The following is a 55,090-nucleotide window of genomic DNA, read 5'->3' as shown; positions in this document are numbered from 1 at the left end:
ACGGCGATCGGGCTGGATCGCACCACGGGGAAGACGTTGCCGGTCGGACAGGAGGAGGCCGAGAGCGCGGCCGCGGCGGAGACGCCGTCGGTGACGGCTGACAAGCCAACCTCGATCGAGCCGGGCGGCGCGCAAGCCCTCGCGTCGATGGTGGGGTGACGTCTCTCCCCCTCCCGCAAGCGGGAGGGGGCAGAGAAGGCAGGAGTCGGATGTTGCTACTCCCCCTTGGTGGTCGCGTTGGGGTTGGGCCCGCCCTCATAGTTTATATGGCTCTGCCCGCCATGGCCCATCAGGTGGCCGGGGCCTTCCTTCTTCGCCTTTTCCGGATAGGGATTCGGATAGGCGCCGCCTTCGCTCTCGCCTTTGGGCCGCCCCTGCGTCTCCACGTCCGAGACACCGTCGGGCGCGCCCTTTTGCGCACCGCCGCCGTTCGCCTGCATCGGCTGTTTGTCGGTCATTCGCCAAGCTCCTGATTGTTCGTGTTGCGCTCGCAAATCAACGAAGCGGTGCGCATGGCCGTTCCGCTGATCGGCCAAGTCGTTCAGCGCTGCGCCACCAGCCATGTTGAAGAAGCCGGAACGACCCGCGCAGTATCGTACGAACAGTGCTAGAATTGATGCACGTTATGGCGAAAAAGAATCGATCATAACCGAACTATGTGAACCATGTCGAAGCCCATCCGCTCTCTCCCCGTACCACTTAAGGAGAGACGGCATGTTCATGCACAACAAACGCCTGCAATATACCGTGCGCGTGGCCGAGCCCAACCCGGTGCTCGCCTCGCTGATGCTCGAGCAGTTCGGCGGCCCCGATGGCGAGCTGGCCGCGGCGATGCGCTATTTCACCCAGGGCCTCGCCGAGGACGATCCCGGCCGCAAGGACCTGCTGCTCGACATCGCCACCGAGGAGCTGAGCCATCTCGAGGTGATCGGATCGATCGTCGCGATGCTCAACAAGGGCGTGAAAGCGCATATCTCGGAAGGCGACATGGAAGAGGCCGAGCTGTACATGTCGCTGACGCAAGGGGGGAACAGCCACACCCAGGCGATCCTCTATGGCGGCGGCCCGGCGCTGACCAATTCGGCGGGCGTGCCGTGGACGGCGGCCTATGTCGACAGCCGCGGCGACCCGACCTGCGACCTGCGCTCGAACATCGCCGCCGAGAGCCGCGCCAAGATCGTCTATGAGCGGCTGATCAACCTCACCGACGATGCCGGCATCCAGGACGCGCTCAAGTTCCTGATGACGCGCGAGGTGGCGCACCAGAAGTCGTTCGAGAAGGCGCTCTATGCGATCGAGGACAATTTCCCGCCGGGCAAGCTGCCGGGCGTGCCGGAATATGCGAGCATGTACGTCAACACCTCGCAGGGCGAAGGCGACATGCGCGGTCCGTGGAACGACGGGCCGGAATGGGACCGGGTCGACGATCTCCAGCAGACGCTGCCCGCCGACGATGGCGACGGTATGCCGACGGTGACGCTGGGTTCGGCCGACACCGCCGCGCTCAGCCAGCTGGCCGAGCGGACCAAGTCCGATCCTTCGACCAACCCGACCACCGGCGCCGATCTCGCCGCTGGCCCTGGCGCGGGGCGGACCAAGAGCGACGTCGAAGCGTGAGGCTTCGGCCCGGCCGGGCATGCTGCTCGGCCGGGTCTTGCTTCAGCGGCGCTCCAGCCTGTCGAGCCAGGCGCCGAGCCTACCGCGCGAATAGGTGAGCGCCTGGTAGAGGCCGAGCGAGGCCTTGGCCCAGCGGATGTACAGCCCCGGCATCCCCACCCGATCCGCCGCCCAGGCGATGCGGTGGCTCCAGGCGGCAATCCCGGCGCGGGTGCGATAGACAAGCTTGCGCCGCCATCCAATCCCGGCGGCGCTGGGCGCCACGCGCTTCTTCGGGCGGATCCCCCGCCGCGTCCAGGTCAGCCGATAGGCCAGGCCCTCGCGGCGATGCCGCAGCCCGGCATCCTGCGTGCCTGCGATGAAGTCGGCGTCCACGGACTCCAGCGCCAGCCGTCCCTCGCCGATCGCCGCCGCCACTATGTCGCGTAGCACCGGCGCGCGGACGATCACGACGTTGGTGCCGCGGCCGTCGGAGGCATAGGGCTCCACCCAGGCATCGCCGAACGCGATGTCGGCGGTTTCCGCGACGACGTCGTCGCATAGGTTGCACGCGCTGTTCTGGAAGAACCCCGCGCCCCAGTCGCCGTCGGCCAGATGCCACCAGTCCTGCCAGCGCGCGCTGCCGTCGGCGAGGGTCAGGTGCGCGGTGTACCAGTTGGCGGGGCGATCGGCGTCCTTGCGGCGATAATCGACGGCGGTCACCCCGTCTGGGTCGACGTCCAGCTGCCAGGCGAAGCTGTCGACCAGCCGCCCGCTCTTCATATGGCCGCAGAACAGCCCGAGCGTTGCGGTGATCCGCTCGGCGAGCACCGGCTCGGCAGCGCGGGCGAGGTGCACCGCCTTGACGAAGCAGGGCACGCCGACCACCGCATAGCGGCCCGGCACCCGTCGGATCTCGTCGAGCACATGGGCGAGGTGGACCGGATGGTAGCGCGAGCGCGCGCCCTCGGCGATCTGGTCGAGGCTGCGCGAGATGCGGTAGCCGAAATGCGGCGCGCCGGGGCCGGGCAGCGGCACGACATGCGCGACGCCGTCGATCAGCCCGCGGCGGAGCAGCTCGGCGGCGACCCAGCTGACCATCCCGCCCGAACTGCCCCCGGCGCGGAAGTCGCCCTCGGCGACATGGCCGACATAGGCGGCCTCGAACCGACCGATCCTCGGGTCGGCGACCGGGGCGGCGGGGAAGCGATCCTCGGCGATCGCATTCTCGTCCACCGCCTGGGGTGAGAAGGGGCAGGTGGCGGCGAAGTGCGGCGTGGCCGTCTCGCGCCAGCCGGGCGGGCCCTGGGGCTTGAGCTGGCGATAGCCGTCCCAGCCCATATGCCCGCCCCCGCCCGACGCACAGCCGCCGCAGCCGATGCACAATCCGGAGCGACTAATGGCGGCCGGGCTGGGCGCCTCAGCCAAGCACCTTGTCCAGATAGGCGTTCGACTGGTCGCGCATCGCCGCGATCCTGCCGCCGATTGCGGCATCGAGCGGCACGTCGAGGATCGCGCCGAGATCGATCCGCGCGCCGGGCACGAGCAGGTGCCGTTCGGCGCCGAGCAGCTCGGTCAGGTCGCGCACCTTGTTCATCCGATAGGGCGAAGGCGCGCAGGCGAAGGGCGTCTTGTTAAGCAGTGCGAACACGCAGCCATGGAAGAAGTTGGTCAGCACCGCCTGCGCCCCCGACATCGCCGCGGCGAAGTCGTGTGGGCCCGCATCAAGCCATTGTTCGTCCGCCCAGTCGTTGCGATAGCCGATGCTGATCAGCCGGATGCCGCGCGCCGTTGCCCAGTTGCGCGCCGCCGCGGCGAAATCCTCGGGCAGGCCGTGGCCATAGACCAGCGCGTAGCGACCCGCGGGCACCGGCGTCGCCGCGTCGGACTGGGGCGGGAATTGCAGGCAGGGATCAAGCACCACCATTGGCGCCTTGCCGATCGCCTCTGCCACCAGCTTCTGGCTGTTGGCGTCGCGCACCGCGATCCTGTCGAAGCGGCGCAACTGGTCCTGCCAATAGGGATCGAGCCCGGCATCGGCATCATAGCTGCCGAAGCTTGCGGCATAGGCGGCGACGCATTCGGCGTTGAGCCCCTGGCCGAAGAAGATCGAGGCGCCGCCATACCAGGGGTGGCGCAGGTTCCACACCTCGTCGCTGCCGACCAGCACGGTATCGACATGCGGCATCTCCAGCGGATCGACCAGGTCGAAGCCCGGCGAGAGCGGCAGCGCATCGAAGGCGCAGAGGAACTTGCGCAGTTTGGCGCCATAGCGGCGGCGATCCCCGGCGCTGGCGCGCACCGGCAGCGTCGGCTGGAGCGCGCCCCGCCATTCGGCGCGGGTGACGCGGGGGCATTCGTGATCGAGCAGCATCACCCGGTGGCCGCGCGCATGCACGCCCTCGGCCAGGCAGCGTGCCTGCCAATAGGAGCCGTAATTGATGCAGCGATGGAAGGTGAGGATGCCGACACTGCGCGTATCGCTGCGCAAGTCGTAGAGAAGCGTCGAAGAATCGTCGGACCCCGGAAGTTTCATGCGCGCGCGCATCCGGTGCCGAAAACGGCCGAAGCCATGTGGTGTCCTCCCTCTGGTTTCGCCATGAACGAGGGGGAGGGCGTGCGGTTGCGCCTCAAGCCTAAAAATTGAGGGGTGACGTCAGCCTCAGCATGCCTCCGGCCAGTACAGCCGCATCGGGTTGCCGACGAGCAGCTTGTGCTGAAGCGCCGGCGTCGGCGCGATGCGCGGGATCATGTCGACCAGCGCGCCGTCATCGGGGATCGCATCCTGCATGTTGGGATGTGGCCAGTCGGTGCCCCACAGCACGCGGTCCGGATAATCGGCGACCAGCGGCGCCACCGCGGCCGCGAAATCGTCCCAGGGCGGGCCCTTGGCGTCGAGCCGGTCGGGGCAGGTGACCTTGGTCCAGATGTCGGGGCGGCTGTCGAGCAGCGCGCGGAATGCCTGCATGTCGGGGCCGTGCGCGCCCTGCGCCACGTCCGGGCGGCCCATATGGTCGATCACCAGCAGCGTCGGGATCGCGTCGAGGAAGGGCCGGAGCTCGGCGAGGATATCGGCCTCGAAATAGACCACCACATGCCAGCCGAGCGGCTGGATGCGGCGGGCGACTTCCAGGAACTTGTCCTTGGGCGCATCGTCGACGAGCCGCTTGAGGAAGTTGAAGCGCACGCCGCGAATGCCGCCGTCGTGCAGGCGTTCGAGCTCGGCATCGCTGATCGCCGGATCGACCACGGCAACGCCGCGGGCGCGGCCCTCCGACTTGGCGATGGCGTTGAGCGTCGCGGCATTGTCGGTGCCGTGGCAGCTCGCCTGGACGATCACGTTGCGGGCGAAGCCGAGCCTGTCGCGCAGCGCGAACAACATCTCGGGCCCGGCATCCTCGGGGAGGTACTTGGCCTTCGCGCTGAACGGGAACTCGGCCATCGGGCCGAAGACATGGCAGTGCGCATCCACCGCGCCGGGGGGCGGGGTGAAGCGCGGTACGCTGGGATCGGCGTGCCAGCTGGTGATACGGCTCATGCGAAGACCTCTCCGTCCATCAGCTTGCGCGCGGTGCGCAGCATCGCGGCGGTGACCACCGCGCCCGTTTCGTCCAGCTCCATCACGCAGGTGGTCTCGCCGGTCGGATGCTCGACCGACAGCGTCTTGCGCTGGCCCTCGGGCACCACCGCGACCTCGGCCGCAGGCGAGCCCGGCAGCAGGCAGGCGGTGGCGACGCTCACCGCGCCGAGCACGCCGATCGAGGCATGGGCGCGGTGCGGGATGAAGCTGCGCACCGTCACCGCGCCGCCGTTGCGGGGCGGGGCGACCAGCATCATCTTGGGCACCGACTTCTCGCGCACGTCGCCGAGGTGCATGCGTTCGCCCACCGCGAGCCGGATCGCCTCGATGCGGGCCTTGAGCGCGGTGTCGCCGTCGAGCGTGTCGCGATCCTCATAGCCGGTGACGCCGACGTCCGCCGCCTTCAGCACCACGCAGGGCATGCCGTTGTCGATCAGCGTGACGGGGACGCCTTCCACCACGTCCACGACATTGCCGGTCGGCAGCAGCGCGCCGCAGGAGGAGCCGGCGGTGTCGCGGAATTCGAGCGGGATCGGGGCGGCGGTGCCGGGCACGCCGTCGATCCGGGCGTCGCCGGCATAGGTGACGCGGGCCTGCGGGGTCTGCACCGTGGCGACGGCCTGTTGGCCGGTATTGACCAGATAGACGCGGACGCGCGTCTCGCCGTCCTGCGCTTCGACCAGTCCACGTTCGATCGCGAAGGGGCCGATTCCAGCGAGGATATTGCCGCAATTCTGCGCGTCGGAAACGACCGCCTGGTCGACGAACACCTGGAGGAACAGGTAATCGACATCGGCGCCCTCGCGGCTGGATTTGCGCACCACCGCCACCTTGCTGGTCAGCGGGTCGGCGCCGCCCATGCCGTCGATCTGGCGCGGATCGGGCGAGCCCATGATGCGCAGCAGGAAGGCATCGCGCGCGGCGGTGTCGGCGGGCAGATCCTCGGCGAGGAAGAAAGCGCCCTTCGAGGTGCCGCCGCGCATCCACATCACCCGGGCGGCGGTCATGCGGCGTACACCCGCACGATCCTCCCCGAGCATCGCTCGGGGAGGGGGACCGCGCCCGCAGGGTGTGGTGGAGGGGCCGCCGCGCGAGCGGCGGCATCCCGGCGGCGATCGGCACCCGCGCCTTCGGCGCGGCCCCTCCACCATTCGCTGCGCGAACGGTCCCCCTCCCCCGGCAAGCCGGGGGAGGACTGGGCGTACTGCTCACACATATTTCAGGCCCATCTCGGCGAGGCGGGGGCGCATGGCGTAGATGTCGAGCCCGAGCTCGCCGGCCGTCAGCCGCTGGCGCTTGGCCTCCTCGGCGGCTTCGCGGGCCTGCGCCTTCTCCAGCACGGCAGCGGCGTTGCCGCGCGGTACCACGCACACGCCGTCGTCATCCGCCACGATCACGTCGCCGGCGTTGACCAGCGCATTGGCGCAGACCACCGTCACGTTGACCGAGCCGAGCGTCGCCTTGATCGTGCCCTGCGCGTGCACCGCCTTGGACCAGACCGGAAAGCCCATCGCGGTCAGGTCGCGCACGTCGCGCACGCCCGCGTCGATGATCAGGCCGCGGCAGCCGCGCGCCTGCGCCGAGGTGGCGAGCAGGTCGCCGAAATAGCCGTCGGTGCAGGGGCTGGTCGGCGCGAGCACGAGGATGTCGCCTTCGCGCAGCTGCTCGATCGCGACATGGACCATCCAATTGTCGCCCGGCGGCGCGGAGATGGTGACGGCGCTGCCCGCGATCCGCGCGCCGGCATAGATCGGCCGCAGGTGCGGCGCGAGCAGCCCGGTGCGGCCCTGCGCCTCGTGCACCGTGGCGACGCCGGCATGGGCGAGGCCGTCGATCACCGCAGGATCGGCGCGTTCGATGTTCTGGACGACGATGCCCGACATGGCAGCTCCTCTGGTCTTTTGCCGGTGGAGGTGCGCGCATGGCGCCAGCCGAGCCAATCGGAAGGATGGCAAGGTCATTAGTTTTTGCTAATCGTCGTGTGTGCAGGTCGATCAGCTCAATATCCGCCATCTCGCCGCGATGGCCGCCGCGGTGCGGCTGGGCAGCGTCAGCCGCGCGGCGGAGGCGGTGAATCTCACCCAGCCGGCGGCGACCCAGGGCATCGCCAAGCTGGAGGCGCAGCTGGGGCTCGCGCTGTTTGAGCGGCGCGCGACCGGCATGATGCCGACCGAGGCCGCCGCGCGGCTCGCCCCGCGGGTGGAGGCGGCGCTGCGGCTGATCGGCAGCAACCGGGTGACGGCGGCGCAGCTGCGGGCGTTCGTCGCGCTGGCGCAGCGGGGGAGCTACCCGGCGGCGGCGCAGGCGGCGGGGGTGACGGTTTCCTCGCTGCACCGCGCGGTCGGCGATCTCGGGCTGGCGCTGGGGCAGCGACTCGTCGACCGGCGGGGGCGGGGGCTGGTGCTCACCCATCATGGGGCGCAGGTAGCGCGGCGGCTGCGGCTGGCGCTTGCCGAGCTGCGCGCGGGGGTGGAGGATCTCGGCGAACTGCTCGGGCGAACGTCGGGCCGGATCTCGATCGGGGCGATGCCGCTCTGCCGTGCGCGGCTGTTGCCCCATGCGATCAATGCCTTCCGCCGCGCCCACATGGGCATCGACCTGCTGATCCACGAAGGCGCGCATGGCGAGCTGGTCGGACCCTTGCGCGACGGCGAGGTCGACCTGATGATCGGCGCGCTGCGCGATCCCGAGACGCTGGGGCCGGACCTCGTCCAGGCGCGGCTGTTCGACGATCGGCCGACGATCATCGCCCGCGCCGGGCACCCGCTGGCGGCCGCGCCCGATCGGCTCGCGGCGCTGCATCGCCACGGGTGGATTGTGCCCCCCGAGGGCACGCCGCTGCGCACCTTGTGGCGCAATCTGTTCGCTGCACTCGGTGGCCCGCTGCCGCCCGTGCCGATCGAATGCGGATCGGTGATGACGATCCGCGAGCTGCTCCAGGCCGGTGACGAGCTGACCCTGCTCTCGGTCGACCAGCTGTCGGTGGAACTGGCCAGCGGGCTGCTCGTCGATCTGGGGCCGGCGCCGGGTGCCGTCATGCGGACGATCGGGGTGACCCACCGCGCGGACTGGCGGCCCACCCGCGCACAGGCAGCGTTCCTGGCGACGCTCCATGCCTCGGCGGCGACGCTCTATACGTAAAAACTTATAGCGGGGCGGCGGATTCGATTGGTCGCCCCGTCGGCGCTCGGCCATGCCGGGCACCATGCAAGACAGGATCGCCCTGATCGGCTTTGGAGAGGCGGGTTCGACCTTCGCGCGCGCCGGCGGCTGGGAGGCCGGCGCACGCGTGTTCGATCGCAAGACCGACGGCACCGCGGCCGCCGCGATGCACGCGCGCTATGCCGAGGCCGGGGTCGAGGGCGCGGCGACGCTGGCCGAAGCACTGGCCTACCGCCCGCTGGTCCTGTCGCTCGTCACCGCCGACCAGGCGCTTGCCGTGGCGCAAGCCGCCGCGCCGCATCTGGCGCCGGGTGCGCTCTATTGCGACGGCAACAGCGTCGCGCCGCAGACCAAGCAGGCAGCGGCGCGGGCGGTGGAAGCGGCGGGTGCACACTATGTCGATCTCGCGATCCTTGCCCCGGTCGATCCCGCCCGCCTCGCCGTCCCGGTGCTGCTCAGCGGCGGACAGGCGCAGGCTGCGGCCTCGGTGCTTGCCGCCCTCGGCTTCCAGAGCATCGACATTGTCGGTGATGCGGTCGGCCGGGCCTCGTCGATCAAGATGATCCGGTCGGTGATGATCAAGGGCATGGAGGCGCTGACCGCCGAATGCATGCTCGCGGCCGAGGCAGCGGGGGTGCGCGATGCGGTGCTCGCCTCGCTCGACGCCAGCGAGCGCCAGCGTCCCTGGGAGACGCGTGCCGACTATAATCTCGACCGCATGCTGGTCCACGGGCTGCGCCGCGCCGCCGAGATGGAGGAAGTGGTCAAGACGCTGGAGGCGCTGGGCACCGGCGCCGCCATGACCCGCGGCACGGTCGAGCGGCAGCGCGCGATCGGCGCGCTGGGGCTCGGTACCCCGCCCGAGGGGCTGGGGCCCAAGCTCGCCGCGATCGAGGAGAGGACGAAATCCGCATGACGATGATCATCGACTGCCACGGCCACTACACCGTGCTGCCCAAGGCGCACGACGCCTGGCGCGAGGCGCAGAAGGCCGCGTTCAACGCCGGCGAAACGCCGCCGCCCTATCCCGAGATCAGCGACGACGAGATTCGCGCGACGATCGAGGCCAACCAGCTGCGCCTGATCCAGGAACGCGGCGCCGACCTCACCATCTTCTCGCCGCGCGCCTCGGCGATGGCCCCGCATGTCGGCGACGAGGGCGTGGCGAAGGAATGGGCGCGGCGCTGCAACGACCTGATCGCGCGCGTCGTCGCCCTCTACCCCGAGACGTTCGTCGGCGTGTGCATGCTGCCGCAGAGCCCCAAGGCCGATATGCAGGGCTCGATCGAGGAGCTGGAGCGCTGCGTCACCGAACTCGGCTTCATCGGCTGCAACCTCAATCCCGATCCGGGCGGCGGCCACTTCACCCACCCGCCGCTCACCGACCGCTACTGGTACCCCTTCTACGAGAAGATGGTCGCGCTGGACGTGCCGGCGATGATCCACGTCTCGGGCAGCTGCAACCCGGCGATGCACGCGACCGGCGGCTATTACATCGCGGCGGACACGATCGCCTTCATGCAGCTGCTCGAAGGCGATCTGTTCAAGGATTTCCCGACGCTGCGCTTCATCGTGCCCCATGGCGGCGGCGCGGTGCCCTATCATTGGGGCCGCTATCGGGGCCTGGCGGACATGCTCAAGAAGCCGTCGCTCGACGAGCATCTCATGCACAACATCTTCTTCGATACCTGCGTCTATCACCAGCCGGGCATCAATCTGCTGGCCGATGTGATCGACACGAAGAACATCCTGTTCGGCTCCGAGATGGTCGGCGCGGTGCGCGGCATCGATCCCACCACCGGGCATTATTTCGACGACACCAAGCGCTATGTCGACGCGCTGAACCTGCCCGAGGCGGAGCGCCACGCGATCTTCGAGGGCAATGCCCGCCGCGTCTTCCCGCTGCTCGACGCCAAGCTGAAGGCGCGGGGGCTATGAGCACGGACATCCACGAATATCTGGCCGAGCTGGAGGATATTCCCGGCACCCGTGTCTACACGGCGGCACGGGCGCGGCGCGGCTATTGGATGAACCAGTTCGCCATGAGCCTGATGACGGCGGAAAACCGCGAACGCTTCAAGGCCGACGAGCGCGCCTATCTCGACGCGTGGCCGCTCACCGAGGAGCAGAAGCAGGCGCTGCTCGATCGTGATTACAATCGCTGCCTCGATCTGGGCGGCAACATCTATTTTCTCGCCAAGCTCTTCTCCACCGACGGCCTCAGCTTCCTGCAGGCGGTGGGCACGATGACGGGGATGCGCCCTGAGGAGTATCAGGCGATGATGGTCGCCGGCGGCCGTAGCCCGCAGGGCGTCCGCTCGATCCGGGAGAAGCGTTGATGGCACGGATTACCGCGGGCGTCGCGACCAGCCACGTCCCCGCCGTGGGCGCGGCGATCGATCTCGGCAAGACGGCCGAGCCCTATTGGCAGCCGGTGTTCGCCGGCTATGACTGGTCCAGGCAATGGATCGCGGGCGAGAAGCCCGACGTCGTGATCCTGGTCTATAACGACCATGCCTCGGCCTTCGACATGCGGATCATCCCGACCTTCGCGATCGGCTGCGCCGAGCGCTATGGCATCTGCGACGAGGGCTGGGGGCCGCGGCCGGTGCCGGACGTGATCGGCCATCCCGATCTCGCCTGGCACATCGCGCAGAGCTGTATCCTCGACGAGTTCGACCTGACCATCGTCAACGAGATGCAGGTCGATCACGGCCTCACCGTGCCGATGAGCCTGATGTTCGGCCAGCCCGAGGCATGGCCGGTCCGGGTCGTGCCGCTGGCGGTGAACGTCGTCACCTATCCGCCGCCCTCGGGCAATCGCTGCTGGCTGCTCGGCGAGGCGATCGCGCGCGCGGTCGAGAGCTATCCCGAGGATCTGAACGTGCAGGTATGGGGCACCGGGGGTATGAGCCACCAGCTCCAGGGGCCGCGCGCCGGGCTGATCAATGCCGAGTGGGACAATCGCTTCCTCGACTGGATGAGCGGCCCCTATGGCGACGAACTCCGCGCCATCCCGCATATCGAATATCTGCGCGAGACCGGGTCCGAAGGGATCGAGATGGTGATGTGGCTGATCATGCGCGGCGCGCTGGGGCGCGACGTGCGGGCGCTGCACCGCCATTACCACGTGCCCGCTTCCAACACCGCGGTCGGGCATCTCGTGCTCGAACCCGTCCGCTGATCCAGACTTTAACAGGAGACATCCATGCGTATTGCCCTGGCCGGTGCCGGCGCGTTCGGCGAAAAGCATCTCGACGGCCTGCAGAAGATCGACGGGGTGGAGATCACCTCGATCATCAGCCGCACCGCCGAGCAGGCCGCCGCCGTTGCCGAGAAATATGGCGCCCGGCACCACTCGACCGAGCTGGCCGACGCGCTCGCCCGCGACGATGTTGACGCGGTGATCCTCTGCACCCCCACCCAGATGCATGCCGCACAGGCGATCGCCTGCATGGAGGCCGGCAAGCATGTCCAGGTCGAGATCCCGCTAGCGGACAGCTGGGCGGATTCGCAGGCCGTGCTCGCCAAGCAGCAGGAGACCGGGCTGGTCTGCATGGTCGGCCATACCCGGCGCTTCAATCCGAGCCACCAATGGGTCCACCACCGCATCGTGGCGGGCGAACTCGCCGTCCAGCAGATGGACGTGCAGACCTATTTCTTCCGCCGCAAGAACATCAATGCCAAGGGCCAGCCGCGCAGCTGGACCGACCATCTGCTGTGGCACCATGCCGCGCACACGGTGGACCTGTTCGCCTATCAGGCGGGCCGAATCGTCCAGGCGCATGCGGTGCAGGGGCCGATCCATCCCGAGCTCGGCATTGCGATGGACATGTCGATCCAGCTCAAGAGCGAAAGCGGGGCAATCTGCACCCTGTCGCTCAGCTTCAACAATGACGGGCCGCTGGGTACCTTCTTCCGCTACATCTGCGACAACGGGACCTACATCGCCCGCTACGACGATCTGGTGAACGGCAAGGAAGAGCCGATCGACGTGAGCCAGGTGGACGTGTCGATGAACGGCATCGAGCTGCAGGACCGCGAGTTCGTGTCAGCCATCCGCGAGGGGCGCGAGCCGAACAGTTCGGTGGGCAAAGTGCTCGATTGCTACCGCGTGCTCGGGCAGCTGGAGACCCAGCTGGCGGGCTGAGAAGTCAGCGCACCCCGAGCAGGGTGAGCGCGCGGGCGAGGTCGGCCTGGCGGAAGGGCTTGGGGAGATGCGCGAAGTCGCGCCCCAGCCCTTCGACACCGGCATAACCCGAGACGATCAGCGTCGGCAGCGCGCCGAGCCGCGCCTGCACCGCGCGTGCGAGGTCGGTGCCGGTCATCCCCGGCATCAGGTGATCGGTGACGAGCAGGTCGGGCACCAGGCCCCTGTCGAGCATCGCCAGCGCCGCTTCGGCGGAGTCGGCCAGCTGCACCTGATAGCCGAGCGCCTGCAGCATTTCGGCGGCCGTGCCGCGCACGATATCCTCGTCGTCGACCAGCAGCACCGTGCCGGCGCCGTCATGCGGCTCGTGGCGCTGCGGCGCTTCGTGGGCGGCGAGCGCCTCGGCGCTGACCGGCAGCCACAGCTCGACTTCGGTGCCTTCGCCCAGCCGGCTCGACAGCCCCAGCGTGCCGCCCAGCTGGCTCGCCAAGCCATGGACCATCGACAGGCCGAGCCCGGTGCCGCGGCCGACGCCCTTGGTGGAGAAGAAGGGCTCGATCGCGCGGGCGAGGGTGCCTGCGTCCATCCCCGATCCGGTGTCGCGCACCGCCAGCCGCACATAGCGCCCTGCGGGTAGCGGCGTCGGCGCATCGCCCGCGTTGCCCAACCCCAGCCGCACTTCGAGCGCACCGCCCTCGGGCATCGCGTCGCGCGCGTTCACCGCCAGGTTGAGCAGTGCCATCTCCAGCTGGTTGGCATCGGCGCGGGCGGGCGGCAGCGCCTCGGGCCTGGTCACCGACAGCGCGATCTTGGGGCCGAGCGTGCTGGCGAGCAGCGGCACCATGCCGTCGACCAGCACCGCCATGTCGACCGGCGCGGGCTGGAGCGGCTGGCGTCGGGCGAAGGCAAGCAGCCGCTGGACGAGCGTGCTCGCCCGCTCCGCCGAGCGCATCGCGCCGTCGAGCAGCCGGTGCAGCACCGGATCGTCGCCGCGCTTGCGCAGGATCAGGTCGAGGCTGCCGATGATCGGGGTCAGCAGATTGTTGAAATCGTGCGCAACGCCGCCGGTCAGCTGGCCCATCGCCTCCATCTTCTGGCTCTGGCGCAGCGCCGCCTCGGTCTCGCGCAGCGCGGCGGTGCGTTCCTCGACGCGGCGTTCGAGCGTCTCGTTGGCGGCTCGGACATCGGCGATCAGCCCGGCATTGTCGATCGCGACCGCGGCTTGTGCGGCGAGGGTGCGCGCCAGTTCCTCGTGCCGGGCGGTGAAGCGGCCGGGCAGCGAATGGCCGAACAGCAGCCCGCCCAGGACCGAGCGATCGCGCGACACGACGGGCACGGCGAGATAGCTGGTGACGACGGGGTGGCCCGCCGGCATGCCGTGATGCGGCGTGTTCTGGCCATAGTCCGGCTCGCGGGTCACGTCGTCGGAGCGCATCACCACATTGCGGAAGATCGGCGCGAACACCGCGGTGGCACGCGGCCGCCCGAGCGATTCAAAGCGGTCGCGATCCTCGCCGGAGAGCGTGAACAGGTGCAACCGCTCGCCGCTTTCGTCCATCACATTGTGGAAGAAGGCACCGACGCTGGCGCCGGTCAGCGCCACCCCCGCATCGGTGAGCATCTGCACCAGCCGTTCGAGGTCATGCTCGGCCGAGAGCGCCGCACCGACGCGATTGAGCGTCTCCAGTGCGGCCTGGGCGTTGCGTTCCTCGCTCACGTCCTCGCACGAAATGGCGATCTGGTGGATCTCGCCGTTCCAATTATAGATCGGCACCCAGTTCTGGCGCCAGGTGGAGGTCCCGTCGGGCCGCGCGCGCGTGGGTCCGGTGATCTCGATGCCGAGCAGCGGCTCGCCGGCGAGCACCCGGAGCAGCGCGGCCGCCACCTGGTCGGTGAGCTCGGGCACGATCTCGCTGACGTGGCGACCGATATGGTCGGCCACCGGGATTCCGTTCCACTCGGCAAGCTGGCGGTTGATCCGGATGTAGCGCAGATCGGTATCGAGCACCGCCAGCCCTACCGGCGAGTTGTCGTACATCACCGCAAGCTCGTCGGCCTGCTCGCGGGCGAGCCCTTCACTGGCCCGCAGCGCCGCCTCGCTCTCGCGCAGCCGGCGATCGGCCTTCACCCGCTCGGTCGTCTCGGAGACGACCGACATCACCCCGCCGACCGCGCCGTCTTCATCGCGCACCGGCGACATCGAAATGTCGAAATAGACGATTTCGCCGAAGCCATCGCGTTCGGTGTAGAAGCGCCGGTCGCGCGCGGAGAGCGTCTTGCCGGTGGTTCGCACATGGGCGAGCATCGGCCCCAGCTCGTCCCAGCTCTCCGCCCAATAGGGCTGGGCGGGGTTGCCGAGCGCATCCGGATGCTTGTTGCCGATCGTCTGGGCGTAGGCGGCATTGTACAGCGCGACATCGTCCGGCCCCCAGAAGATCGCGACCTGGGCGTGCGACGGCAGCATCAGCGTCAGCGCGTCGCGCAGGCAGCGCGGCCAGGTCTCGGGCAGGCCGAGCGGCGAGTCCGACCAGTCCCGCGCCGCGATCAGCCGATCGAGCGGTGTCGCGCTGGCGGCGTCGAGGCCCGCCGGTGGGGTCATCCCTCGGCAGGCACGATCGGATTGACGGCGCGGCGGGCCCCGGACGTGCGCCGGTCGAGCGCCGCACGAATGCGGTCGGCCAGCTGCTCGCGGCGATAGGGCTTGCCGATCACGTCGAGGTTCGAGCCGCGCGGAATGTCGGCGACGAGGTCCTCGTTATAGCCGGTGGTCATCAGCACCGGCGTCTCCGGATGGGCCTCGCGGAACTGCTCGACCAGCTCGAGCCCGCTCATGCCGCCGGGCATGACGATGTCGGTGAACAGCAGGTCGATCGTCTCGGTCCTGAGCCGCTCCAGCGCCTCTTCGCCGCTCGACGCGAGCACGACGCGGTAGCCGAGCGCGGCGATCTGCTCCTGCGCCAGCGCGCGCACGTCGTCGCTGTCCTCGACCAGCAGGATGGTTTCGCTGCCGCCGGTCGCGCCCTGGCCGGTCGCCTGTTTCGGCGCGGGGGCGGCGGGTGCGGTCCCGGTCGTGGCATTGGCAACAGGGAACAGCATGCGGATCTCGGTCCCCTCGCCGGGCGCGCTGTCGATTTCCAGCCGCCCCAGCGATTGCTGGACGAAACCATGCACCATCGCAAGCCCCAGCCCGGTGCCGCGCTCGGCACCTTTGGTGGTGAAGAAGGGTTCGGTCGCGCGGCGGCGGACATGGTCGGGCATGCCGGTGCCCTCGTCGCGAATCGTCAGGACGACATACTCGCCCTCGGGCAGCTGGTGCATCGGCGCATCGCCGTTGAGCTTCCACAACCGCGTCCCGATCGTGACGGTGCCGCCCTTGGGCATGGCGTCGCGCGCGTTGAGCAGCACGTTGAGGATCGCCATTTCGAGATGGGTGGGATCGACCTGCACCGCCGGCAGCCGGCGTTCGAGCGCGGTGACCAGCCGGATCTGCGCGCCGACGGTGTTGTCGAGCAGGTCGCCGAACTCGTGGATCAGCTGGTTCATGTCGACGGTCTTGGGCTCCAGCCGGGTCTTGCGCGCAAAGGCGAGCAGCTGGCGGGTGAGCTTCGATCCGCGATCGGCGGCGCGCGCGGCGTTGGTCAGCAGCCGGCGGTGGCGTTCGTCCTCCACCTGGCTCGCGACGATGTCGATATTGCCCGAGACGACCTGGAGCAGATTGTTGAAATCGTGCGCCAGGCCGGCGGTGAGCTGGCCGATCGCCTCCATCTTCTGCGCCTGGCGGAAGGATTGTTCGGATTCGCGCCGCCGCGTCACGTCGAGCTGGCTGGCGAAGAAGTAGAGCAGCTCGCCATCGGGCCCGAGCACCGGCGCGATGAACACCGCGTTCCAGAACGAGCTGCCGTCGCGGCGATAGTTGATCAGCTCCAGCGCGATCGCTTCCTTGGCGTCGATCGCGGCGCGCAGCTCGGCCACGGCATCGCGATCGGTCTCGGCGCCCTGGAGGAAGCGGCAGTTGCGGCCGAGGATCTCGTGCTCCTCATAGCCGGTAAGGTCGAGGAACGCCTTGTTGGCGAAGACGATCGGATTGTCGTCCTGCCGCGGGTCGGTGAGGATCATCGGCATGCGCGTCATCTGCAGCGCGGCGAAGAACACCGTGCTGCGATCGCCGAGGCCGGGCGTGTCGATGACCGCGCGCTTCCAATGGTGCGTCGGGTGATTGCCCGTCGGGCTGTAGGAGGTCGAATCCTTCAGGTCGCCGGCCGCTTCTCCGGTCGCGGCGGGCTTGTGCTCGTCGTCAGTCTGCACGCGTCTGGCTTCCTCGTGATCACAGCAACCCGCCAGACAAATGCGCGAAACGCCGTTTCGGTTGCGAACCTTTTGGAAGCATAGGAAAATTTCAGGGTTGCCGCCAGTCCAGTTGTGACCAGCCGCGCGCCGCGGCCAGCTTCGCCAGCGGGCCATGCGCGTTGACCGCGAACGCCTTGTCCGCCCAGCCGAGCAGCGGCGCGTCCGAAACATGGTCCGAATAGGCGCGGACGTAACAGTTAGCGCGCAGCAGACCCTCTGCCGCCAGCCAATTTTCGATCATGTGGAGCTTTACGGGCCCGTAACAGTTCTCGCCCTCGAGTTCGGAGAGAATATGCCCTTGCCCGTCCCGCTTCGCATTGGTCGCGATCACGTCGTCGAAGCCCAGCCGTTTGCCGATCGCCTCGGCATAATAGCGGTGAGAGGCGGTCGCCATCACCAGCCGGTAGCCGGCGGCGCGATCGGCCGCGATCTGCGCGCGCGCGCCCTGCAGCACGCCCTTCTGCAGCTCCAGATCGGCAAAGGCCTCGGCCACCACGGTCATTTCGGCGGGCGGCAGCGCGCGGCCGAGCAGCAGCCGGTGCGACAGCCGCTTGAGCCCCGCGCGATCGACGCGGCGCGCCAGATAGGCGAGGCCGCCCAGCCCCACCACCGGGAACAGCCCCAGCCGCCACGGCGCGCGGGTGCGCGCGACGTGCAACAGGAACCGCGTCCAGGTCGGTTTCGCGGTGATGGTCTTGTCCATGTCGTAGATGGCGAGGCGTTGCATTGCGCTCTCTAGCCACGGAGGAACTTGCCGTTCCAGCCAGAATCGCGGAAAGGGGGTTTCGATGAGGGCACCCGCCGACTTTGAACGGTCCGACGACAACGGCGAGGCGGTGCTCCGCTTCTCCGGCAATCTTTCGCTTGCCTGCCTGGGCGATCTGCCCGCGCGGCTAGAAACCGTGGAGGGCGACGTCGCCCGGCTCGACCTTAGCGACATCGGCCGGATGGACACGGTCGGCGCCTGGGTGGTCCACCGCTTCGCGCGCGATCGCGGTGCCAGGATCGAGGGGCTGGGCGCGGACGAGCAGCATCTGCTGGAGCAGGTGATCGCCGCCGAACACCCGATCCAGCTGCCGCCGCCGCCGCCGGGATCGCTCACCCGCGCGCTGAGCGAGATCGGCGGCGCGGTGATCAATTCGGGCAAGACGCTCTACGGCCTGCTCGGCTTCATGGGCGCGACCGTGCTCGCGCTGTGGCACGTCATCACCCATCCGCGCCGCTTCCGCTTCAACGCGACGGTGCAGCGCTTCGAGGTGGTCGGCGTCGGTGCGCTCGGCATCATCGGGCTGATGAGCTTCCTGATCGGCATCGTCATCGCCCAGCAGGGATCGGTGCAGCTGCGCCAGTTCGGCGCGGAGATCTACACGATCAACCTGCTCGGGCGGCTGACGTTGCGCGAGCTCGGCATCCTGATGACCGCGATCATGATCGCCGGTCGTTCGGGATCGGCCTTTGCCGCGCAGCTCGGCACGATGAAGCTCACCGAAGAGATCGACGCGATGCGGACGATCGGCGTCTCGCCGATGGAGGCGCTGGTCCTGCCGCGGGTCTTCGCGGTGGTGTTCATGCTGCCGCTGCTCGGCTTCTATTCCTCGATCATCTCGATCCTCGGCGGCGGGCTGCTCTGCTGGGTGGATCTCGGCATCACGCCGGTCACCTTCATCCAGCGCATCCGCGAAGTGGTGCCGCTCACCGATCTGTGGGTCGGGCTGGTCAAGGCGCCGGTGTTCGGCGCGATCATCGCGATGGCCGGCTGCTTCCACGGCATGCAGGTGGAAGGCGATGCCGAGCAGGTCGGCCAGCGCACGACCACCGCGGTGGTGCAGGCGATCTTCCTGGTGATCGTGCTCGACGCCTTCTTCGCGGTGTTCTTCACCAATGTGGGCTGGACATGACCGACGCTGCACGCGGCGACGACCGCGAAATCCTCATCCGCGTCCGCGGCCTGCGCAACGGCTTCGGCGAGCAGATCGTCCATGACGATCTCGATCTCGACGTGCGGCGCGGCGAGATCCTCGGCGTGGTCGGCGGGTCGGGCACCGGCAAGTCGGTGCTGATGCGCTCGATCATCGGGCTGCAGACCCCGCTGGACGGATCGGTGGAGGTGTTCGGCGAGAACACGATCGGCCGCGAGGAGACCGAGGCCGTCGACATCCGCAAGCGCTGGGGGATCCTGTTCCAAGGCGGCGCGCTGTTCTCGACGCTCACCGTCTCCGAAAACGTCCAGGTGCCGCTCAAGGAATTTTACCCGGGGGTCGACCAGGCGCTGCTCGAGGAAATCGCCGCCTACAAGGTGGTGATGACCGGCCTGCCGCCCGAGGCGGGGCCCAAATATCCGGCCGAGCTGTCCGGCGGCATGAAGAAGCGCGCCGGCCTGGCGCGCGCGCTGGCGCTCGACCCGGAACTGCTCTTCCTCGACGAACCGACCGCCGGGCTCGATCCGATCGGCGCGGCGGCGTTCGACGAGCTGACCGCATCGCTGCAGAAGACGCTGGGCCTCACCGTGTTCCTGATCACCCATGATCTGGATACGCTGTATGCGATTTGCGACCGCGTCGCGGTGCTCGCCGACAAGCGGGTGATCGCGGTGGGGACCATCCCCGAGCTGCTGGCGTTGGACCATCCGTGGATCCAGGAATATTTCAACGGACCGCGCGGGCGCGCCGCGGTCGCGGGCCCGAACCGGCCGGTGCATGAGGATAAGAGGGGCTGATGGAAACGCGTTCCAATCATGTGCTGGTCGGCGCGGTGGTGCTGATCCTGCTGGCAGTGCTGGCGCTGTTCATCGTCTGGCTGTCGCGGCTGGGCGGCGGCGACGAGCGCCAGTACGACATCTTCTTCAAGCAGTCGGTCGACGGCCTCAGCCGCGGTTCGTCGGTGAGCTTCTCGGGCGTGCCCGCGGGCACGGTGAAGGATATCCAGTTCTGGCGCCCGGACCCCAGCTTGGTGCGGGTGCGCATCAGCGTGCAGCCCGACGTGCCGATCCTCGAAGGCACCAACGCGACGATCCAGGGCAGCTTCACCGGCCCCAGCACCGTGCAGCTGGACGGCGCGGTGAAGGGCCAGCCGCCGATCGAATGCCCCAAGGACAATCCCCGCGCGACCTGCCCGCTGGGCGTCCCCGTGATCCCGACCAAGGCGGGCGGCCTCGGCGCGCTGCTCAGCTCGGCACCGAAGCTGCTCGAGCGGCTGACCACGCTCACCGAGCGCGTCTCCGACCTGCTCGACGAGAAGAACCAGGCCTCGATCTCGGGCATCCTCGCCAACACCAACCGGCTGACCAAGTCGCTGGCGGATCGCGGGCCCGAAATCGCCGCGACGCTGGCCGAAACCCGGATCGCGATCCAGCAGGCCGGCGCCGCCGCGCAGCAGATCGGCCAGCTCGCCGCGACGACCGACGGGCTGGTGACCAGCGACATCAAGCCGACCATCGCCAATCTGAACGCGACGATCACCTCGGCGCGCAAGAGCGTCGAGACGCTGGATGCGACGATCGGCGACGCCCGGCCGGGGATCCAGACCTTCTCGAACAAGACCATGCCCGAGGTCGGCCAGCTCGTGCAGGATCTGCGCGAGATGTCGATGGCGCTCACCAGTGTCGCGCACAAGCTCGATCAGGGCGGAGCCTCCAGCCTGATCGGCGCGCCTGCGCTGCCCACCTACAAGCCGAAGAAGTGAGGTTCCGGATGAACAAGTCCGCCATCGCCGCGCTGCTCGCCGCCGCGTCGCTTTCCGGCTGCATCTCGTTCGCGGCCAAGCCGCCCGCCTCGCTGCTGACGCTGCAGCCGGCGGCGGTGCTGCCGGCGGGCGAGGTCCAGCAATCGGGCACGGTCAAGGCCGTGACGATCGGCCCGGTCAACGCGCCGCAGGAACTGGCGACGACGCGCGTGCCGGTCCATTCGGGGCCGGGCGGGACGACGATCGCCTATGTGAAGGATGCGCAATGGGTGGAAGGGCCCGCCAGCCTGTTCGGCCGGCTGCTCGCCGATACCATCGCCGCACGCACCGGGCGCATCGTGCTGAGCCGCCGCCAGTCGCTGAGCACGCCCAGCGCCAGCCTGGGCGGTGACGTGCGCAGCTTCGGCGTCGATGCCAGCAAGATGGAAGCGGTGGTGGTGTTCGACGCGTCGCTCGGCCGCGAGGGCACCCAGGCATTCGAGCGCCGCCGCTTCGAGGCGCGCGTGCCGATCACCGCGGTGACTACCACAGCCATCGGCCCGGCACTCAACCAGGCCGCCAACCAGGTCGCCGCCGAAGTGGCGGACTGGGTCGGCAAGTAAGGCTCAGGGCCGGCGGCGGACCGCTGCCGGCAGGTCGCAGACGTTGAGCCCCGTCGCGATCGTGGGCGGGGCGGGGTTCTCGCGCAGCGCCAGCATCGCGGCATAGCGCGGGTTGTCGGTGGCGCGGACCTGGAAGTGCGGCCGCTCGTCAGGCGGCAGCTGGCTGGCGAGCCGCACCCAGGCGATGCCGGTCCGCTCGGCTTCGGTCGGATAGACGCCCATCGCGGCGTCGCTGCGCGGCAGCGCGGAGAGATACTGCATCCCCTCGATGATCCGCCCGACCACCGTGTAGTTGCGGTCGAGCCGCCGCGCCGACTGGCCGATCGGGGTGAACAGCTCCGCGCCGGTGCCGGTATCGGGCAGCGCGTCGCGCGCCACGCCCACCATGCCGTAGCAATGGGTGAGCCATGCCGCCTTGCCGTCGCTGGCGACCGGCCAGCCATCGGCGGTGACGCCGGTGGCAGCCGCGTAGGAGTCCGGCTTGGCGAGGCGCTGGGCGGGGGTGAAGGTGCCGATCTCAAACTCGGCGGGCGGGCGAGTGAGGATCTCGGGCGGCAGCGGCTTCTTCTCGGTGGGATCGCCCCATTGCGCGACCCAGTTCTCCTGCACGCGGTAGACGCTCTCCCCGTCCCACCAGCGCGCCGCGGCGAGCTTGCGGATGTTGTTCACATGCGCGGGCGCAAACCGCGCGGCGAGGCGGATCGCGACCTGCTTGCCGTTGGCCAGCTGGATCAGCAGGATCTCGTCATCGGGGATGTCGTGCCAGTCCTCGGGGGCGGGCTCGGCCGACGAGGGGGCAGGCCGGGAGGCCGCGGCGGTCTGCGGGGCAGTCTGGGCGGCGAGCGGTGCGGCGGCGAGGGCCGCGGCGAGGACGAGCAGGGTTTTTGCCATGGGGGGGAGCTTGGCACGCCAACGGACGCTTGCCTAGCCGCCCAAGGAACGGTAGGGCCGCGCCTTCCAGGTATCCTGCGGAGCGGTGGCCGAGTGGTCGAAGGCGCTCGCCTGGAAAGTGAGTATACGGCAAAACCGTATCGAGGGTTCGAATCCCTCCCGCTCCGCCACTTCGGTATAAAACCGGGAACGCCGATTCCCGCCGTTTTCCCTCCCCCAGTGGCTACCAGCGTCCTTAACAGGGTGCTTTTGCTGCCTTTGATGTAGATCGCGTCGTCCGCGACCTCTACGTGCTGGGCGAAGGCCCGGACGTGTTCCCGCCGATAGCCGCCTTTTCCAAGCCGGAGCCGGGTGCGGGCTTCGCTCGCCATTTCCCGCACGGCTGCCCCCGTGAGGCCCTGATGGGCCGAGCTTTTCAGCATGGCCTCGGTCCTTTCGGCGTCGGCCCGTGCCTGATCCCGTAGAGCGGTAAGGCCCGCGATGCGCTCGCCGAGGGCGGCTTCGGCCGGGTCGAGCGAACCGGACTCGATAGCGTCATAGAGGCGTTTGAGGCGCATGTCGGCCTCGGCCGCGCGGTGGTTCAATTCGGCGATGTGCTGGCTGCGCCGCTCAACGCTCTCCTGCCGGCGATCCAGAAGCGAGGCGAGCACGTCTTCGATCCGCTCGGGATCGAGCAGCCTTTCCTCGATATGGCCGACCACGATGCGGTCGAGCTTGTCCATGGGGATCGCACGGCCCTTGCATCCGGTTTCGCCCTGCCGCGCCCGAATCGAGCAGGCGTAATAGCGATAGCGGCCATTCTTGCCGGTGCGCAGCGTCATCGCGCCCCCGCAATTGCCGCAATGGCAAATGCCGGTCAGCAGGTTCGGCCCGCTGACGACGCGCGGCGGCGTCACCTTCGGATTGTTGACCTTCAAGCGGTTCTGCACCGCCTCGAATATCTCAAGGTCGATCAGCGGCGGCACGGGGACGGTGACGATTTCTTCCTCGGGCTTCATCACGCCCTTGTTGGAGCGGCGGTTGAAGCGATGCTCGCCGATATAGGTGCGCCGGGTCAGGACACGGTGAAGCTGGCCGATACCCCAACGCCCGCCGCTGCGCGTGAACATGCGGTGCCTGTTCAAGTAGCTGACGATGTTCTTGACGCCCATCGGGCCAGACGTGCCGTCGCCCTCCAGCGCAAGCCGGAAGATGAGGCGCACGGTGTCGGCGTGCAGCGGGTCGATCTCCAGTTTCTTCTTCATCTTCGCGCCGCGCTGCTCGGCATCGACCACGCGATAGCCGGTGGGCGGCAGCGAGCCGTTCCAGAAGCCTTGCCGCGCGTTCTCCTTCAACGCCCGAATGACATGCTTGCCGTTCTCCTTGGACTGGTATTCGTCGAACAGCGCCATGATCTGCCGCATCATGACGTGCATGGGGTCGTCGCCCATCTCCTGCGTGATGGAGACCAGCTTGACGCCGTTCTTGGCGAGCTTCCTGACGTTGAACTCCAGCTCGAAGTGATCGCGGAAGAACCGGCTGAACGAATGGACCACGACAACATCGAAGGGCGCGGGCTTGGACGTGCCGGCCTCGATCATCCGTTGGAACTCGGGGCGGCGGTCATTGGTGGCCGATGCGCCGGCTTCGACGAAGGTTTCGACAAGCTGGTAGCCACGCGAAGCGCAATAGGTTTCGCCCTGCTTGCGCTGGTCGGGAATCGACACGTCATGCTCGGCCTGCCGCGTCGTGGAGACACGCAGATAGAGCGCGGCGCGCAAGGCGACATGGGGACTTTGCATATTCATAGCGCGCTTCCTTTCGCGGCCCGGCGTTCGATCAGCGGCAGCTCCAGCGCCACGCGATCATGCAACACCTTAGGAACGACCTTCTGGCCCTCGCCGGGGTCCATGCGGACAAGGCCGTAGTTCGCCATCGTCTTGAGGGTTCGGGACAGGCTGGGCTTCGACCGCCCGGTGATCCGCGACAGTTCCTCCAGCGAGCCGGGCGACTGCTCGTCGATGACGCGCAGCAGCTCGCGGTTTCCGCTGGACAGGATTTGCGCGAAGGATTCCGTGGACGTGAACCACACCTTCGGATCGCCGGGCGCGGGCTTTTCCTCGCCCTTGGCAATCCGCATGGTGCGGGCCTTCATCTCGTCATAGTCGGCAATCCCGACTTTCAATGTGGTCATGTTACGCCTCGTTCCTTCAACACCGCGTCCACCGCCCGCCAGAAGTCGGCCAGCAGCGTGGCCGCATCCTCGTAGGCGTAAGGCTTCACGGTCTGGAGGCGGTGCCGATGGTCCATCGGCTTGCCCCTCCTGCCTCGGCCGACAGGATGGGCGTTATCGAAGCCGACCAGCCGTTCGCCCGAAGGCCCGTGAAGCGTGAGCGAGTAATCAAGGCCGCGCGGCTTCTCCGGTGATGCCGGAACGCGGGTGACAACGAACTTCACCCAATGGCCGCCCTCGGGATCGACAACAAGCACCTGACCGTCGAGGTCCAGAAGCGTGTCGAGGCTCGGGTCACGATCCTCGCTCATGACTTACTGTTACCATCTGTTGTTAATGGTGGCAAGCCCTGATTGTCAGGATCGTCGATTGGGCCGAACAGCCGGTCGAGCACGTCGCCGAAATACCGCTCGAAGATTTGCAGTTCTTCCTCGGTGATCGGCACCTTCTCGGGCCAGTCGTCGAAGACCGGCAGCGACTCCACATCGACGATGCGAAGCGGCGACCGGCGGCGCTCCCTGCCGTCCGGCGTGGGTTCATCGGCATAGTCGAAAAGATCGTCGGGAAGTGCCTCGGGGACCGGCTGTCGTGGCCGCCCTTTGCGGGCGCGGCGGCGCTCTGCGCACATGGAATCCTCCTTGGTTCTGGTGGATTCCGGGGCGCTCAAGGCCCCGGAATGAAGCGAACCATGGAGGGCAGTCGGCGGCCAGTAGCGTGCCGCATTTGCGTCTATGCGCTGGCGGCACCCCTGCCGGGATAGGACTTAGCTTGCGGTTCGCCGTGCCTTGGCGAAACCGCGATCCGTCGCAATGAACCGCTCCAGCATCGGCACGATCAGCCTTACGGGATCAGCGGCGGGCTGGCCGCTCTCGCGGGCCAGCACCTCGGCATAGGCGACCAGATCGCGGTGAAGCGGCGCGGGCAGCTCCACCGTGACCTTCACGGGCTTGTCGTCGGGCAGCGGGCCGAGTTTCAGCTTGGTCATGGTCAACCTCCTGCCGGCTCGAACACAAGGTCGCGGGTGACGATGATCCTGACCGGGAAACCGGGCCGGATGGTTAGCGTTGGCGCAACCTGCAACTGGCGCTGCACGATCTGCTGGCCTGCCTGATTGACGGTATGCTGTGCCCCGTCGCGGATGGCCCGGATCAGCCGGTCCTCGTCGCTGGTGGCCAGCTCCGTGCCGACCGCAAGCAGCGTGGATAACCCTGCGGCCTTCATCAGATCCCACCAATGATAATCGACGCCATCCTCAAGGCCGGCGTAGCCGCTGGCGTCCGCGCCCGGCAGGCGCTCCAGAACGATGGAACGGCCGCCCGGCAGGATGAGGCGATTCCACACCAGCAACACGCGGCGCTGGCCGAAGGTCACGCCATCATCGTATTGACCGATGATGCGCGTCCCTTGCGGGATCAGGAGCAGCGAGCCGGTCGGGCTGTCATAGACGTTCTCAGTCACTTGCGCCGTGATCTGGCCCGGAAGATCGGACCTGATGCCGGTGATGAGCGCGGCCGGGATCACCGCCCCGGCCTGAAGGATGTACGGCGATGCGGGCGGCGCGACACGATCCGGCGCGACGGTCTGCCGGTCCACGGGTCCGTTGAGGAACGCCGCGTGTCGATCCTGTGTCGCGGGCTGCCCGCCGAGGCCAAGCCCGGCAAGGCCGGGCATGGCCGTGCCTGCCGGCGCTCCCGTGCGCGGGCCGGACTGGAAAAAGACGTTGCTCAAGCGCGCGGCTTCTTCCTCGGCGCGGCGACGTTCCTCTGCGGGATCGACGGCGGGCGTCGCCATGACGGGCGGCGCGACGGGCTGTCCCCGGTTCTGCGCATCGAGAATGGGACGGCCGAGGTCGCCGGGCAGCGCGGGGCCGAGCACCGGGCCGGAATAGTCGCGCGGCAGGCCGGCAAGACCGTCCGCCGTGGGCCGGTTTTCGGTCGAATAGAGTTCTTCGCTACCCTGTCCCCCGTCGCGGGTCTGGAGCGCATAGATCAGCGCGCCGCCGATGCCGAGAAGCGCGACGGCTCCGACGCCCGCCAGCATCTTGCGGGACAGGCGGGTGACGCGCGGCGGTTCGGCGCGCAGCCGCATGGTCGGGGCGGTATCGGCAATGGTGTTGTCGGTCATGACGGGGAGCCTCCGGTCGCGCTGGCGGGCTGCGCGTCGGCGGCCTGCGTCGGGTTGGTTCGGACGATCCTGACGACCTGCTGGCGGTTGCCGCTGCCAAGGCGCAGCTCGGCCGCGCCGAACAGGCGGTCCACGATCAGGACGTTCTGGTGGATGCGGGAATTGACGATCTGCGGTTCGCCGTCCGTGCCGAGCACGAAGATCGGCGGCATCTCGCCCTGAACGATCCCGGCCGGGAAGACGACATAGACGCGGCGTCCATCGTCGAAGACGGAGATGGGTCGCCACGGCGGGCTGTCTCCTGTCAGGCCGTAGCGATAGTTCCGCGCGGCCTCGGCCGGGATGATCGGCGCGGCCGGGACGGTCTGGCGCTGGCCGGGCGTTGCGGGATACGCCCATGCGACGGCGGGCATGTAGAGCGATTCCCGCGCGCGCAGCTCGATCATGTAGGTGCGCCGGTCGGTGGTGACGACAAGGTTGGTGGAAATGTCCGGGCGCGTCGGCTTCACGAGGATATGGACGCGGCGGTTCGCGCCGCTGCCGCTCTCGGTGTCGCCGATGATCCAGCGGGCGGTGTCGCCGGCCGCGATCGGCCCCGCGCCGGTCAGGCTTTCGCCCGGCTCCAGCGCAATGGTCGTGATCTGCCCGACTGCGGCATAGACCTGATAGAGCGCGCCTTCGCTCCAAGGGAAAACCTGTATGGCGTTGTAATAGCCTTCGCGGCGCGGCTCGACGCGGGCGGCCGCATTGGCGTTCTCGACGCGGCCGGTCGGTGTGCCGGCGGCCTCGCCGCCACGCGCCACGGTCCATGCCGGGGGCACATGCAACGGCCGCGAGGTGTTGTCGGTCGCTGTGGCCTGCACGGTCGGCAGCGGCGGCACGCTGGCGTCGTAGCTGAATTGCGGCGTCCGGTTGGTCGCGCAGCCCGCCAGCATGGTTGCGGACAGGAGAAACGCGGAAACGGTCGGTTTGCTGATGGCGTGGGTCATTGGCTCATCTCCCGCGACCATGAGATTGCATTGACGTAGATGCCGAGCGGATTGGCGCGCAGCCGCTCGGTGTCGCGCGGCGGCTGGATGACGATGGTGAGGATGGCCGTCCATCGCTCGGTGCTGGAAAGCTGGCCGTTCTCGAAATGGCGTTCCGTCCACGCGACGCGGAAGCTGTTGGGGGACGCCCGGATGACGCTCGAGACCTCGACGGCGACCTGCTGACGGCCGACTTTGGCGAAGGGATCATTCGCCCTCGCAAAATCGTTCAACGCCGCCGCGCCGCGATCCGTGGTCCACTCATAGGCGCGAAGCCAGTTCTGGCGGACAATGATCGCGTCGGCCGGGATCGCGCGGACCTGCTCGATGAAGCGGCCGAGATGGAAAGCGAGCTGCGGATCGGTCGGGCGATAGTCGGCGTTCGCGGGCGCGACGGTCTGCGCCTGACCGAGATTATCGACCTGCACGACCCAAGGCACCACGGTCCCGCGTGCGGATTGCCAGACAAGCGCCGAGGCGAAGCCGGCCGACAGGATCAGGGAGCCGAAAGCCATATAGCGCCAGTTCCTCGCCTGCACGCGGGCCGAGCCGATACGCTCGTCCCATGCCTGCGCGGCCTTCTGATAGGGTGTCTCGGGTTCCGGCGTCTTGCCGTAATGGGTCGATGGTCGTTTGAAGATGCTCATGAGCGGTCACTTTCGGAAAGGTTGATGGAAGAACCGGAGCCGTGGCTGTCGCCCGACCGCACCGCATGGGCCGTCATGGTCGCGCCATGGTTCATGGCCTGCGAGCGGCGCATCCGCTGCGCCCATGCGGGAGGACCGCCGCTCGCCCCTGACGGCGCGGCAGCGGCTGTGTCGGCGGTTGCGCCGCCGACCGTGCCCATGGTGGAGCTGCCGCCCGACGCGCCGAATCCGGCCTTAGCGCCAGCGGCGAAGCTGGATTTGACGCTTTCGCCTGCTTGGGAAGCGGCGCGTTTAAGGGGAGAGATGGCGGCCGAGCCTGCGGCGCGGGCGACGCCGCCGAGACCGGAAGCGACGCCGGCCGCGCCGGTCTGGCCGAGCGAGCCGAGGCTATAGGCAGCGCCCGCCGCGCCCGCGGCCGTCGCGCCGCCCCGAACGGCCGCGGCTCCACCGGACAGGGCAGCAGCGCCACCTCTGGCGGCAAGCATGGCCCCGCCACCGGCCGCCGCACCTCCGGCAAGCACCATGCCGCCGGCAGCGAGGCCGGTTCCCACGGCCGCGCCCGCGCCGAGCTGCGGCCCGCCCGACACGATGCCGTTGGCGATGCCGGGGCCGAAGATGCCAAGGCCGAGCAGCGACAGCGCGGCGAGCACAATCGCCATGGCGTCGTCGATGGTCGGGGTCGCCCCGCCGAAACCGGCCGTGAATTGGGAAAACAAGGTGCTGCCGATGCCGATGATGACGGCGAGCACCAGAACCTTGATGCCGGACGACACCACGTTGCCGAGCACCTTTTCGGCCATGAAGGCGGTCTTGCCGAAGAGTCCGAAGGGGATCAGCACGAAGCCGGCGAGCGTCGTCAGCTTGAACTCGATCAGCGTGACGAAAAGCTGGATGGCGAGGATGAAGAAGGCCAGCACCACCAGCGCCCACGCAAACAGCAGGCACGCGATCTGGATGAAGTTCTCGAAGAAGGCGATCCAGCCCATGAGGCTGGAAATGGAATCGAGCAGCGGGCGGCCGGCGTCGAGGCCGGTCTGTGCGACGCGGCCCGGCCGCATCAAGTCGGCAACCGAAAAACTGGTGCCGGACGCCATGAGGCCGAGGCCGGCGAAGCTCTCGAAGACGATGCGCGCGAGGTTGTTCCAGTTGCCTATGATGTAGGCGAAGACGCCGACGAACAGGGTCTTCTTCACCAGCCGCGCGATAATGTCGTCATCCGCGCCCCAGGCCCAAAACAGCGCGGCGAGCGTCACGTCAATGACGATCAAGGTGGTGGCGATGAAGGCGACCTCGCCGCCGAGCAGGCCGAAACCGCTGTCGATGTAGCGGGTGAATACGCCGAGGAAATTGTCGATGACGCCCGTATTGTTCATGGTCAGCGTCCTTCGCCGGATTGCGGCGTCGTGGGTGCTGGCGTGCGGACGAGGAAACGGTCACGGGATTCAGCCCATGCGGCGAGGCAGGTGGCATCGCTGGCGGCTGCCTCGCCGAGCTGCTGGCAGCGGCGCAGAGTTTCGCGCAAGGGATCGGTCGGCTGCGCGAGGGCCGGCGCTGGAGGCGGCGCGGAAGGTTCGTCCTTCCGCGCCATGTCGATTGCGGTCGCCGTGACGGCGATGGCGACGAACACCACGGCCCCGAGGCGGGCCAGCATCTTGCCGTCCATGGCGAGCCTCCCGGTCAGTTGCCGTTGTTGAACATCTGCGCATTGCCCGGCTGGTAGCCGTTGCCGGGCGTGAGGAAGCGACGGCGCTGTTCACGGCCCTGCTCGGCAGCGGCGGCGCGCTCTGCCTCGGTCAGCGCGTCGGCGCGGCCGTTCGCGGAAATGACCGCGATCAGGTCGGAAAGCTGCTGCGACTGGAGGGCGAGAAGCTGGTTGCCGGCCTGCGTGGCTTGCAGCGCGCCGGTCGCCCCTTGGCTCTGGCCGACCAGCGCGGCCATCTCGGCGCGGTTGCTGTCGATATTGCCGACCGCGCCGGCCTGAACGCGCATGGCGTCCTGCAAGCCGCCGACCGTGTTCTCCCACCGGCTGCGCGCGTCGGCGACAAGCTGGGCGTCGGTCGTCGAAAGCGAGACGTTGCCATATTGCTGCTGGAACGCTTGGTCGATCTGCCCGACCTCGAACGCGATGTTCTGCGCCTGCCCGAGAAGCTGCTGGGTGCGCTGGACGTTCCGCTGGAGCTGCTGGAGCGACGAATACGGCAGGCTCGCCAGATTGCGCGCCTGATTAATGAGCATCTGCGCCTCGTTCTGGAGGCTGGTGATCTGGTTATTGATCTGCTCCAGCGTGCGCGCGGCCGTGAGCACGTTCTGCGCGTAGTTGGACGGGTCATAGACGATCCGGCCGAAAAACTGGGCTTGAGCCGGGCTTGTCAGCATGGGCGAAAGCGCGGCCGGGACGGCGAGCGCCAGCGCGAGGGCCGAGGCCCCGAGGGTCTTGGAATAGGTCATGGAAGAATCTCCTGCGTGGGGTGGGTATCGAGCCGGGCCGGCGCGGCGGATTCCGCTCGGTCGGCAAGATTGGTGAGGTTCGGGATCAGGTCGGCCGCCCACTCGACGCCGCGCTCGCGCAGCCATGCGGAGAGGAAGCCGTCGCGGCCGTGTTCGGCGACGATCTGCGCAATGAGCGTCTGGTCGGACTTGGAGGATGCGGCGCAGAGCGCGAGGCCGACTTCGGACAGGCCAAGCTCGAACAGGCGATTGCCCCTGCGGCTTTGGCAGTAGTAATCCCGCTTGGGTGTGGCCCGCGCGAGGATTTCGATCTGGCGGTCATTCAACCCGAACCGCCTGTAGATCGTGGTAATCTGCGGTTCGATGGCGCGCTCGTTCGGCAGCAATAGCCGCGTCGGACAGCTTTCGATGATGGCGGGCGCGATGTTGCTGTTGTCGATGTCGGAGAGCGATTGCGTGGCGAAGACGACGCTGGCGTTCTTCTTGCGCAGAGTTTTCAGCCATTCGCGGAGCTGACCGGCGAAACCCTCGTCGTCCAGCGCAAGCCAACCCTCGTCGATGATGAGCAGCGTCGGCCGCCCGTCGAGCCGGTCGCCGATACGATGAAACAGATAGGCGAGCACGGCCGGGGCCGCGCCGGTTCCGACAAGGCCCTCGATCTCGAACGCTTGCACATCGGAGCTGCCAAGGTGCTCGGCTTCGGCGTCGAGCAGCCGGCCATAGGCACCGCCGACGCAATAAGGCCGAAGGGCCTGTTTGAGGTCGTTGCTTTGAAGCAGGACCGCAAGGCCGGTGATGGTGCGCTCTCCGACCGGCGCGGACGCCAGCGAGGTCAGCGCCGTCCAGATATGCTCCTTCACTTCCGGCGTGATCGCCAGTCCTTCACGCATGAGGATGGCGGCGATCCAGTCGCCAGCCCACGCCCGTTCATAGGTATCGTGGATGCGGGCAAGCGGCTGGAGCGAAACCGAAGCCTCGGCCCCTTCCGTGAGGCCGCCGCCCAAATCGTGCCAGTCGCCGCCCATGGCGAGCGCGGCGGCGCGAATGCTGCCGCCGAAGTCGAAAGCGAAGACTTGGCTGGCCTCATAGCGCCGGAACTGCAAGGCCATGAGCGCGAGCAGGACGGACTTGCCCGCGCCGGTCGGGCCGACGACAAGGGTGTGGCCCACGTCCCCGACATGGAGACTCAACCGGAACGGGGTCGATCCATCGGTCTTTGCGTAAAGCAGAGGGGGCGCACCGAAATGATCGTCCCGTTCCGGCCCCGCCCACACCGCTGAAAGCGGGATCATGTGGGCGAGATTCAAAGTGCTGATAGGCGGCTGGCGGACATTCGCGTAGGCGTGTCCGGGGAGGCTGCCGAGCCATGCGTCAACCGCGTTGACGCTCTCGGGCATGGCGGTGAAGTCGCGGCCCTGAACGATCTTTTCGACCAGGCGCAGCTTCTCGTCGGCAAGGCGCGGGTCGGCATCCCATACGGTGACGGTGGCCGTGACGTAGGCCATGCCCGCCACGTCCGCCCCAAGCTCCTGCAACGCCATGTCGGCGTCGAGCGCCTTGTTCGCGGCGTCGGTGTCCACAAGGGCGGACGCCTCGTTGGTCATCACCTCTTTCAGAATCGCGGCGACGCTCTTGCGCTTGGCGAACCATTGGCGACGGATGCGGGTCAGCAGCCGAGTCGCATCGGTCTTGTCGAGCAGGATCGCGCGCGTGCTCCACCTGTAGGGGAACGGCAGGCGGTTCATTTCGTCGAGCAGGCCCGGCGTCGTCGCGGTCGGGAATCCCACGATGGTCAGCACGCGCAGATGCGCGTCGCCAAGGCGCGGCTCCAGCCCGCCGGTCAACGGCTGGTCGGCGAGCAGCGCGTCGAGGTGCATGGGCACCTCGGGCACGCGCACGCGATGGCGGTTGGTCGAGATGGTCGAATGGAGATAGGTCAGCGTCGCGCCGTCATCCATCCAACGGCACTCGGGCATGAAGCCGTCGAGCAGCGCCAGCACGCGGTCGGTGCGGTCGATGAAGCCGCGCAGCAGCTCCCAAGGGTCCACGCCTGTTTTCTCGCGGCCCTCGTAGAGCCATGCCTCAGTGCGGGCGGCTTCCTCGGCCGGCGGTAGCCAGAGAAAGGTGAGGAAGTAGCCGGACACGAAATGCGCGCCCGCTTCCTCGAAACCGGCTTTGCGCTCTGCATCGACCAGCGCCGAGGCGGGATCGGGAAAGGTGCTGCGGGGATACGTCGCGGCTTCGCTGCGCTGTGCCTCTACGAAGATGCTCCAGCCGGAGCCTAGACGGCGCACGGCATTGTTGATCCGGCCGGCGATGGCGACCAGCTCGGCGGCGACGGCGGAATCCAGATCGGGACCGCGAAACTTCGCGGTGCGCTGGAACGAGCCGTCCTTGTTCAAGACGACGCCGGAGCCGACAAGCGCGGCCCATGGCAGATAGTCGGCGAGCCGGGTGGCGGTGCGGCGGTATTCGGCAAGGTTCATCATGGCCGCGCCCTCACACCGCCAGATGACCGGGAATGCGGAGGTGCCGCCGCCCGACCTCGACGAATTGGGGATCGCGTTTCGCCGCCCATACGGCTGCGAAATGGCCGATGGCCCATATCGTAAGGCCGACCAGCCAGAGGCGCAGGCCAAGGCCTATGGCCCCGGCGAGCGTCCCGTTCATGATGGCGATGGAGCGCGGTGCGCCGCCGAGCAGGATATGCTCTGTCAGCGCCCGATGAACCGGGATCGTGAAGCCCAGCACGGCGTCAAGTTGCTCGAACGCGACGGCCATCAAACGAGCGCCCCGCCGCCGAACGAGAAGAACGACAGGAAGAACGAGCTGGCAGCAAAAGCGATGGACAGGCCGAATACGATCTGGATCAGGCGACGGAAGCCGCCGCTGGTGTCGCCGAACGCGAGGGTCAGGCCGGTCACAATGATGATGATGACGGCGATGATCTTGGCGACCGGCCCCTCAATCGACTGGAGGATTTGCTGGAGCGGCTGCTCCCACGGCATAGACGACCCGGAGGCGTATGCCGGTGCCGAATAGAGCAAGCCGGCGGCGGTGATGCCGGCCGTGCCGAGACGGTCGAGGAATGTCCCGTTGAGCAACCTGTTACGCAGGCGAGGTAAAGTTTTGGGTTCGGAGGTCATGAAGCGTCTCCTTCAAGGGGGTTGGTGATGCGGTAGTCGCCGTCCGGCCCCAGCCCTTCGACGTGGGCGAGTTCAGCCAGCCGGCGCGCGGAACCGCGCCCGGACAGGACGGCAACAAGGTCGATGGTCTCGGCGATCAGGGCGCGCGGCACCGTGACGACAGCCTCTTGAATGAGCTGTTCGAGGCGGCGCAGCGCGCCGATGCCGGTGCCGGCGTGAATGGTGCCAATGCCGCCCGGATGGCCGGTGCCCCATGCTTTCAACAGGTCGAGGGCTTCGGAGCCGCGCACCTCGCCGATGGGGATGCGGTCGGGGCGCAGACGCAGCGACGACCGGACCAGATCGGAGAGCGTCGCCACGCCGTCTTTCGTCCGCATGGCGACAAGATTTTCCGCGCGGCATTGCAGTTCGCGCGTGTCCTCGATGATGACGACGCGATCCTGCGTCTTCGCCACCTCGGCGAGCAGCGCGTTGGTCAGTGTCGTTTTGCCGGTGCTGGTGCCGCCCGCCACGAGGATGTTGGCGCGGGAGGAAACGGCCGTGCGTAGGGTCGCGGCCTGATCGGCGGACATGATCCCCGCCGCCACATAATCGTCGAGGCTGAACACTGCGACGGCAGGCTTGCGGATGGCGAAGGTCGGCGCGGCGACCACGGGGGGCAGCAGGCCCTCGAACCGTTCACCGCTCTCCGGCAGCTCGGCCGAGACGCGCGGACTGCGGGGATGCACTTCCGCACCGACATGATGCGCCACCAGCCGCACGATGCGTTCGCCATCGGCGGCGGACAGCCGCTCGCCCGTATCGGACAGCCCTTCGGACAGGCGGTCGATCCACAACCGCCCATCCGGGTTCAGCATCACCTCGACCACGGCCGGGTCTTCGAGCAGCCGCGCGATTGCCGGCCCCAATGCCGTGCGCAACATGCGCGCGCCGCGCGCAATGGCTTCCGGTTTTTGGTGGTTGGTGGTCATGTCGGCCCCGGTTTCTGGTGGGGACGCGACAGGCGATCCCCGGATCGGGGTCGATTAAGAGAGGCCGAAATCCGGCCGCTTCAACAAGTATCTAACTGCGTGCGGTGATCGGCGGCGAACGGCGGTAAATAGGACGGGTCCGAATACTTACTCTTGGCTGTCATTGATCTCGGATTCGTCTGGCAAAGGATCGTCGTCGAGTGAGTCGAGGTCGCGCGACAACTCTTTGAGGAACCTGTCGCCCGTCGCCAACCGCTTGCCGAGGGTCTGCATGAAGCCCTCGAACCGTTCCGCGCCCTTTGCACGGGCAGCGGATTGCGCGGTCCCCGAAAGCGGCGGCGTGAGGGTCATCCAGAAATGGATGAACTGCGCGACTGTCTCGCCGAGGACGGCGAGATCTAGGTCGAGCGTGTCGATCTGGCGGCCGAGCTTGTCGAGCCGACGAGACATGGCGGCTTCGAGCCGGTCGGCGGAATCGCCGGACAGGTAGGACATGACGGCCGCCTCCACGATGGCGGATTTCGAGACTTTGCGGCGCAGCGCGAGCGACTCGATCTGCGGCATGAGCGCGGGGTCGAAATAGAGGTTCAGTCGGGTGCGTGTGGTCATGGGCTTGTCCTCAAAGGTCGATTCCGTCATCGGGGTTTAGCGCCACCTGTCGCGCCACCATCCTCATGCGCTGGCGCATGGCGCGGGCCTTGGCCGCGTCAACGTCCGGCTCGTCGTCCAGAAGCTCGAACTCCTGCTCGGGCGACGGCGGCGGGGCGACGATTTCCTCATGCTCGGGCAATTCCGGCTCGCGGCGGATGCCGGCATTGGCCGGATCGCCCTCGGCCCCGTCTGCGGCGGCCGGCGAGGAATGGCCTTCCGCCGCGACCACGCGGCCGGACCAGTCATCGGTGGATGGGCTGGGCGCCAGCGGAGCGGCGACCAGATCGGGCGGGGTCAGGATGCGTTCCTGCAACCGCGCGTCCTCGAAATAGCGGGCCTTGGTCGCGCGGATCGGCGGCGTTCCCGCGACCATGACGATTTCATCGGTGGGCGGAAGCTGCATGATTTCGCCCGGCGTGAGCAGCGGCCGGGCCGTCTCCTGCCGCGAAACCATGAGATGCCCGAGCCACGGGGCCAATCTGTGCCCGGCGTAGTTGGTGGAGTCGCGCAGCTCGGTCGCGGTGCCTAATGCGTCTGAAACGCGCTTGGCCGTCCTTTCGTCGTTCGTGGCGAAGCTGACGCGGACGTGGCAGTTGTCGAGGATCGCGTTGTTCGGGCCATAGGCGCGCTCGATCTGGTTGAGGCTCTGCGCAATCAGGAAGCCTTTGATTCCATACCCCGCCATGAAGGCGAGCGCCGATACAAAGAAGTCGAGCCGGCCGAGCGCCGGAAACTCGTCCAGCATCAACAGCAGCCGATGGCGCTTGCCCGAGGTAGTCAGTTCCTCGGTTAACCGCCTGCCGATCTGGTTGAGGATCAGGCGGATGAGCGGCTTGGTGCGGTTTATGTCGGACGGCGGCACGACCAGATAGAGCGTGACGGGCTGGCGGCTGCCGACCAGATCGGCAATGCGCCAGTCGCAGCGCGCCGTCACCCGCGCCACCACGGGATCGCGGTAGAGGCCGAGAAACGACATGGCGGTGCTCAATACGCCCGACCGTTCGTTCTCGGATTTGTTCAACAGCTCGCGGGCCGACGACGCGATGACGGGATGAACGCCGGCCTCGCCAAGATGCGGCGTATCCATCATGGCACGCAAGGTCGCCTCGACCGGACGGCGGGGATCGGACAGGAAGTTGGCGACGCCCGCCAAGGTCTTGTCCTTCTCCGCATAGAGAACATGCAGGATCGCGCCGACCAGCAGCGAATGGCTGGTCTTTTCCCAATGGTTGCGCTTGTCGAGACTGCCTTCGGGATCGACCAGAATATCCGCGATGTTCTGCACGTCGCGGACTTCCCATTCGCCTTGCCGCACCTCCAGCAGCGGGTTGTAGGCGGACGATCTGGCGTTGGTCGGATCGAACAGCAGCACCCGGCCATGCTTCGCGCGAAAGCCGGCTGTCAGCGTCCAGTTTTCCCCTTTTATGTCATGGACAATGGCGGATGCCGGCCATGTCAGCAGCGTCGGCACCACCAGCCCGACACCTTTGCCGCTGCGCGTCGGGGCGAAGCATAGGACATGCTCGGGACCGTCATGGCGCAGATAGTCCCGGTCGTATCGGCCGAGCAGGACGCCATCGGGGCCGAGCAATCCGGCTGCGCGGATTTCCCGGTCCTCTGCCCATCGCGCCGAACCATAGGTGGCGACGTTGCGCGCTTCCCGCGCCCTGATGATCGACATGAGGATGGCGGCGGCGATGGCGAGAAAGCCGCCCGATACCGCAATGATGCCGCCCTCGACGAAGATCGCGGGCGCGTAGGCATCGAAGGAAAACCACCACCAGAAGAAGGCGGGCGGGTAATAGACCGGCAGGCCCGCCAGCTCGAACCATGGCGCTCCAAGCTGTGGCTGGAAGCCGAGGCGGAACGCTGTCCATTGCGTCGCTGCCCACACCATCACCAGAACGATGGCGAAGACGACAGCGATTTGACCCCAAAGGATTCGGCCTCCGCGCAATGCAGGCTCCAGTCGGCAAAAGAGACGGAGCCGATCAGAGAGTAGGCAAAATCGGGACGGGCAACAGGAAAGGGGATGCCGGAGGGCTACCGGATACTATCGGCGGCAAATAGGACGGGTTGCCTCGGGATCGTCGTTGCTGGTGCCTATGCTGGCTGGCCAAAACGAATCGTAGGGGAGGTCAGTCCGCCCGGACCAACCGTCCCATGTCGCTTGCGAGTGTCAGCAGATTGTGGAGTGCGGCGCTGCGGTTGAACGGCGACCAGACTGCGGAGAACGGAACTGGCTCCGGCTCATCCGCGAACGGGACGAATACAACGCCGGATGTTTGCAGGAGCGACGTAGCCGCTCCGACGATGGTGATGCCGAAGCCCTGTCCGACCATGGACAGCAACGTGCCGCGCTCCACGTCGAAACGCAGGATCGACGGCGCAGGCCAGCGTCCGGCAAGGCGCAGCACGATATAGTCATGCACCTGCGGGCCGGTGCCGCCATATCGGACAAGGAACGTCTCGCCGACCAGATCGGTCCAAGTGGTTGCCGATTGTCCGGCAAGGCGATGCCTATCGGGCAGCACGGCAACCAGCGGTTCTGTCCAGATCGGGCGGGAATGGCAGTCAGGCAGTTCGGGCGTGCCTGCGACAAAGGCCACGTCCAGCCGGTCGGCGCGAAGCTGCATGACCGCATCGCGGGCCGTGCCTTCGGTGATTTCGACCTCGATGCCGGGATGATTTTCCCGATACTGCCCGATCAGCTCGGCGAGGAAGCTGCGCGGAATCAAGGCATGGATTCCGATGCGCAGGCGGCCCCATTCCCCCGTCGCCGCCATGCCTGCGGTCTTCACCGCATGGTCGAGTTGATCGACGCCGGCTGCGATCCGCTCGACGAAATGGCGTCCGGCTTCGGTCAACCGAACGCCACGCGCACGACGCTCGAACAGGAGGATGCCAAGGTCTTCTTCCAGCGCCTTCACGCGGGCGCTGACGCTGGATTGTGCAACCCCGAGTGCGTTCGCTGCGTGGCGGAAGTTGAGATATTCAGCGACCGCAAGCGTCTGGATCAGCGACAAGAGAGGTATGCGCGACCCGAGCAGCGTTTCACTTGATCGGAAGGCATCGTTCGCATGTCTTTTCGAACGCCGCATCCTATGCTCCCGCTAGGCGGCCTTTTTTGTGGCTCCGCGTTTTTCGACCGGGATTCCGCGCAGATCGCGCAACCAGAGCTGACCGCATGCCGCCGAAATATCCCGCCCCTGTGTATCCCGCACCACGACCGGCACACCGGCGCGACCCAGCACTTCACGGAAAAGTCCGAGGCTGCGGTCGCCGGTTCGATCAAGCGCGATGCCATCGACAGGATTCCAGCGCATAAGGTTCACGCGCGCCCTTCGCTTGTTCATGAGACCGGCAAGCCGTTTCGCATCAGCAAGCGTGTCGTTGATGCCGGGCAGGACCAGATAGACAAAGGTGACGATCCGGTTGTGCCGTTCCGCCCATGACGAAGCGCGCGCGATGACTTCATTGATGTCGTGCTTACGCGATCCGGGGATGAGATGGTTGCGAACTTCCTGCGTCGTTGCATGCAGCGATATAGTCAGATTGATCGCCAGATGCTCTTCTCGCAATTGCGCTAGAGCCTTCGGTATGCCGATGGTCGAAAGCGTGATTCCCGTGGTGGGAAAATTCATCCCTCGCCGGTCGCGCAGGATACGAATCGCCCTCATCACCTGCTCGTAGTTGTTCAAAGGCTCGCCGATGCCCATGAACACGATCCGGTTGACCTTCGGCCCGAGTTGAACGACCTGTTCGACAATCTCGCCCGCCGAAAGGTTGCGCTTGAGGCCGGCTTGGCCGGAAGCGCAGAACTGGCAGGCGAAGGCACATCCAACCTGTGACGAAATACAGGCGGTGTGTCCGTCGTGACGACGGATCAGAACGCTTTCAACGGCATAACCGTCATGAAGGCCGAAAAGCACCTTCTGCGACCGACCGCCGCGCTCATGCGTGATTTTGCGAAGGCTCCGCAACTGGACGCCCCGAGCCTCTGACCAGTTTCGCAAGGCGCGCGGCAGGTCCATGTGTGGGCAGAACAGGTCGCGATAGGCGATTTGCGGCCCGCTGCTCGCGTTTAACACATCGAACTCATCGGCCATGAGGTTCAGCGCCAAGGTTGGCGCGGGCAGTGCTTTTTTTCGTTCGGCCCCCAAGGGGCTGGGTTCTTGTATAGGCATGATAGTCGTTCCGGGTTTCCGTGCCCGGCGATACCGTGGCGCATGCCTTATAAATAACCGACACGACCGTTATAAACAACCCTCCAGATGGTGTTACCCGAACACATGGTCGGGATAGAGGATGGACAGAAGCATGTGGGTGCGCTTGGTCATGAAGGCCGCTAGCTCGCCTTCCGGCTCAACAAGCCACTGCATGCAAGACCCCTGAATGACCGTCTGAATCAGGCCGGCGGTATGCTGGGGTGGGTGCGGCCCTCCGGGCAGTCGTGCCTCGATAGCTTCAGGACCAGCTTGTTCCGCTCCGCCGCGAGGGCACGAAGCGACGGCTCCTGAACGTCTCCCCACAATAGAAGGAGGTAGCCTTCCGTTCCGGCACCGTCGCCCATACCAGCGATGAGGTCCTTGAGCATCGCCCATAGCGGATCAAGGCCCTTTTCGGGACTCGCGCCCGCGAAATAGTCGCGCACCTCCTGCGTGTTGCGCTCCATGACCTTTAGATGCAGCGTCGCCTTGTCTTTGAACCGCTGGATCAGTGCAGCCCGCGAGATGCCGACCGCTTCCGCAACATCGGAGAGCGTGAAGGCCGATGGACCTTTCTGAAGAAGGATGCCTAGCGCGGTATCTAGAATGAACTCATCGCTATGAAGTTTCGGTCTCGGCATATCTTCTTTTCTACTGCTCGCTTGAACGATGGCCCCTACAATAGTCGGCATCCAGCGTGAGATACACGGGGCATGATAGATACCGGATGAAACACGCGTATGTGCTAAAGGCCAAGGTCATGCCTTCGCCCCAACTGCCACGACACCGATCCGCCCTGAACGACGCCCATAACCTCGCGGCCGAGCTGGCGGTCGATGATCGGCCGCCACGGGACAAGCGTGAACTCATGGCTCTTTTCCACCACGGCGAACTTGCCGCTCGTTAGCTGAACAGTCCCGGTGAACTTGCCGCTGACGTTCTCGCCGTCCGTGGCGGCACGGAACGGCAACCCCTTGCCCTCGGCCATCTCCGCGCCGATGCGGGCAACCTCCCGCTCGCGCAAGGTGGCGAGAAGGCTGCGCCGGTAGAAGATTCGGCCGTCCCGGCTGCGCGTGGCGTCGCCCTGTTCGATATGATGCTCGCGGCGCTGGTCCATCGCCTCGCGCACCTGCTGGCCGAAACCGACCGACGCAAGGTCGGCCGTTTCGCCATGGATCAATCGCCGGTCCAGCCAGGTCGCGCCATCCGATCCGATCTGCCTGTCCAGATTGACGGGAGAAAGGACGCGAACGCTGGCCTGCCGGTCGCGGCCGGCGTCATAGGCGGCTGCACGGCTGACCAGATCATCTGGGATACGCCATTGGTCGGCGTCGATCCGCTCGACGATCCCGGCCCGACGCAATGCCTCCAGCCGGCGGACATGGGCATCGACATAGCCCTCATAGTCGCGGCCCGGAACGCGCCCCTCGAACTTCGCCTGCTCCAGATGGCGGCTCGGCCGATAGATGCCGTCCTCGGCGATGGCCGTAATGGTCCGGTCGGACGGCCGGGCCGTCGCCTCGGCCGGGCCGATCTGGATGACGCTGCCCATGCGGGCGTCCTCCAGCCGCTCGGGTGCGATGCCGGCGATGTGGTGCGTCCGCCCGTCGATCCCGTCCACCACGATTGTCAGGTTCTCCCCCAACTCGTCGGATAGATGCTTGTCCACGACGCGGCCGACGATGGGCGTCTCGGGCACTCCGTCATGGATTTGGAAACTCATGGGGTCGCGCTCGCCGCCCTGTGGGCCGAGCGCCTTCTGCATGGTGCGGATAATGTCGCCGCGCTCGCCTAGCTCGCGCAGGGCCGGTTCCATGTCCTTGCTCAATTCCCAAACGGCGGGCGCGTGCTCGGTCGCCAGCCCCATCTTCTCCAGCTTGCCGAGACGGCGCAGGCGTAGCGTCCGCTCGAACTGCCGCCTCGGCTCTGCCGGTTCATGGCGCAAGTCGAGGAAACGGGCATCGGCTTCCTCGGTCATGGCGCGGTCGATCCGGGTGAAACGATCTTGGTCGATTTCGGCCGACAGCTTGCGGGTCGGCTCGATCTCGGTGACGGGGCCGAGTTCCAGACTGGCAAGCTCGCTGGCGCGCTCGCGCAGGCCGGCGGAAAGGTAGTCGCCGTTAATGACTAGATCCCCGCCCGTATCGTCGCGGCCGTTGACGATGATATGCACATGGGGATGGCCGGTGTTGTAGTGATTGACGGCAACCCAATCGAGTTTCGTGCCGAGGTCGGCTTCCACCTGTTTCATGAAATCGCGGGTGTAGGCCGTGAGGTCGGATAGCTCCGCGCCGTCCTCGGGCGAGACGATGAATCTGAATTGGTGGCGGTCGTCCTTGCCGCGATCAAGGAAGGCGTCGCCATCGGCGCGGTCCTCGGTCGCCGAATAGAGCCGGCCGCGCTCGCCGTCGCGTGAGGTTCCGTCACGCTGGACATAGCGCAGATGCGCGCGGGCACGGCCGCCCTTCCACGCGGCGCGGACGCTGCGCTGCTTGACGATGACGCGGCGGCTGCCGGGCTGGCGATGATGCCAATGGCCGGAGATATTGCGGGCGCGCACGAAGCTCGCGCCCCGGCCGCGCTTCACGCCCTTGCCGCTGGCGACCACGGCACGGGACCGGCCCGGCGATGACGGGCGGGCGGATGACGGCATGGAAGGATCGCGGGAGGCCGCTGCCTGATGCTGCCGGGTGATCTTCTTGACCTGCGTGAAAAAGCTCTTGGTCTTGCCCGCCTTCGGCGTGTCGGATCGGATGCGGCCGGGCTTTGGACGGAAGCGGTTTTCGTCGTCGGCGCTCAAGGGCGCGACTCCAGCCCAAACCGCTGGAAAACGGCCGTTCTAAGCCTATGGTGCCGCCCGAAACCCAGCAAAGCCAAGGCTTTGCGCAAAATCGCGGCACGCGGCCCCTCAAAACCGTGGTGCCGGAACCGGCCACCTAACCAGTGTGCAGACAACAATAATTTCCAGAAGCGGCCCCATATGGTGCCGTCTTCTTTAATCTTGCCCTCCGCCCTTTCTGCCTCTTCTGCCCCTCCTGCCGGGAATCCTGCCGGGCGCAAACCTGCCCGACCGGATGCCGAAACCAGCGCCGCCGAGCGCGGGAACGCCGCCCTCATGGCGTTCCTCCGTCGCTGGCGCTCGCCACGAAAATGCTGCCGTCCTGCGGCTCCACACGGGCGGAGTCGCGCGTCGGGACGGCAGCGCGGCCGTCGCCTGTTTGCACCTCGGACGGCGGCGCGGCGGCAGCTCGCGTGTCGTCCGGGCGCATGACGAATAGCGGTGCCTCGCGCCAATCGGGCGGCGGTGCCGGTGGTTGCAACGGTGCATCCGATGGAGCCGCGCCGCCAAGGATTGGGGCGAGCGCGGCGACATAGGCGCGCGTCTCGGCGGGAAGCGGGCGGCCCGTCGCGCGGTGTTCATCGTAGCGTCCGGGACCGGCGTTATAGGCCGCAAGCATCGCGCCGACATTGCCGTAGCGGTCGAACATCTCGCGCAGATAGGCCGTGCCTGCGAGGATGTTGTCGCGCGGGTCATAGGGATCGCGGCCAAGGCCATGGCGGACGCGCAGGCCCGCCCATGTGTCGGGCATCACCTGCATCAGTCCCATCGCCCCGGCCGAGGAAACCGCGCGCACATCGCCCGCGCTCTCGGCGCGCAGCACGGCGACAATCCAATGCTCGGGGATGCCGAACCGCTGCGACGCCTCGACGATGTGCGCCGCATACGGATGGGGGGCGGCCGGGCGCTCGACCGATGCGGATTGCGCGACGGCGACGCCCGGTCCTATGCAGACGGAAAGCGCCCCCGCCAGCAGCAGGACGACATAATGCCATGCCGGCCTGTCTCCGCTTCGCCGCCAGCCTGCCAGCGTGCTCGCTGCGGTCAAGGGCAAGGCGCAAGCGCCGGCCGATGGCCGCCCCTGACCTTCGCTGCGCGCGCCGGCCGTCTGGTCGCCGAGCGGGACGAAGGGATGAGACGGCTTTTCCGCGAACAAAGGGATGCCGGTCTTTGACCGAATGGCGGGCCGGACGCGCGGGGCCGTCATTCCTCATCCTCGACTTTCCGGGGATGCTTCCAACGCAGCGTCCAGACCGAAGGATCGTCGTTAGACTGGAACAGTTTGGCGCGGATCGGGAACGGGAAGATTGGCCCCTCCAATCGCATCGACACGAACTCGCCAGCGTTCTCGCTGGAGTCTTTCCATGCGGGGCCAGCGTCCGGGCCGTCCTCGCTATTGAGGCGCACGCGATAGTCGGGTGCGTTTTTTACGTCGCTCGGCTTGGCCGGGACGATGAACAGCTTTTCGTGGAGGCCGAACGAATGAAGCTCTCCCGCATAGCCGGTTTCGGTGCGGGTGAAGGTGCCTATTTCTGCCATGGGAAATCTCCTGCGGTTGATTTTCGGGGGGTGGTTTCAGTGTGTCGGCGCGCGCCACTCGTAGCGGCCGACGCCTTCCTCATCGGTCCAGAGCGGGACCGCTCGGCCGATGACGGAAGCTGCGGGGATGGGTCCGAAGTAGCGGCCGTCGAGGCTGTTGCGGACCTCCCAATTCATGAGGAAAAGCTGGCCGTCGCCGATGACACGGCAGCCCTGCCAGATGGGCAGATCGCGGCCGAGGCTGTCGCGCTCCAGCGCCTCGCCCATCTCGATCCCGTTCACCGTGATCGTGCGGCCAGCGCGGCAAACCCGCTGTCCGGGCAGACCCAAGACGCGCTTCAAGAGCGGGACGCCTCGCGCGATATAGCCGCGCTCGACCATGAAGGCGGCGAGCGGTTCGGGCGGCATGACGGCGACCAGCTCGGGCACGTCGATCCGCTCGGCCGGCTCGACGGTGTAGAACCCGACCGGCGCGCTGGCGGTGGCGTTCCATATGAGTTTCGTCGGCGTCTCGACCGCGCTTGCGGCGGCGATGCCGATGACGGCGAGCGCCGTCACCGTGAGGGTGCGGCGGCGCGTCATGGGGCGATCCTTCGGCGGTGAAGCCAAGCGGCGTGTCGCTCGGGGGTGTAGGCGTGCGGCTCCAGATTGGCGGTCAAACGGTTGTGGACATGCCGCCAGTGATCCGGCGAGGCATCGGCCGGATCGAGGCCGAGCGCATCCACGGCGTCGATGGCGGCAAGTGCACGCTGCACCTTGGCCCAGCTATCGAGGCGCAACAGGATTTCGCCGCCGGGGCGCACGAACGGCAATGTTTGGAACGGCTCGCCGCGCCCGATTGCCCGCACAATGTCGATGCGGGAAACGACAGTGCCATGCTCACCAGATGCCCATCGGACGAAGGCGAAGACGCTGCCCGGCGCGAAGCCGACGACGCTGCGGCGGCGGTCGATGATCTGCTCGTAGCTCTTGCGACCGAAGCGTATCCAGTGCTCGACCTTGCGTTTCTCGAAGGTCAGCTCGACCAATGTGGTGAAGGGCGCAGGCCCGTCCGGCAGCGGACGGCCGTGCGCGCTGCGATGAGCGCGACGGGTCATTGTTCGTCTCCGGTGATGTGCTGGGGGCTGCGCGGGCGCAGCGCGTCGAGCGCGGCCGTCATGGCTCGCCCCTTCGGGCAGAACCGGCACCACGCTTCGCCTGCGCGCGCGTCAAAGAAAAAGAGTTAGATTCTCTGTTAGATAAGTTAGCGGTCGGATTCCGCTTTTCAGGCCAAAGCGATAGCTGCGGTTCGTGCGCCTGATCTGCCGATAGTGATGCGCCTGATGTGCCGATACCCCGTGCGCCTGATCTGCCGATGGCATTAACAGGGTTATCAACAGTGCCTGTTGACAGGTTTTCGGGGCGGATGCGCAGCAGTTCGCGGCCGTCTTCCCGCTCGATCTGGAGCAGGTAGCCGGGAAGTTGCTGGCGGGCTGCGATGCGGCGAAGGTCGAGCGCGAAGTCGGACGGCCGCGCGAGGCTGCCGGATTTCTGGTGAAGGTGCGCAACCTCGAAAATCCAGCCGTGGCGCTGGTGCCCGGCGTGCTTTCTGGCGACGCGGTAAAGCCACCGCTCGATGCCGCCAGTCAGCCGGAAATAGGCCGGATCGATGGTCAGGACCAGCGAACGGTCGATGACGCTGTTGTAGAACCATTCGGGCAGGACGAACTCCATGCCCTCGACGCGGCCCGCGCGCGTCGTCATTTCCTCCCACTCGTTGATCCATGAGAATTGCCGGCGACGCCAATGCGGGCCGTTGCGGATGGTGGTGGCGATGACGGTCGATTGCAGCCGCGCCAGCGCGGCTTTCAAAAGCCGGTATTGGTGATTGCCGGTCGGGCGTCCGATGGCGCGTAACAGATGGTAGGGCGTAAACCGGACAAAGCGCGACGTGGTGAGGCCGTTGTTCTCGGCCGCGACGATCTGCGAGGCCGCCCATATCAGCACATCGGCGTCCCATATGGTCGCCATCCCGTGCTCGGGCATCCCGAACACCTGCACCTCTATGTCGGCGGCCTTGTAAAGAATCGGCTTAATGCGCGGGGTCTTCGCCAGCGAGAAAAACGGCCGTTCCATCAAGTCGCGCTGGTCGCGCGGCGGCGCATCGCCTGTGGCGACCACGAAGGGGTCTAGGCGGCTGCGCTCGCTGTCCTCGGTCGGCTGCGCGGGGTCGTGGTCGTCCTCGCGCAGCATCTAGCAGTCGCCCCGTTCTTCGGGCGTGAGCGGACGCGCGGGAAAGACGGTGCCGGCGGTCTTGTCGCGGGTGGATTTGCGCTCGCCCGCCGCGCTCCAGTCTTCCAGATCGCGGACGGTGTAGAGGACGCGACCGCCGACTTTGCGATAGGTCGGCCCGGTGCCATAGGTGCGATGCTTCTCAAGGGTGCGGATGGATATGCCGAGGAAGCGCGCGGCTTCCTTGGTGCGCAACAGGCGCGGCGGCAGGCCCGCAAGTGGGTTGGGCATGGATCACCTCCAGTCGGGATTGGGCTGCCGGGGGCGGCAGCGGACTGTGGCGAACCATGGCGAGGGATCGGCGGCGCGTAGCGTGCCGCATTTGCGCCTATGCGCTGGCGGCACCCCCTTCGGGGCGGTGCGCGGCCAATAGATGAGGGATTTCAGCGGCTCATTGCCTGCTGCGCCGAAAAGCCAGAGACATTCCCACGCGGTTCGGTTAAGAATCGCAGCGGAGCAGACGCGCTGCTCTGGGGCGTAGTAACCCCTCACGAATGGCCGGTGCCAGCCAGAACGGCACCAACTCCTTGACCTATGGTCGGGGAGCCTGTGGCGTATACAACAGGCTTTCCGAGCTAAAGGCCATGGGGCCGTTTCGTGACGGTTACTAACTCCCCGATCACCAAGAGTCAGAGAGAATCGTTTGCGGGGGCGCACCGCAGACAAGCTCTCTCGGATACGGGGAATGACTATGCGGGTTCCCGTCGAACTCGATCCCGATGTGGACGACGAAGCGCCAGCCGGCGACGCCATAACCACCTATGACGAACGCCACTACGTCACCTATCTGCGCCTTCTCGATGCGAAGGCCGAGGGCGCGGACTGGAAAGAAGTCGCGCGGATCGTGCTGCACCGCGATCCGGCAGCCGAGGAACTTCGGACCTATCGTTGCTGGCAGAGCCACCTCGAACGTGCGCAATGGCTATCGCGTGAGGGCTATCGCAAGATTCTGGAGCAAGCGGCAGCCAACAAGGCGTGAGGGCCACGCCACCCGATCAACGCTTGCCGGGCTTGATCGGGTAGTGAAGAAGCAGGCGATAGCCGCCGCGCATCATCTTGGTACCGTGCGCGACCAGGCGGCGGGCCTTGTTCTTGCGCGGATCGTTCTCAAAGTCTTCCTTGGTGCCGTGAAAGCCGAGCAGGACTTCGGCGATGGTGCGATAGCTCTCGCCGCGCAGCCGGGCGTCGAGCGCGCGCAGGGACAGGATATGCCATTGCCGAAGCTGCGCGGGAACGGCCCGGAAGTCGGGTCCGGGCGCGCGGCCGTTGAGGGACCGCCAAAGACGGCGCGCAGCGTGGGCGCGCAGCTCCAGAAAGGAATCCATCGGCAGGGTGACGGCATAGAAAGCGGCTGCGTCGGGCACCCCCTCGGGCAGCCAGAATTGATGTGCGACGCCATCCACCTGCCAGATACCGTGCCAGCCATCGGCGGCGCGGCGCAGGTCGAGGCCGTCGAGATGCCCCAGCGTCAATATCGGTTCGGTGTCGCCGTCCTTGTGACCGACCGGCGACAGCATTACCGCTTGCGGTTGAAGGCTCGGCGTCCAGATCGGGGATTGCTGGTCATGCGGCGCGTCGGGATCGCATGGGAAATCGCAAACCCCAGCGATGCGCGAACGCTTCAAGGTCGCGCCCGGTCGACTGGCCGGTCGATGCGATCGTCTGGAAGTCCTGACGATATTCGTCGTTGCGGCGCAGGTATTCCCAAGCGAAACCGGCGGCCGGAATGTGCTTCGCGTGTCTGTATGCCGCCGGGAAACGCCAGTCGATGCTAAGCATGGCGTAACCTCCCAAAGCCGGGGCGTGCGAGGCCGCGCCCGGACCAGAGAGATTCAAGTATTGTTTGAAGTATTAGAAGCCGCTCAAAGTAGATATGTTGAGCGCCTAACCCGATCATTATTGGTTATTTTCTTCTTTACACTATCGTCGCGCTCTGGCTAGTCGCCCGCCCGCAAGTGCGGACAGGCGACCATGTATTCACCTGCTGGAAAACACATACACCTCGCCATGCGCCGTCTCGATGGTGAACAGATCGCCGCCCATCTCGGCGTCGCGCGCCATCGCGTCCCAATCGACATAGTAGCGTAGCGCCTCGGGGATCGTGACGCTTTCGGTGGTCAGCTCTTCCATGTAGTCGGCAAGGCTGGCGAACTGACCATGATAGCAGTCCTCCAAGGTGGATTCGGCTTGGTCCATGTCGCCGCCGAACTGCTCCAGCAAGCCCGCGCCGAGTGCGCCATGCTCTGCGATGAAAGCGGCCATCCGCGCCACGCCGTCGATGCCGGCATATTCGGAGATGCTGACGCCCTCGAAGCCCTCATAGTCGTGAATGGCGTATTCCTCCGCATCCTTGACGGGGGAACGCGCAAGCATCGCGGCAATCTCGTCCCTGATCTGGTCAGTGTCCTGATCCGCGTCGATCCAAGCCCCATGCAGAAAGCCGTTATTGTAAGCTGCAAGGCAGGCAACATAGATGCGGGGGCTGCTGTCGGATACGTTGGTCATGTCTCTGATCCTCGGGTCTGAAGGTCAGCGAAGCGGAACGCCGCGCCTGACCTTCTGGCCGTCGCCGAGACTGGGGTAGCAACGAGCAAGGGCGGCCGGGGTGGAGGGGGATCACCCGGCCTGCACAAGCCCCTTGGGGCGCGGAAGGCTGGGGATACCGGCCCGGACGGTTCCACTTACCTTGCTGGCGCGAGGGCAACGCCCTTAGTAAACCTGTTAAGGATCACGCGGTGGTAACCGCGCCGGCCCGGAGGCGAACGCGCTTTCACGTTGCGCTTGAGATCGCCGGAAGGCCGCTACTGACAAGGCCTCGGCGTTTTTGCGCTTGGTCTGCACATGGGCGGAAGTTAAGCCGGAGCCCTGTAGGCCGCTCGCTTTCCAGCTAGACACTCAATGTTGTCGGTTTTATATAACCTTTGAGTGAATCTGCGATCTGCGGGGGCAATACGTGATCATCACGCCAGAGCAGTGCCGGATGGCGCGTGCCGGATTGCATATGAGTCAAGCGGAACTGGCTCGACGTGCTGATGTAGCACCCGCAACCATTGCAGAATTCGAGAAGGGAAGAAGGACACCCTATGACCGCACGGTGCGCGACATCCAACGTGTGCTCGAAGAGGCAGGGGCAACTTTTGTAGACGGCGGCGTGACGCTCGCGACGGAGCAAGGAAAATGACGAACAATCCGATCCAGAAGCCTGCCGAAGTCCCGCTTGAAGATACGACCAAAGTCAACGTCGATTGGCTAAAGCTCGACCGCGAGAATCCCCGTCTTGTGGGCATAAGCGCTCGTACGACAGATGAAAGCATTGTCGCGCAGCTATACCGGGGGGAAGAACTGGGCGAGCTGCTCCAGTCTATTTCGGCGAACGGCTATCTGGACATCGAGCCTTTGATTGTCTGGTTGGACCCTGCCGACCAGAAATTCACGGTTCTTGAAGGCAACCGCAGGCTGGCGGCTATTCGTCTGTTTCGCGAACCTGCGCTTGTCGATGCCATCGCCAAAAATGAGCGCATTAAGATCGGCGTCCCTGAAATCAGCAAAGCGGTAGAGGCATCGCTTGCCGAAGTATCTGTCTATCGCGTCCCGGACCGGGATGCGGCTCGGTCATTCATCGGCTTCAAACACATCAACGGTGCGGCGAAGTGGGAATCCTACGCCAAGGCAAAATTTGCGGCCGGATGGTACAATTCCGGGAATGTGTCGCTGGAGGAAATTTCCGAGAAGATCGGTGACCGGCATGACACAATCAAGCGAATGGTCGCCGCGATTTACGTTCTAGATCAGGCAGAGCGCGAAGGCGTTTTTTCGCTGACAGATCGTAAGATTACCAAGTTCAATTTTTCGCATCTGTATACGGCGCTCTCGCGCTCGACATATATGACGTATTTGGGACTTGAAACCGCTTGGTCTCGATACGACCCGAAACCCGATCCTGTTCCGGCCGACAAATTGGACCGGCTGCGGGAAGTGCTGGTTTGGATTTACGGCTCTAAGGATGATGACAAGGAACCAGTTGTCCAGTCGCAAAACCCCGACATTAAGAACCTTGGCGAAACGCTCGCGAGCGCCGAAGGACTCCATATCCTGCGCGCTGGCGGTACACTGGCAGAAGCGCACGCAAGCACCAAGCCAGCTGATGAAACCCTGTCGGCGTCGCTGATTCGCGCCCGCAGCGTCCTTAGGGAAGCTGCAAATAGTCTTCGAGGCTATGACGGACGTGATCAATCCCTTCTGAACATCGCAGAGGACGTTTCCGAAACGGCGCAAACCATCCATGATAGAATGAGGAAGAAATTCCGCGACGCCATGGGGGACGGACGTGGCAGTTGAACTTTATTTTCCGCATGATGAAGTGGACACCAAGAATCCGAACTTCGATCTTGCCGCTGACTATCTTGAACTGACTGCTTTCTTTTCCGAAGAAGCTAGGTCGTTTACGAAAGACTTAATTAACGCGACAGAGATCGGCGCCGAAGACGACTACGAGACTGTCGATGAAGAGATGACCGACCGGGAAGAGATCGTTTCCGGCGCGGTCAGGCGAATCGACGGGAGACGTGACGCACTTGGTGGATCGTACCCATTCACTTTGGATGAGAATGGCGATGTCCTGACATATGTTGGGAATGAGCCTTCCTATGGGCAAGCCGCCTATGTCCTCTCGCTGATTCTTTCGCATCTAAAGGCAGTGTCGCCTATTCTCGATGGCTCGGCTGTTTATCCCACAGATGCGGAAATCATAGAGCTTCGGAAATATTTCCAGTACTTTGCGACGGCAGCGTTGGCGGCAGAAGTAAACGGCCGGGCTTGGTCTTTTGGTCATCCCCGACCGGACAAGAGCAATTTTCACACGAAGCTCGCCGAAATATGGGGGGTGTTTCGGGATGGCGTTCTACAGGCGGCCGTGGGCGTGCCTGAGAGGCCTCAAGACGACCAGATAGACGTTTTCGCAGCCCGTCTCCAACCGGATGGCCTTCCCGGTTTTCTGCTTGCCGCAGGACAAGTCGCGACTGGCAATAACTGGCGTGAAAAGTCGCTTCGACATCATTTAGAGAAGGTCTTTCCAAGCCGTTGGTTCGGACAACAGCCAGTGACAATGATGCTGTGCTATCACATCATACCTTTCGCTCGTCCAGACGATGAGTTTTTTGATGACTGCCGCGTCCTCGGCAATGTTCTTCATCGTCTTCGAGTCCCCTATCGCGTGACAGAGGCACAAGGACTTCATGAACAAGGGGTGGCAATTGAAGCGTTCGACCAACTCGCCGTGGCAGTCGAGTGGATCAAGGCTTACGCTGCGAGGGGAGCTGCCGCAGCATGAGACACCGCTTCCATTCCATCTGCCCATATTTCGCGATGTTTCCGGAAGCGTTTGTGGAGAAGCATCTTGCCGCGTCACGCTTCAATGGTGTCGTGTTTGACCCATTCTGCGGTCGGGGAACGACTGTTTTTGAAGCGTTGCTGAATGACAGAGAAGCCGCTGGATGTGACCTGCATCCTGTCGCAGTTTGCATAACGGGTGCCAAGTGCAATCCGCCAGATCGTGACGATGTGGTTGCTCGACTGACAGAATTGGAAGGTTCCTTCTCCATTCTGCCGCCGCCCGTCCTTTCGGAAGACATGACGGAATTCTTCTCTGTCTGCTTTCATGCGGACACCTATGAGCAAGTGCGGTTCCTTCGGGCCAATCTGAACTGGCGAGATGATCGGACCGACCGCTTTATTGCCGCGCTTTGCCTTGGCGCTCTCCACGGCGAGTCTCACCGAAGCCCGAATTATTTCAGCAATCGGATGCCACGAACGATCAGTACGAAGCCGGCTTATTCGGTGCGCTGGTGGGAAAAACATGGTTATGTCGCGCCGTACCGGGATGCGTTTGCCATTTTGCGCAGCATGATCGATTTCCGCTTCCGTACGCCTCCCCCGAATAATCGTGGAGAAATCGCCGAATCCGACGCGCGCAAGGCGAAGTTGGCCTTTCCTCATTTGGAAGGAAGGGTGACAGACATAATTACGTCGCCTCCGTATCTCGACACTACCAATTATCGAGAAGACCAGTGGCTGCGGCTGTGGTTTTTGGGCGAAGACCCCAAGAGCACCCAAGCGCGAGATGATGGGCGGCATTACAACAAGGCCCTTTACTGGACTTTCTTGAAAGAAGCGTGGGAAGGAGTCGCACCGCTGTTGGCACCTCAAGCAAGGATCGTGGTTCGGATCGGTGGAAGGAAGCTGTCGAAGGAGGAGATGTTCGATGGCCTTTTGGCGAGTCTGAACGGCGCGACCGGCCGCCACGTGCAGCCAGTCGATGACGGAGTCACCACGCCCGTTAAGCGGACACAAGCTAACAGCTTCCGGGGCTCAAAGGCATCTCCTACCGTCGAGCACGATTTTTGCTTTGTCGTCGGCTAAGTCTCCAAAGGCCGCTTTCTTGCAGAAACGTGCTTTTCTTCCTGTAGGTTGCGCCAAATTTCACGCTTCATTTTGTAGGGCTATAGCGTAGGTATAGTTCTCTGTTTCGTCGGCTTCGGCCCGCCACCTGCGCCCTTTTTGGGACTCCCCGGACTCGCTGAAAACTGCTAGAAAACCGCGGAAATCAGCGGTTCTTTGTTCCGCGGCGTTTCAACCGATCCGACACGATTTTACGCGAAGTGTGGGGAAGAATGCGGTGGAGGTAGCATGGGAAAGCCCACTGACCCTCCTCACTATTCTACGAGACATGGATCTCGCCATCACGGTGTTAAGGGTTCCGCTCGGCCTTTCGTGACCGGGCTGCACAGCAGACCGACCATTCTGGCGAAATCGCAGCGCCGCCGAGCACGGCCCGACGCGTAAGCGGATTGTCGTACATCGCGGCCTCTTCGGTGCGGCACCATGCCCCGAGCAGCCTCTAGCGCGTGATCGAAAGAACCCCGGGCAAGGGGGGCGTCGGCCGCTCGGTGGATCAAAACCATAGCATCCCGTCCAGGTGTGCCGCACGTCTCTCTACGGGACGTAAGCTCTCGTATTACCGGGTACTTCTTCCGCGCAGGCTCCTCTACCGGGCAGGGCCTCGATACGCTCGACCATGCTCGCTTGGCAGATCGGTCGGCTTTCTTCCCAGGAGGGGGTATAATGCGCCTACTGTCCGTCGCCGCCATCGCGGCTGTTCTCGTCGCGTCGCCAGCTCTGGCGATGCCGGATCCGGCCGCGGGCCTTCAGGCGATGCGCGAGTTGAACCTGGTGGTGTTCGACACCCTCACCACCAACGGGCAGGAAGTGGAAGGACGGACGTTCGTCGGCCAGCTCGCGGCTGCGAACTTCACCAATTTCGGGATCGGCAACACGTCGCAGGGCGCGGCAACGTCGTCCTTTGATGTGCTGAGCGTCGTCGGGAACGCGAACGGTTCCTTCCGCCTCAAGGCTGGCTATCAGAACGGTGCCAACGGAAGCGTCGGGACGACCGCACGCGTCGGCGGCGATGTCCGGTCGATCGACTTCAACACGGCCGGGGGCGTCAACGGTACACTGCTGGCCGGCGGAAACCTCACCGGCACGTTCAACATCAACAGCAACGTCGTTCGGTATGGCGGAACGGCCGTGAGCGGCCTGAACGGTGCCGTGAAGGACAGCAGTCTCGCCGCCGGCGGCGCGAACGACGTCGCTGCCGGACTGCAGAACCAGATGCGCGCGCTGCAAGCGAACCTGACGGCCTTGTCGAGCCAGCTGGCGACCTTGCCCTCGCTCGCAACGATCACCTCGGTCTCAAATGCGCTCGATTATTCGGGCGCGCAGAACGGCTACGCGGTGTTCACGATGACGGAGGCGGCGTTCGAGGACCCGAACGCCAACTTCGACCTGCTGTTCAACGGCATGTCCGGCGGGATGACCACGATCATCAACGTGTTGGGGACGAATCTGGTGGCGCAGGGCAACGTCAACAGCAAGCTGCTCAATCAATCGGTGATCTGGAATTTCCATCAGGCTGAAAGCCTGTCGCTGAAGGGGTTTCACGGCAGCATTCTGGCGCCCGACGCAACGGTTTCGAACAGCAGCGCGCTGGAAGGGTCGATCGTGGCGCGCAACTTCACGCTGAACGGCGAGATCCATCTCGGCACCTATAACGGTACCAGCAGCTTTTCGCCGCCGCCGTCCGGTGTTCCGGAACCGGCCAGCTGGGCGATGTTCCTGCTTGGCTTCGGCGCGCTCGGGGCGATCCTTCGCCGCCGTCGCGTACCGCTGGTTGCCGCATGAGGTGTCTGGGCGGGGGGGCTCCCCCCGCCCGCTTGGTATCAAGGCAGCTTCGGAAAGCAGCCATGCGCCTCGACGGTCGCCGGCAGGGCTGCGATGAAACCCGATAACGGCGAAGCGAAGGCGTAGCGGATCGTCACCTGCACTGCCCCTGCGTTACCGTCACAGGTCGTGCTGGCATTGTAGCTTACCAAGCCGGCATTGAGGCGCAGGCCCCGGCGCAGTCCGTGCGCGGTGGCGAAACCCTGGATATCGCTTTGGGACTTGCAGGAAGAGGCGAGCGCTGCGCAGCGCGCCGCGCTATAGGCGGTCTCCGTCAGCGCCTGCTTCACCCATAAAAGCCGCCCCACCTCGAGGATGCCGAACAGCATCATCAGGAACATGGGTGCGAGCAACGCGAACTCGATCGCCGTCGCGCCGCTGCGGTCGTCACCGAGCCGCCTGCTCATTGCAGCCGTACCGCAACGGTTTGCACGATCGGCGTCCCGTTCAACATGCCCCGCGGCAGAACGACGGCCCGGTACCGGGACGATGCGGTGATCTGCAGATAATAGCCTGCGGTCGACGACGGCGTGTTCCCCGCCGGGCAGATGCTCCCGCAGGGAGCGACCAGGCTTCGTCAATCTGCTAGGTTCTTGTTTAGGCTGATGGACGACCAGATCGAGCGACTGCTGCTGTTCTTTCCGAAGCGCCACGGCCCGCCGAGGGGAGATGACCGGCGGCTGCGGAGCGGCATCATGTTCGTCAACCGCAACGGGCTGC

Annotated in this window: 59 protein-coding genes, 1 tRNA gene and 2 pseudogenes (3 of these 62 cut by a window edge); 20 read left to right on the top strand and 42 right to left on the bottom strand. The window is 66.1% G+C overall.

From position 1 onward, the window contains the following. A protein-coding gene (locus CA234_RS07225) for a hypothetical protein (RefSeq protein ID WP_125976837.1) crosses the window boundary here: on the top strand, positions 1–159 show its 3' end. 324 nt of this gene lie to the left of the window's left edge; only the last 159 of its 483 coding nucleotides appear in the window; its start codon lies beyond the left edge, outside the window; the stop codon is at positions 157–159. A 56-nt stretch (positions 160–215) separates the two neighbouring features. On the opposite strand, the gene CA234_RS07220 is transcribed toward CA234_RS07225, so the two are convergent. Beyond that, entirely contained in the window at positions 216–458 is a 243-nt protein-coding gene (locus CA234_RS07220; protein ID WP_126001260.1) for a hypothetical protein, read from the bottom strand. Between the two features lie 256 nt (positions 459–714). On the opposite strand from CA234_RS07220, the gene CA234_RS07215 reads away from it, so the two are divergent. Continuing rightward, complete coding sequence (locus CA234_RS07215) at positions 715–1,617, top strand: manganese catalase family protein (RefSeq protein WP_125976835.1); 903 nt, start codon at positions 715–717, stop codon at positions 1,615–1,617. Positions 1,618–1,659: 42 nt separating this feature from the next. On the opposite strand, the gene CA234_RS07210 is transcribed toward CA234_RS07215, so the two are convergent. From CA234_RS07210 to ligK, 5 genes are all read right to left on the bottom strand, one after another. Beyond that, positions 1,660–2,937, bottom strand: a complete 1,278-nt coding sequence (locus tag CA234_RS07210; RefSeq protein WP_206431114.1) for a Coenzyme F420 hydrogenase/dehydrogenase, beta subunit C-terminal domain — start codon at positions 2,935–2,937, stop codon at positions 1,660–1,662. A 79-nt stretch (positions 2,938–3,016) separates the two neighbouring features. Beyond that, complete coding sequence (locus CA234_RS07205; RefSeq protein WP_125976833.1) at positions 3,017–4,132, bottom strand: polysaccharide pyruvyl transferase family protein; 1,116 nt, start codon at positions 4,130–4,132, stop codon at positions 3,017–3,019. A gap of 126 nt (positions 4,133–4,258) precedes the next feature. Next, entirely contained in the window at positions 4,259–5,134 is an 876-nt protein-coding gene (locus CA234_RS07200; RefSeq protein WP_125976832.1) for an amidohydrolase family protein, read from the bottom strand. Continuing rightward, positions 5,131–6,183: a 4-oxalomesaconate tautomerase gene (locus CA234_RS07195; protein WP_126001258.1), complete on the bottom strand. Its 1,053-nt coding sequence runs from the start codon at positions 6,181–6,183 to the stop codon at positions 5,131–5,133. The genes CA234_RS07200 and CA234_RS07195 overlap by 4 nt, the downstream gene beginning before the upstream one ends. Positions 6,184–6,384: 201 nt before the next feature. Then, complete coding sequence (gene ligK / locus CA234_RS07190) at positions 6,385–7,059, bottom strand: 4-carboxy-4-hydroxy-2-oxoadipate aldolase/oxaloacetate decarboxylase (RefSeq protein WP_126001257.1); 675 nt, start codon at positions 7,057–7,059, stop codon at positions 6,385–6,387. Positions 7,060–7,159: 100 nt separating this feature from the next. On the opposite strand from ligK, the gene CA234_RS07185 reads away from it, so the two are divergent. From CA234_RS07185 to CA234_RS07160, 6 genes are all read left to right on the top strand, one after another. Then, the gene (locus tag CA234_RS07185) at positions 7,160–8,317 is read left to right on the top strand and encodes a LysR substrate-binding domain-containing protein (protein ID WP_126001256.1); all 1,158 of its coding nucleotides are present in this window, start codon (positions 7,160–7,162) and stop codon (positions 8,315–8,317) included. Positions 8,318–8,381: 64 nt separating this feature from the next. Then, positions 8,382–9,254 (top strand): NAD(P)-dependent oxidoreductase, encoded by an 873-nt coding sequence (locus CA234_RS07180; protein WP_125976828.1) that lies wholly within the window; start codon positions 8,382–8,384, stop codon positions 9,252–9,254. Further along, on the top strand, positions 9,251–10,276 hold the full coding sequence (locus tag CA234_RS07175) for an amidohydrolase family protein (protein WP_125976827.1): 1,026 nt from the start codon (positions 9,251–9,253) through the stop codon (positions 10,274–10,276). The genes CA234_RS07180 and CA234_RS07175 overlap by 4 nt, the downstream gene beginning before the upstream one ends. After that, complete coding sequence (gene ligA / locus CA234_RS07170; RefSeq protein WP_125976826.1) at positions 10,273–10,677, top strand: protocatechuate 4,5-dioxygenase subunit alpha; 405 nt, start codon at positions 10,273–10,275, stop codon at positions 10,675–10,677. The genes CA234_RS07175 and ligA overlap by 4 nt, the downstream gene beginning before the upstream one ends. Further along, positions 10,677–11,522, top strand: a complete 846-nt coding sequence (locus CA234_RS07165; protein ID WP_125976825.1) for a class III extradiol dioxygenase subunit beta — start codon at positions 10,677–10,679, stop codon at positions 11,520–11,522. Before ligA ends, CA234_RS07165 begins: the two co-directional genes overlap by 1 nt. Positions 11,523–11,546: 24 nt before the next feature. Then, positions 11,547–12,488 carry a Gfo/Idh/MocA family oxidoreductase gene (locus CA234_RS07160; RefSeq protein ID WP_126001255.1) on the top strand — a complete coding sequence of 314 codons (942 nt, stop codon included), beginning with the start codon at positions 11,547–11,549 and terminating at the stop codon, positions 12,486–12,488. A 4-nt stretch (positions 12,489–12,492) separates the two neighbouring features. On the opposite strand, the gene CA234_RS07155 is transcribed toward CA234_RS07160, so the two are convergent. The 3 genes from CA234_RS07155 to CA234_RS07145 all read right to left on the bottom strand — a co-directional run bounded on the left by CA234_RS07155 (position 12,493) and on the right by CA234_RS07145 (position 17,562). Further along, a complete protein-coding gene (locus CA234_RS07155) occupies positions 12,493–15,087 on the bottom strand; it encodes a PAS domain-containing protein (RefSeq protein ID WP_126001254.1) in 2,595 nt (864 codons plus the stop codon). Then, positions 15,084–16,793, bottom strand: a complete 1,710-nt coding sequence (locus tag CA234_RS07150) for a histidine kinase famiy protein (RefSeq protein ID WP_125976822.1) — start codon at positions 16,791–16,793, stop codon at positions 15,084–15,086. The genes CA234_RS07155 and CA234_RS07150 overlap by 4 nt, the downstream gene beginning before the upstream one ends. A 91-nt stretch (positions 16,794–16,884) precedes the next feature. Further along, positions 16,885–17,562: an HAD-IB family phosphatase gene (locus CA234_RS07145; protein WP_126001253.1), complete on the bottom strand. Its 678-nt coding sequence runs from the start codon at positions 17,560–17,562 to the stop codon at positions 16,885–16,887. Positions 17,563–17,623: 61 nt separating this feature from the next. Here CA234_RS07145 and CA234_RS07140 point away from each other — a divergent pair, with 61 nt between their 5' ends. From CA234_RS07140 to CA234_RS07125, 4 genes are read left to right on the top strand one after another with little or no spacing between them, the layout of a single operon-like run. Further along, positions 17,624–18,733 carry an ABC transporter permease gene (locus CA234_RS07140; protein ID WP_125976820.1) on the top strand — a complete coding sequence of 370 codons (1,110 nt, stop codon included), beginning with the start codon at positions 17,624–17,626 and terminating at the stop codon, positions 18,731–18,733. Continuing rightward, positions 18,730–19,551: an ABC transporter ATP-binding protein gene (locus tag CA234_RS07135; protein WP_125976819.1), complete on the top strand. Its 822-nt coding sequence runs from the start codon at positions 18,730–18,732 to the stop codon at positions 19,549–19,551. The genes CA234_RS07140 and CA234_RS07135 overlap by 4 nt, the downstream gene beginning before the upstream one ends. After that, entirely contained in the window at positions 19,551–20,516 is a 966-nt protein-coding gene (locus tag CA234_RS07130; protein WP_125976818.1) for an MlaD family protein, read from the top strand. Before CA234_RS07135 ends, CA234_RS07130 begins: the two co-directional genes overlap by 1 nt. A gap of 8 nt (positions 20,517–20,524) precedes the next feature. Beyond that, a complete protein-coding gene (locus tag CA234_RS07125; RefSeq protein ID WP_126001252.1) occupies positions 20,525–21,118 on the top strand; it encodes an ABC-type transport auxiliary lipoprotein family protein in 594 nt (197 codons plus the stop codon). Positions 21,119–21,121: 3 nt separating this feature from the next. Here CA234_RS07125 and CA234_RS07120 read toward each other — a convergent pair whose 3' ends face one another. Next, entirely contained in the window at positions 21,122–22,009 is an 888-nt protein-coding gene (locus CA234_RS07120; protein ID WP_126001251.1) for a peptidylprolyl isomerase, read from the bottom strand. Between the two features lie 79 nt (positions 22,010–22,088). Here CA234_RS07120 and CA234_RS07115 point away from each other — a divergent pair. Next, a tRNA-Ser gene (locus CA234_RS07115) sits at positions 22,089–22,179 on the top strand. Between the two features lie 576 nt (positions 22,180–22,755). On the opposite strand, the pseudogene CA234_RS24795 reads toward CA234_RS07115, so the two are convergent. The 27 genes and pseudogenes from CA234_RS24795 to CA234_RS06980 all read right to left on the bottom strand — a co-directional run. Further along, a pseudogene (locus CA234_RS24795) lies at positions 22,756–23,790 on the bottom strand (recombinase family protein); the annotation flags it as partial. Positions 23,791–23,792: 2 nt separating this feature from the next. After that, positions 23,793–24,182, bottom strand: coding sequence for a helix-turn-helix domain-containing protein (locus CA234_RS07105; protein ID WP_125334589.1), 390 nt, complete (start codon positions 24,180–24,182; stop codon positions 23,793–23,795). After that, on the bottom strand, positions 24,179–24,532 hold the full coding sequence (locus tag CA234_RS07100; protein WP_126001250.1) for a DUF6516 family protein: 354 nt from the start codon (positions 24,530–24,532) through the stop codon (positions 24,179–24,181). Before CA234_RS07100 ends, CA234_RS07105 begins: the two co-directional genes overlap by 4 nt. Next, on the bottom strand, positions 24,529–24,849 hold the full coding sequence (locus CA234_RS07095; protein WP_126001249.1) for a hypothetical protein: 321 nt from the start codon (positions 24,847–24,849) through the stop codon (positions 24,529–24,531). Before CA234_RS07095 ends, CA234_RS07100 begins: the two co-directional genes overlap by 4 nt. A gap of 135 nt (positions 24,850–24,984) precedes the next feature. Then, positions 24,985–25,206, bottom strand: a complete 222-nt coding sequence (locus tag CA234_RS07090) for a DUF2274 domain-containing protein (RefSeq protein ID WP_126001248.1) — start codon at positions 25,204–25,206, stop codon at positions 24,985–24,987. 2 nt (positions 25,207–25,208) lie between these two features. Next, positions 25,209–26,345, bottom strand: a complete 1,137-nt coding sequence (locus CA234_RS07085; RefSeq protein ID WP_126001247.1) for a TrbI/VirB10 family protein — start codon at positions 26,343–26,345, stop codon at positions 25,209–25,211. Then, a complete protein-coding gene (gene trbG, locus CA234_RS07080; RefSeq protein ID WP_206431113.1) occupies positions 26,342–27,334 on the bottom strand; it encodes a P-type conjugative transfer protein TrbG in 993 nt (330 codons plus the stop codon). The genes CA234_RS07085 and trbG overlap by 4 nt, the downstream gene beginning before the upstream one ends. Continuing rightward, the gene (gene trbF / locus CA234_RS07075; RefSeq protein ID WP_126001245.1) at positions 27,331–28,020 is read right to left on the bottom strand and encodes a conjugal transfer protein TrbF; all 690 of its coding nucleotides are present in this window, start codon (positions 28,018–28,020) and stop codon (positions 27,331–27,333) included. Before trbF ends, trbG begins: the two co-directional genes overlap by 4 nt. Then, positions 28,017–29,393 (bottom strand): P-type conjugative transfer protein TrbL, encoded by a 1,377-nt coding sequence (gene trbL / locus CA234_RS07070; protein WP_126001244.1) that lies wholly within the window; start codon positions 29,391–29,393, stop codon positions 28,017–28,019. The genes trbF and trbL overlap by 4 nt, the downstream gene beginning before the upstream one ends. Positions 29,394–29,395: 2 nt before the next feature. Continuing rightward, positions 29,396–29,683, bottom strand: coding sequence for a putative entry exclusion protein TrbK-alt (trbK-alt, locus tag CA234_RS07065; RefSeq protein WP_126001243.1), 288 nt, complete (start codon positions 29,681–29,683; stop codon positions 29,396–29,398). Between the two features lie 14 nt (positions 29,684–29,697). Then, the gene (gene trbJ, locus CA234_RS07060; protein WP_126001242.1) at positions 29,698–30,468 is read right to left on the bottom strand and encodes a P-type conjugative transfer protein TrbJ; all 771 of its coding nucleotides are present in this window, start codon (positions 30,466–30,468) and stop codon (positions 29,698–29,700) included. Next, complete coding sequence (gene trbE / locus CA234_RS07055) at positions 30,465–32,957, bottom strand: conjugal transfer protein TrbE (RefSeq protein ID WP_126001241.1); 2,493 nt, start codon at positions 32,955–32,957, stop codon at positions 30,465–30,467. The genes trbJ and trbE overlap by 4 nt, the downstream gene beginning before the upstream one ends. 10 nt (positions 32,958–32,967) lie before the next feature. After that, positions 32,968–33,249: a VirB3 family type IV secretion system protein gene (locus tag CA234_RS07050; RefSeq protein WP_126001240.1), complete on the bottom strand. Its 282-nt coding sequence runs from the start codon at positions 33,247–33,249 to the stop codon at positions 32,968–32,970. Next, positions 33,249–33,614, bottom strand: coding sequence for a TrbC/VirB2 family protein (locus CA234_RS07045; protein WP_126001239.1), 366 nt, complete (start codon positions 33,612–33,614; stop codon positions 33,249–33,251). The genes CA234_RS07050 and CA234_RS07045 overlap by 1 nt, the downstream gene beginning before the upstream one ends. Continuing rightward, on the bottom strand, positions 33,611–34,585 hold the full coding sequence (trbB, locus tag CA234_RS07040; RefSeq protein WP_126001238.1) for a P-type conjugative transfer ATPase TrbB: 975 nt from the start codon (positions 34,583–34,585) through the stop codon (positions 33,611–33,613). Before trbB ends, CA234_RS07045 begins: the two co-directional genes overlap by 4 nt. A 147-nt stretch (positions 34,586–34,732) precedes the next feature. After that, the gene (locus CA234_RS07035; RefSeq protein WP_164521738.1) at positions 34,733–35,194 is read right to left on the bottom strand and encodes a CopG family transcriptional regulator; all 462 of its coding nucleotides are present in this window, start codon (positions 35,192–35,194) and stop codon (positions 34,733–34,735) included. 10 nt (positions 35,195–35,204) lie between these two features. Next, entirely contained in the window at positions 35,205–37,193 is a 1,989-nt protein-coding gene (locus CA234_RS07030) for a conjugal transfer protein TraG (protein WP_126001236.1), read from the bottom strand. 181 nt (positions 37,194–37,374) lie between these two features. After that, positions 37,375–38,262 carry a LysR family transcriptional regulator gene (locus CA234_RS07025; RefSeq protein WP_241213330.1) on the bottom strand — a complete coding sequence of 296 codons (888 nt, stop codon included), beginning with the start codon at positions 38,260–38,262 and terminating at the stop codon, positions 37,375–37,377. An 87-nt stretch (positions 38,263–38,349) separates the two neighbouring features. Continuing rightward, complete coding sequence (rlmN, locus tag CA234_RS07020) at positions 38,350–39,345, bottom strand: 23S rRNA (adenine(2503)-C(2))-methyltransferase RlmN (RefSeq protein WP_206431112.1); 996 nt, start codon at positions 39,343–39,345, stop codon at positions 38,350–38,352. Positions 39,346–39,644: 299 nt separating this feature from the next. After that, on the bottom strand, positions 39,645–40,136 hold the full coding sequence (locus tag CA234_RS07015; RefSeq protein WP_206431111.1) for a TetR/AcrR family transcriptional regulator: 492 nt from the start codon (positions 40,134–40,136) through the stop codon (positions 39,645–39,647). Positions 40,137–40,189: 53 nt separating this feature from the next. Next, positions 40,190–41,422 (bottom strand): DUF3363 domain-containing protein, encoded by a 1,233-nt coding sequence (locus CA234_RS24575; protein ID WP_206431117.1) that lies wholly within the window; start codon positions 41,420–41,422, stop codon positions 40,190–40,192. Between the two features lie 1,135 nt (positions 41,423–42,557). After that, a complete protein-coding gene (locus CA234_RS07005) occupies positions 42,558–43,490 on the bottom strand; it encodes a lytic transglycosylase domain-containing protein (protein WP_126001232.1) in 933 nt (310 codons plus the stop codon). Continuing rightward, the gene (locus tag CA234_RS07000; RefSeq protein WP_126001231.1) at positions 43,487–43,822 is read right to left on the bottom strand and encodes a DUF736 domain-containing protein; all 336 of its coding nucleotides are present in this window, start codon (positions 43,820–43,822) and stop codon (positions 43,487–43,489) included. The genes CA234_RS07005 and CA234_RS07000 overlap by 4 nt, the downstream gene beginning before the upstream one ends. A gap of 36 nt (positions 43,823–43,858) precedes the next feature. Then, on the bottom strand, positions 43,859–44,404 hold the full coding sequence (locus CA234_RS06995; protein ID WP_126001230.1) for a S26 family signal peptidase: 546 nt from the start codon (positions 44,402–44,404) through the stop codon (positions 43,859–43,861). Then, positions 44,401–44,919 carry a DUF2840 domain-containing protein gene (locus tag CA234_RS06990; RefSeq protein WP_126001229.1) on the bottom strand — a complete coding sequence of 173 codons (519 nt, stop codon included), beginning with the start codon at positions 44,917–44,919 and terminating at the stop codon, positions 44,401–44,403. The genes CA234_RS06995 and CA234_RS06990 overlap by 4 nt, the downstream gene beginning before the upstream one ends. 58 nt (positions 44,920–44,977) lie before the next feature. Next, positions 44,978–46,054: a replication initiator protein A gene (locus CA234_RS06985; protein WP_126001228.1), complete on the bottom strand. Its 1,077-nt coding sequence runs from the start codon at positions 46,052–46,054 to the stop codon at positions 44,978–44,980. Further along, complete coding sequence (locus CA234_RS06980) at positions 46,055–46,324, bottom strand: helix-turn-helix domain-containing protein (RefSeq protein WP_018426335.1); 270 nt, start codon at positions 46,322–46,324, stop codon at positions 46,055–46,057. Between the two features lie 460 nt (positions 46,325–46,784). Between CA234_RS06980 and CA234_RS06975 the strand changes: the two genes are divergently transcribed. Continuing rightward, positions 46,785–47,072: a DUF2285 domain-containing protein gene (locus tag CA234_RS06975; protein WP_039191249.1), complete on the top strand. Its 288-nt coding sequence runs from the start codon at positions 46,785–46,787 to the stop codon at positions 47,070–47,072. Between the two features lie 16 nt (positions 47,073–47,088). Here CA234_RS06975 and CA234_RS06970 read toward each other — a convergent pair whose 3' ends face one another. The 3 genes from CA234_RS06970 to CA234_RS06960 form a co-directional block, all read right to left on the bottom strand. After that, a complete protein-coding gene (locus CA234_RS06970) occupies positions 47,089–47,718 on the bottom strand; it encodes a DUF2285 domain-containing protein (protein ID WP_241213328.1) in 630 nt (209 codons plus the stop codon). After that, positions 47,657–47,872, bottom strand: coding sequence for a DUF6499 domain-containing protein (locus tag CA234_RS06965; RefSeq protein ID WP_039191245.1), 216 nt, complete (start codon positions 47,870–47,872; stop codon positions 47,657–47,659). Before CA234_RS06965 ends, CA234_RS06970 begins: the two co-directional genes overlap by 62 nt. Positions 47,873–48,070: 198 nt before the next feature. Further along, the gene (locus CA234_RS06960) at positions 48,071–48,598 is read right to left on the bottom strand and encodes an antirestriction protein ArdA (protein WP_039191243.1); all 528 of its coding nucleotides are present in this window, start codon (positions 48,596–48,598) and stop codon (positions 48,071–48,073) included. Positions 48,599–49,046: 448 nt separating this feature from the next. Here CA234_RS06960 and CA234_RS06955 point away from each other — a divergent pair, with 448 nt between their 5' ends. The 5 genes from CA234_RS06955 (at position 49,047) to CA234_RS06935 (ending at position 54,331) form a co-directional block, all read left to right on the top strand. Then, entirely contained in the window at positions 49,047–49,274 is a 228-nt protein-coding gene (locus CA234_RS06955) for a helix-turn-helix domain-containing protein (protein ID WP_039191241.1), read from the top strand. Next, positions 49,271–50,431 carry a ParB N-terminal domain-containing protein gene (locus tag CA234_RS06950; RefSeq protein WP_206431110.1) on the top strand — a complete coding sequence of 387 codons (1,161 nt, stop codon included), beginning with the start codon at positions 49,271–49,273 and terminating at the stop codon, positions 50,429–50,431. The genes CA234_RS06955 and CA234_RS06950 overlap by 4 nt, the downstream gene beginning before the upstream one ends. After that, positions 50,421–51,422 (top strand): hypothetical protein, encoded by a 1,002-nt coding sequence (locus tag CA234_RS06945; protein WP_126001226.1) that lies wholly within the window; start codon positions 50,421–50,423, stop codon positions 51,420–51,422. Before CA234_RS06950 ends, CA234_RS06945 begins: the two co-directional genes overlap by 11 nt. Next, the gene (locus CA234_RS06940) at positions 51,419–52,510 is read left to right on the top strand and encodes a DNA methyltransferase (protein ID WP_039191237.1); all 1,092 of its coding nucleotides are present in this window, start codon (positions 51,419–51,421) and stop codon (positions 52,508–52,510) included. Before CA234_RS06945 ends, CA234_RS06940 begins: the two co-directional genes overlap by 4 nt. 762 nt (positions 52,511–53,272) lie before the next feature. Continuing rightward, positions 53,273–54,331, top strand: coding sequence for a collagen-binding domain-containing protein (locus tag CA234_RS06935; RefSeq protein WP_241213325.1), 1,059 nt, complete (start codon positions 53,273–53,275; stop codon positions 54,329–54,331). A 38-nt stretch (positions 54,332–54,369) separates the two neighbouring features. Here the strand turns inward: CA234_RS06935 and CA234_RS24790 are convergent, their stop codons facing one another. Beyond that, on the bottom strand, positions 54,370–55,023 hold the full coding sequence (locus tag CA234_RS24790) for a TadE/TadG family type IV pilus assembly protein (protein WP_241213322.1): 654 nt from the start codon (positions 55,021–55,023) through the stop codon (positions 54,370–54,372). Between CA234_RS24790 and CA234_RS24785 the strand changes: the two are divergent. Beyond that, a pseudogene (locus CA234_RS24785) lies at positions 54,976–55,090 on the top strand (IS5/IS1182 family transposase); its annotated part runs 14 nt beyond the window's last position; the annotation flags it as partial. The gene CA234_RS24790 and the pseudogene CA234_RS24785 overlap by 48 nt on opposite strands. Then, a protein-coding gene (locus tag CA234_RS06920; protein WP_126001224.1) for a hypothetical protein crosses the window boundary here: on the bottom strand, positions 55,073–55,090 show its end. The gene runs 177 nt beyond the window's last position; the window shows 18 of its 195 coding nt (coding positions 178–195); the start codon falls outside the window, past its right edge — the gene reads right to left on this strand; it ends in the stop codon at positions 55,073–55,075. The pseudogene CA234_RS24785 and the gene CA234_RS06920 sit on opposite strands and share 32 nt — an antisense overlap.

Origin of the sequence: Sphingomonas sp. ABOLE (assembly GCF_003950455.1) — a bacterium.
Lineage (GTDB): Bacteria > Pseudomonadota > Alphaproteobacteria > Sphingomonadales > Sphingomonadaceae > Sphingomonas > Sphingomonas trueperi.
Note: the sequence above shows the minus strand (reverse complement) of the source record. Positions and strands in the feature narration are given on the sequence as shown.

Bases quoted from the DNA above. Each gene is read 5' to 3' on its own strand.
- CA234_RS07220 (WP_126001260.1), bottom strand. From the start codon at position 458: ATGACCGACAAACAGCCGATGCAGGCGAACGGCGGCGGTGCGCAAAAG.
- CA234_RS07215 (WP_125976835.1), top strand. From the start codon at position 715: ATGTTCATGCACAACAAACGCCTGCAATATACCGTGCGCGTGGCCGAG.
- CA234_RS07210 (WP_206431114.1), bottom strand. From the start codon at position 2,937: ATGGGCTGGGACGGCTATCGCCAGCTCAAGCCCCAGGGCCCGCCCGGC.
- CA234_RS07205 (WP_125976833.1), bottom strand. From the start codon at position 4,132: ATGAAACTTCCGGGGTCCGACGATTCTTCGACGCTTCTCTACGACTTG.
- CA234_RS07200 (WP_125976832.1), bottom strand. From the start codon at position 5,134: ATGAGCCGTATCACCAGCTGGCACGCCGATCCCAGCGTACCGCGCTTC.
- CA234_RS07195 (WP_126001258.1), bottom strand. From the start codon at position 6,183: ATGACCGCCGCCCGGGTGATGTGGATGCGCGGCGGCACCTCGAAGGGC.
- ligK (WP_126001257.1), bottom strand. From the start codon at position 7,059: ATGTCGGGCATCGTCGTCCAGAACATCGAACGCGCCGATCCTGCGGTG.
- CA234_RS07180 (WP_125976828.1), top strand. From the start codon at position 8,382: ATGCAAGACAGGATCGCCCTGATCGGCTTTGGAGAGGCGGGTTCGACC.
- CA234_RS07175 (WP_125976827.1), top strand. From the start codon at position 9,251: ATGACGATGATCATCGACTGCCACGGCCACTACACCGTGCTGCCCAAG.
- ligA (WP_125976826.1), top strand. From the start codon at position 10,273: ATGAGCACGGACATCCACGAATATCTGGCCGAGCTGGAGGATATTCCC.
- CA234_RS07165 (WP_125976825.1), top strand. From the start codon at position 10,677: ATGGCACGGATTACCGCGGGCGTCGCGACCAGCCACGTCCCCGCCGTG.
- CA234_RS07160 (WP_126001255.1), top strand. From the start codon at position 11,547: ATGCGTATTGCCCTGGCCGGTGCCGGCGCGTTCGGCGAAAAGCATCTC.
- CA234_RS07155 (WP_126001254.1), bottom strand. From the start codon at position 15,087: ATGACCCCACCGGCGGGCCTCGACGCCGCCAGCGCGACACCGCTCGAT.
- CA234_RS07145 (WP_126001253.1), bottom strand. From the start codon at position 17,562: ATGCAACGCCTCGCCATCTACGACATGGACAAGACCATCACCGCGAAA.
- CA234_RS07140 (WP_125976820.1), top strand. From the start codon at position 17,624: ATGAGGGCACCCGCCGACTTTGAACGGTCCGACGACAACGGCGAGGCG.
- CA234_RS07135 (WP_125976819.1), top strand. From the start codon at position 18,730: ATGACCGACGCTGCACGCGGCGACGACCGCGAAATCCTCATCCGCGTC.
- CA234_RS07130 (WP_125976818.1), top strand. From the start codon at position 19,551: ATGGAAACGCGTTCCAATCATGTGCTGGTCGGCGCGGTGGTGCTGATC.
- CA234_RS07125 (WP_126001252.1), top strand. From the start codon at position 20,525: ATGAACAAGTCCGCCATCGCCGCGCTGCTCGCCGCCGCGTCGCTTTCC.
- CA234_RS07120 (WP_126001251.1), bottom strand. From the start codon at position 22,009: ATGGCAAAAACCCTGCTCGTCCTCGCCGCGGCCCTCGCCGCCGCACCG.
- CA234_RS07105 (WP_125334589.1), bottom strand. From the start codon at position 24,182: ATGACCACATTGAAAGTCGGGATTGCCGACTATGACGAGATGAAGGCC.
- CA234_RS07100 (WP_126001250.1), bottom strand. From the start codon at position 24,532: ATGAGCGAGGATCGTGACCCGAGCCTCGACACGCTTCTGGACCTCGAC.
- CA234_RS07095 (WP_126001249.1), bottom strand. From the start codon at position 24,849: ATGTGCGCAGAGCGCCGCCGCGCCCGCAAAGGGCGGCCACGACAGCCG.
- CA234_RS07090 (WP_126001248.1), bottom strand. From the start codon at position 25,206: ATGACCAAGCTGAAACTCGGCCCGCTGCCCGACGACAAGCCCGTGAAG.
- CA234_RS07085 (WP_126001247.1), bottom strand. From the start codon at position 26,345: ATGACCGACAACACCATTGCCGATACCGCCCCGACCATGCGGCTGCGC.
- trbG (WP_206431113.1), bottom strand. From the start codon at position 27,334: ATGACCCACGCCATCAGCAAACCGACCGTTTCCGCGTTTCTCCTGTCC.
- trbF (WP_126001245.1), bottom strand. From the start codon at position 28,020: ATGAGCATCTTCAAACGACCATCGACCCATTACGGCAAGACGCCGGAA.
- trbL (WP_126001244.1), bottom strand. From the start codon at position 29,393: ATGAACAATACGGGCGTCATCGACAATTTCCTCGGCGTATTCACCCGC.
- trbK-alt (WP_126001243.1), bottom strand. From the start codon at position 29,683: ATGGACGGCAAGATGCTGGCCCGCCTCGGGGCCGTGGTGTTCGTCGCC.
- trbJ (WP_126001242.1), bottom strand. From the start codon at position 30,468: ATGACCTATTCCAAGACCCTCGGGGCCTCGGCCCTCGCGCTGGCGCTC.
- trbE (WP_126001241.1), bottom strand. From the start codon at position 32,957: ATGATGAACCTTGCCGAATACCGCCGCACCGCCACCCGGCTCGCCGAC.
- CA234_RS07050 (WP_126001240.1), bottom strand. From the start codon at position 33,249: ATGGCCGTCGCGTTCGAGCAACTTGACGCCGTGCTGGGCTTCACGATC.
- CA234_RS07045 (WP_126001239.1), bottom strand. From the start codon at position 33,614: ATGACCTCCGAACCCAAAACTTTACCTCGCCTGCGTAACAGGTTGCTC.
- trbB (WP_126001238.1), bottom strand. From the start codon at position 34,585: ATGACCACCAACCACCAAAAACCGGAAGCCATTGCGCGCGGCGCGCGC.
- CA234_RS07035 (WP_164521738.1), bottom strand. From the start codon at position 35,194: ATGACCACACGCACCCGACTGAACCTCTATTTCGACCCCGCGCTCATG.
- rlmN (WP_206431112.1), bottom strand. From the start codon at position 39,345: ATGGCCGATGAGTTCGATGTGTTAAACGCGAGCAGCGGGCCGCAAATC.
- CA234_RS07015 (WP_206431111.1), bottom strand. From the start codon at position 40,136: ATGCCGACTATTGTAGGGGCCATCGTTCAAGCGAGCAGTAGAAAAGAA.
- CA234_RS24575 (WP_206431117.1), bottom strand. From the start codon at position 41,422: ATGACCGAGGAAGCCGATGCCCGTTTCCTCGACTTGCGCCATGAACCG.
- CA234_RS07005 (WP_126001232.1), bottom strand. From the start codon at position 43,490: ATGACGGCCCCGCGCGTCCGGCCCGCCATTCGGTCAAAGACCGGCATC.
- CA234_RS07000 (WP_126001231.1), bottom strand. From the start codon at position 43,822: ATGGCAGAAATAGGCACCTTCACCCGCACCGAAACCGGCTATGCGGGA.
- CA234_RS06995 (WP_126001230.1), bottom strand. From the start codon at position 44,404: ATGACGCGCCGCCGCACCCTCACGGTGACGGCGCTCGCCGTCATCGGC.
- CA234_RS06990 (WP_126001229.1), bottom strand. From the start codon at position 44,919: ATGACCCGTCGCGCTCATCGCAGCGCGCACGGCCGTCCGCTGCCGGAC.
- CA234_RS06985 (WP_126001228.1), bottom strand. From the start codon at position 46,054: ATGCTGCGCGAGGACGACCACGACCCCGCGCAGCCGACCGAGGACAGC.
- CA234_RS06980 (WP_018426335.1), bottom strand. From the start codon at position 46,324: ATGCCCAACCCACTTGCGGGCCTGCCGCCGCGCCTGTTGCGCACCAAG.
- CA234_RS06975 (WP_039191249.1), top strand. From the start codon at position 46,785: ATGCGGGTTCCCGTCGAACTCGATCCCGATGTGGACGACGAAGCGCCA.
- CA234_RS06965 (WP_039191245.1), bottom strand. From the start codon at position 47,872: ATGCTTAGCATCGACTGGCGTTTCCCGGCGGCATACAGACACGCGAAG.
- CA234_RS06960 (WP_039191243.1), bottom strand. From the start codon at position 48,598: ATGACCAACGTATCCGACAGCAGCCCCCGCATCTATGTTGCCTGCCTT.
- CA234_RS06950 (WP_206431110.1), top strand. From the start codon at position 49,271: ATGACGAACAATCCGATCCAGAAGCCTGCCGAAGTCCCGCTTGAAGAT.
- CA234_RS06940 (WP_039191237.1), top strand. From the start codon at position 51,419: ATGAGACACCGCTTCCATTCCATCTGCCCATATTTCGCGATGTTTCCG.
- CA234_RS06935 (WP_241213325.1), top strand. From the start codon at position 53,273: ATGCCGGATCCGGCCGCGGGCCTTCAGGCGATGCGCGAGTTGAACCTG.